General features: G+C 52.0%; 56 protein-coding genes and 1 pseudogene. 36 read left to right on the top strand and 21 right to left on the bottom strand.

What is annotated here, in order from left to right; genetic code table 11:
• Positions 1-528: 528 nt before the first annotated feature.
• The 14 genes from AC4LF3_RS23260 to AC4LF3_RS23195 all read left to right on the top strand — a co-directional run bounded on the left by AC4LF3_RS23260 (position 529) and on the right by AC4LF3_RS23195 (position 13254).
• Positions 529-708, top strand: coding sequence for a hypothetical protein (locus AC4LF3_RS23260; RefSeq protein WP_019364639.1), 180 nt, complete (start codon positions 529-531; stop codon positions 706-708).
• A gap of 487 nt (positions 709-1195) precedes the next feature.
• Entirely contained in the window at positions 1196-1561 is a 366-nt protein-coding gene (locus AC4LF3_RS23255) for a hypothetical protein (protein WP_125890210.1), read from the top strand.
• 302 nt (positions 1562-1863) lie between these two features.
• Complete coding sequence (locus tag AC4LF3_RS23250; protein WP_125913231.1) at positions 1864-2838, top strand: AAA family ATPase; 975 nt, start codon at positions 1864-1866, stop codon at positions 2836-2838.
• A gap of 13 nt (positions 2839-2851) precedes the next feature.
• On the top strand, positions 2852-3400 hold the full coding sequence (locus AC4LF3_RS23245; protein WP_125913230.1) for a hypothetical protein: 549 nt from the start codon (positions 2852-2854) through the stop codon (positions 3398-3400).
• Between the two features lie 84 nt (positions 3401-3484).
• Positions 3485-4030, top strand: coding sequence for a hypothetical protein (locus AC4LF3_RS23240; protein ID WP_125913229.1), 546 nt, complete (start codon positions 3485-3487; stop codon positions 4028-4030).
• Positions 4031-4253: 223 nt separating this feature from the next.
• On the top strand, positions 4254-5288 hold the full coding sequence (gene bet, locus AC4LF3_RS23235) for a phage recombination protein Bet (RefSeq protein ID WP_197873355.1): 1035 nt from the start codon (positions 4254-4256) through the stop codon (positions 5286-5288).
• 91 nt (positions 5289-5379) lie between these two features.
• A complete protein-coding gene (locus AC4LF3_RS23230) occupies positions 5380-6402 on the top strand; it encodes a YqaJ viral recombinase family nuclease (protein WP_125913217.1) in 1023 nt (340 codons plus the stop codon).
• A 226-nt stretch (positions 6403-6628) separates the two neighbouring features.
• Positions 6629-7903 (top strand): DUF3150 domain-containing protein, encoded by a 1275-nt coding sequence (locus AC4LF3_RS23225; protein WP_185755851.1) that lies wholly within the window; start codon positions 6629-6631, stop codon positions 7901-7903.
• An 83-nt stretch (positions 7904-7986) separates the two neighbouring features.
• The gene (locus tag AC4LF3_RS23220; protein ID WP_491836863.1) at positions 7987-9744 is read left to right on the top strand and encodes a VWA domain-containing protein; all 1758 of its coding nucleotides are present in this window, start codon (positions 7987-7989) and stop codon (positions 9742-9744) included.
• Positions 9745-9853: 109 nt separating this feature from the next.
• Complete coding sequence (locus tag AC4LF3_RS23215) at positions 9854-10174, top strand: hypothetical protein (RefSeq protein ID WP_197873353.1); 321 nt, start codon at positions 9854-9856, stop codon at positions 10172-10174.
• Between the two features lie 68 nt (positions 10175-10242).
• The gene (locus AC4LF3_RS23210; protein ID WP_197873352.1) at positions 10243-10728 is read left to right on the top strand and encodes a hypothetical protein; all 486 of its coding nucleotides are present in this window, start codon (positions 10243-10245) and stop codon (positions 10726-10728) included.
• A gap of 95 nt (positions 10729-10823) precedes the next feature.
• The gene (locus tag AC4LF3_RS23205; protein ID WP_197873351.1) at positions 10824-11324 is read left to right on the top strand and encodes a hypothetical protein; all 501 of its coding nucleotides are present in this window, start codon (positions 10824-10826) and stop codon (positions 11322-11324) included.
• Positions 11325-11421: 97 nt separating this feature from the next.
• Positions 11422-12957 carry a DUF7146 domain-containing protein gene (locus tag AC4LF3_RS23200; RefSeq protein ID WP_197873350.1) on the top strand — a complete coding sequence of 512 codons (1536 nt, stop codon included), beginning with the start codon at positions 11422-11424 and terminating at the stop codon, positions 12955-12957.
• Positions 12958-12960: 3 nt separating this feature from the next.
• Positions 12961-13254 carry a hypothetical protein gene (locus AC4LF3_RS23195; protein ID WP_197873349.1) on the top strand — a complete coding sequence of 98 codons (294 nt, stop codon included), beginning with the start codon at positions 12961-12963 and terminating at the stop codon, positions 13252-13254.
• 60 nt (positions 13255-13314) lie between these two features.
• On the opposite strand, the gene AC4LF3_RS23190 is transcribed toward AC4LF3_RS23195, so the two are convergent.
• Positions 13315-13692: a histone-like nucleoid-structuring protein, MvaT/MvaU family gene (locus AC4LF3_RS23190; RefSeq protein ID WP_197873348.1), complete on the bottom strand. Its 378-nt coding sequence runs from the start codon at positions 13690-13692 to the stop codon at positions 13315-13317.
• A gap of 157 nt (positions 13693-13849) precedes the next feature.
• Here AC4LF3_RS23190 and AC4LF3_RS23185 point away from each other — a divergent pair, with 157 nt between their 5' ends.
• From AC4LF3_RS23185 to AC4LF3_RS23160, 6 genes are all read left to right on the top strand, one after another.
• Positions 13850-14584 (top strand): hypothetical protein, encoded by a 735-nt coding sequence (locus AC4LF3_RS23185; protein ID WP_197873347.1) that lies wholly within the window; start codon positions 13850-13852, stop codon positions 14582-14584.
• The gene (locus AC4LF3_RS23180; protein ID WP_256205785.1) at positions 14574-14882 is read left to right on the top strand and encodes an HU family DNA-binding protein; all 309 of its coding nucleotides are present in this window, start codon (positions 14574-14576) and stop codon (positions 14880-14882) included. The genes AC4LF3_RS23185 and AC4LF3_RS23180 overlap by 11 nt, the downstream gene beginning before the upstream one ends.
• A 319-nt stretch (positions 14883-15201) precedes the next feature.
• Positions 15202-16197, top strand: coding sequence for a hypothetical protein (locus tag AC4LF3_RS23175; protein ID WP_491836862.1), 996 nt, complete (start codon positions 15202-15204; stop codon positions 16195-16197).
• A gap of 176 nt (positions 16198-16373) precedes the next feature.
• Positions 16374-16850: a hypothetical protein gene (locus AC4LF3_RS23170; protein WP_073450799.1), complete on the top strand. Its 477-nt coding sequence runs from the start codon at positions 16374-16376 to the stop codon at positions 16848-16850.
• Positions 16851-16928: 78 nt separating this feature from the next.
• Entirely contained in the window at positions 16929-17444 is a 516-nt protein-coding gene (locus tag AC4LF3_RS23165; RefSeq protein WP_073450800.1) for a hypothetical protein, read from the top strand.
• Positions 17441-18625: a tyrosine-type recombinase/integrase gene (locus AC4LF3_RS23160; protein ID WP_073450801.1), complete on the top strand. Its 1185-nt coding sequence runs from the start codon at positions 17441-17443 to the stop codon at positions 18623-18625. Before AC4LF3_RS23165 ends, AC4LF3_RS23160 begins: the two co-directional genes overlap by 4 nt.
• A 318-nt stretch (positions 18626-18943) precedes the next feature.
• Here the strand turns inward: AC4LF3_RS23160 and AC4LF3_RS23155 are convergent, their stop codons facing one another.
• Positions 18944-19261, bottom strand: coding sequence for a HigA family addiction module antitoxin (locus tag AC4LF3_RS23155; protein WP_073450803.1), 318 nt, complete (start codon positions 19259-19261; stop codon positions 18944-18946).
• A gap of 11 nt (positions 19262-19272) precedes the next feature.
• A complete protein-coding gene (locus AC4LF3_RS23150) occupies positions 19273-19554 on the bottom strand; it encodes a type II toxin-antitoxin system RelE/ParE family toxin (RefSeq protein WP_073450804.1) in 282 nt (93 codons plus the stop codon).
• A gap of 300 nt (positions 19555-19854) precedes the next feature.
• Between AC4LF3_RS23150 and AC4LF3_RS23145 the strand changes: the two genes are divergently transcribed.
• Together AC4LF3_RS23145 and AC4LF3_RS23140 are read left to right on the top strand one after the other, a co-directional pair.
• A complete protein-coding gene (locus AC4LF3_RS23145; RefSeq protein ID WP_197873344.1) occupies positions 19855-20355 on the top strand; it encodes a hypothetical protein in 501 nt (166 codons plus the stop codon).
• A 32-nt stretch (positions 20356-20387) separates the two neighbouring features.
• The gene (locus tag AC4LF3_RS23140; protein ID WP_197873343.1) at positions 20388-20852 is read left to right on the top strand and encodes a P63C domain-containing protein; all 465 of its coding nucleotides are present in this window, start codon (positions 20388-20390) and stop codon (positions 20850-20852) included.
• Positions 20853-21413: 561 nt separating this feature from the next.
• On the opposite strand, the gene AC4LF3_RS23135 is transcribed toward AC4LF3_RS23140, so the two are convergent.
• Together AC4LF3_RS23135 and AC4LF3_RS23130 are read right to left on the bottom strand one after the other, a co-directional pair.
• Positions 21414-22564, bottom strand: a protein-coding gene (locus tag AC4LF3_RS23135; protein ID WP_085985622.1) for an IS3 family transposase whose coding sequence is annotated in 2 segments (ribosomal slippage) — positions 21414-22321 and positions 22321-22564 — 1152 coding nt in all. Because the reading frame shifts where the segments join, the coding sequence is not laid out codon by codon here.
• A gap of 40 nt (positions 22565-22604) precedes the next feature.
• Positions 22605-23255, bottom strand: a complete 651-nt coding sequence (locus AC4LF3_RS23130) for a hypothetical protein (protein ID WP_139272282.1) — start codon at positions 23253-23255, stop codon at positions 22605-22607.
• A 583-nt stretch (positions 23256-23838) separates the two neighbouring features.
• On the opposite strand from AC4LF3_RS23130, the gene bcsR reads away from it, so the two are divergent.
• Positions 23839-24066, top strand: a complete 228-nt coding sequence (gene bcsR / locus AC4LF3_RS23125) for a BcsR/BcsP family cellulose biosynthesis protein (protein WP_073450574.1) — start codon at positions 23839-23841, stop codon at positions 24064-24066.
• A 76-nt stretch (positions 24067-24142) separates the two neighbouring features.
• On the opposite strand, the gene AC4LF3_RS23120 is transcribed toward bcsR, so the two are convergent.
• From AC4LF3_RS23120 to AC4LF3_RS23110, 3 genes are all read right to left on the bottom strand, one after another.
• On the bottom strand, positions 24143-24463 hold the full coding sequence (locus AC4LF3_RS23120) for a hypothetical protein (RefSeq protein ID WP_146766020.1): 321 nt from the start codon (positions 24461-24463) through the stop codon (positions 24143-24145).
• Between the two features lie 87 nt (positions 24464-24550).
• Positions 24551-25534 carry a tripartite tricarboxylate transporter substrate-binding protein gene (locus AC4LF3_RS23115; RefSeq protein ID WP_112297497.1) on the bottom strand — a complete coding sequence of 328 codons (984 nt, stop codon included), beginning with the start codon at positions 25532-25534 and terminating at the stop codon, positions 24551-24553.
• A gap of 448 nt (positions 25535-25982) precedes the next feature.
• Positions 25983-26525, bottom strand: coding sequence for a hypothetical protein (locus AC4LF3_RS23110; RefSeq protein ID WP_112297496.1), 543 nt, complete (start codon positions 26523-26525; stop codon positions 25983-25985).
• Positions 26526-27024: 499 nt separating this feature from the next.
• Here AC4LF3_RS23110 and AC4LF3_RS23105 point away from each other — a divergent pair.
• From AC4LF3_RS23105 to AC4LF3_RS23075, 7 genes and pseudogenes are all read left to right on the top strand, one after another.
• Positions 27025-27789 (top strand): annotated as a pseudogene (locus AC4LF3_RS23105) (PAS domain-containing protein); the annotation flags it as partial.
• Positions 27790-27807: 18 nt separating this feature from the next.
• Positions 27808-28338 (top strand): methyl-accepting chemotaxis protein, encoded by a 531-nt coding sequence (locus AC4LF3_RS23100; RefSeq protein WP_409440460.1) that lies wholly within the window; start codon positions 27808-27810, stop codon positions 28336-28338.
• A 45-nt stretch (positions 28339-28383) separates the two neighbouring features.
• Entirely contained in the window at positions 28384-29592 is a 1209-nt protein-coding gene (locus tag AC4LF3_RS23095) for a cyclic di-GMP phosphodiesterase (RefSeq protein WP_112297494.1), read from the top strand.
• Positions 29593-29979: 387 nt separating this feature from the next.
• Entirely contained in the window at positions 29980-31422 is a 1443-nt protein-coding gene (locus AC4LF3_RS23090) for an RAD55 family ATPase (protein WP_112297493.1), read from the top strand.
• Positions 31423-31448: 26 nt separating this feature from the next.
• Positions 31449-31823 carry a response regulator gene (locus AC4LF3_RS23085; RefSeq protein ID WP_073450579.1) on the top strand — a complete coding sequence of 125 codons (375 nt, stop codon included), beginning with the start codon at positions 31449-31451 and terminating at the stop codon, positions 31821-31823.
• 329 nt (positions 31824-32152) lie between these two features.
• Positions 32153-35806 carry a PAS domain S-box protein gene (locus AC4LF3_RS23080; protein WP_112297492.1) on the top strand — a complete coding sequence of 1218 codons (3654 nt, stop codon included), beginning with the start codon at positions 32153-32155 and terminating at the stop codon, positions 35804-35806.
• A 57-nt stretch (positions 35807-35863) separates the two neighbouring features.
• On the top strand, positions 35864-36088 hold the full coding sequence (locus AC4LF3_RS23075) for a DUF7740 domain-containing protein (RefSeq protein ID WP_073450580.1): 225 nt from the start codon (positions 35864-35866) through the stop codon (positions 36086-36088).
• 483 nt (positions 36089-36571) lie between these two features.
• On the opposite strand, the gene AC4LF3_RS23070 is transcribed toward AC4LF3_RS23075, so the two are convergent.
• A complete protein-coding gene (locus AC4LF3_RS23070) occupies positions 36572-36796 on the bottom strand; it encodes a hypothetical protein (protein ID WP_073450582.1) in 225 nt (74 codons plus the stop codon).
• A 408-nt stretch (positions 36797-37204) separates the two neighbouring features.
• Here AC4LF3_RS23070 and AC4LF3_RS23065 point away from each other — a divergent pair, with 408 nt between their 5' ends.
• Positions 37205-38173, top strand: coding sequence for a YsnF/AvaK domain-containing protein (locus tag AC4LF3_RS23065; RefSeq protein ID WP_112297491.1), 969 nt, complete (start codon positions 37205-37207; stop codon positions 38171-38173).
• Positions 38174-38452: 279 nt separating this feature from the next.
• On the opposite strand, the gene AC4LF3_RS23060 is transcribed toward AC4LF3_RS23065, so the two are convergent.
• From AC4LF3_RS23060 to AC4LF3_RS23050, 3 genes are all read right to left on the bottom strand, one after another.
• Positions 38453-38896: a globin domain-containing protein gene (locus tag AC4LF3_RS23060; protein WP_073450808.1), complete on the bottom strand. Its 444-nt coding sequence runs from the start codon at positions 38894-38896 to the stop codon at positions 38453-38455.
• 138 nt (positions 38897-39034) lie between these two features.
• Positions 39035-40933: a bifunctional diguanylate cyclase/phosphodiesterase gene (locus tag AC4LF3_RS23055; RefSeq protein WP_447110450.1), complete on the bottom strand. Its 1899-nt coding sequence runs from the start codon at positions 40931-40933 to the stop codon at positions 39035-39037.
• 538 nt (positions 40934-41471) lie between these two features.
• Positions 41472-42986 carry a sensor domain-containing diguanylate cyclase gene (locus AC4LF3_RS23050; RefSeq protein WP_073450810.1) on the bottom strand — a complete coding sequence of 505 codons (1515 nt, stop codon included), beginning with the start codon at positions 42984-42986 and terminating at the stop codon, positions 41472-41474.
• Positions 42987-43212: 226 nt separating this feature from the next.
• On the opposite strand from AC4LF3_RS23050, the gene AC4LF3_RS23045 reads away from it, so the two are divergent.
• Complete coding sequence (locus AC4LF3_RS23045; RefSeq protein ID WP_125913095.1) at positions 43213-44085, top strand: MHYT domain-containing protein; 873 nt, start codon at positions 43213-43215, stop codon at positions 44083-44085.
• 152 nt (positions 44086-44237) lie between these two features.
• Here AC4LF3_RS23045 and AC4LF3_RS23040 read toward each other — a convergent pair whose 3' ends face one another.
• Complete coding sequence (locus tag AC4LF3_RS23040) at positions 44238-44516, bottom strand: hypothetical protein (RefSeq protein WP_139272300.1); 279 nt, start codon at positions 44514-44516, stop codon at positions 44238-44240.
• A gap of 1387 nt (positions 44517-45903) precedes the next feature.
• Here AC4LF3_RS23040 and AC4LF3_RS23035 point away from each other — a divergent pair.
• A complete protein-coding gene (locus tag AC4LF3_RS23035) occupies positions 45904-46314 on the top strand; it encodes a response regulator (RefSeq protein ID WP_073450816.1) in 411 nt (136 codons plus the stop codon).
• A gap of 787 nt (positions 46315-47101) precedes the next feature.
• On the top strand, positions 47102-48091 hold the full coding sequence (locus AC4LF3_RS23030; RefSeq protein ID WP_491836861.1) for a chemotaxis protein CheB: 990 nt from the start codon (positions 47102-47104) through the stop codon (positions 48089-48091).
• A gap of 70 nt (positions 48092-48161) precedes the next feature.
• Here the strand turns inward: AC4LF3_RS23030 and AC4LF3_RS23025 are convergent, their stop codons facing one another.
• On the bottom strand, positions 48162-48536 hold the full coding sequence (locus AC4LF3_RS23025) for a nuclear transport factor 2 family protein (RefSeq protein WP_073450819.1): 375 nt from the start codon (positions 48534-48536) through the stop codon (positions 48162-48164).
• Positions 48537-48866: 330 nt separating this feature from the next.
• On the opposite strand from AC4LF3_RS23025, the gene AC4LF3_RS23020 reads away from it, so the two are divergent.
• Together AC4LF3_RS23020 and AC4LF3_RS23015 are read left to right on the top strand one after the other, a co-directional pair.
• Entirely contained in the window at positions 48867-49787 is a 921-nt protein-coding gene (locus tag AC4LF3_RS23020) for an Abi family protein (RefSeq protein WP_073450820.1), read from the top strand.
• Positions 49788-49982: 195 nt separating this feature from the next.
• Entirely contained in the window at positions 49983-50168 is a 186-nt protein-coding gene (locus tag AC4LF3_RS23015) for a hypothetical protein (RefSeq protein WP_073450821.1), read from the top strand.
• Positions 50169-50393: 225 nt separating this feature from the next.
• Here AC4LF3_RS23015 and AC4LF3_RS23010 read toward each other — a convergent pair whose 3' ends face one another.
• From AC4LF3_RS23010 to AC4LF3_RS22980, 7 genes are all read right to left on the bottom strand, one after another.
• Entirely contained in the window at positions 50394-50912 is a 519-nt protein-coding gene (locus AC4LF3_RS23010) for a hypothetical protein (protein WP_447110448.1), read from the bottom strand.
• An 82-nt stretch (positions 50913-50994) separates the two neighbouring features.
• Positions 50995-51243: a hypothetical protein gene (locus AC4LF3_RS23005; protein WP_447110447.1), complete on the bottom strand. Its 249-nt coding sequence runs from the start codon at positions 51241-51243 to the stop codon at positions 50995-50997.
• Positions 51244-51328: 85 nt separating this feature from the next.
• Positions 51329-52912: an exodeoxyribonuclease VII large subunit gene (xseA, locus tag AC4LF3_RS23000; protein WP_447110446.1), complete on the bottom strand. Its 1584-nt coding sequence runs from the start codon at positions 52910-52912 to the stop codon at positions 51329-51331.
• 1 nt (position 52913) lies between these two features.
• Positions 52914-53129 carry an exodeoxyribonuclease VII small subunit gene (locus tag AC4LF3_RS22995; RefSeq protein ID WP_019364817.1) on the bottom strand — a complete coding sequence of 72 codons (216 nt, stop codon included), beginning with the start codon at positions 53127-53129 and terminating at the stop codon, positions 52914-52916.
• Between the two features lie 179 nt (positions 53130-53308).
• On the bottom strand, positions 53309-54403 hold the full coding sequence (locus tag AC4LF3_RS22990) for a hypothetical protein (RefSeq protein WP_447110445.1): 1095 nt from the start codon (positions 54401-54403) through the stop codon (positions 53309-53311).
• A gap of 275 nt (positions 54404-54678) precedes the next feature.
• On the bottom strand, positions 54679-55776 hold the full coding sequence (locus tag AC4LF3_RS22985) for a ParB/RepB/Spo0J family partition protein (RefSeq protein WP_019364814.1): 1098 nt from the start codon (positions 55774-55776) through the stop codon (positions 54679-54681).
• On the bottom strand, positions 55776-56957 hold a 1182-nt coding region (locus tag AC4LF3_RS22980), incomplete at its 5' end, for an AAA family ATPase (RefSeq protein ID WP_019364813.1). The genes AC4LF3_RS22985 and AC4LF3_RS22980, both read right to left, overlap by 1 nt.

Raw genomic sequence — 56957 nt, 5'->3', positions numbered from 1 at the left:
TGCGAGAGAGCTTCTACATTAAGCTGGAAGGAAATTGCCGTAGTCATCGGGTCGCTTACCGGCACAGCCTTGCTGACACTCACTGTCCTGCACATCCTCGACTGTACTTGCTAGCGCTTTTTGATTTTGTTTGTTTTGGTGCCCGCGCGGGTATCAACCACTGCTGTTCAACGCTGAAAAATACGCTACTCTTGCCTTCACGTGGCAGCTACCACGTTAAGCCTCAGCATCCTTTAAGCAGTACCACGTGAGCCCTTGCGCTCAACGTTATCGCTTCACCAGCCTGCGCTTTTATCACGGTATGGGTTTGCCTTTCCCTCTTGAAACCGATCCGCCAAGTACCCTGGGTCCGAGTTGTCGCTCCGTGCCTTTGGTTGATCGGTTTCACTCCCCCGTGGAGCGAAAAGAGGCTGCATACCTCCTAACAATGCAAAATTAGCAACATCCTTTAGATGTTTTTTAATAACCCCTCGGGGCGTCACTGCCCTGTCCGGGGAAAAGTGCGCTCTGAGATTAAGGAGCGACACTATGATCACCACCGTTCGGTTTAAAGCTGTTGCCGAAGATCTGCGGAAAATCGGTACGACGGCTGTAGCAGCAGGCCTGATCAGCGTCTTTGTGAGTGCCTCGACTGTTCTATCCATCTGCGCTACATTGTTGGGTGCAGGCCTATGGGTTTTGGGCATTTACCTAACAAGGGAGGACTGAGAGATGAGCCAAACAGCAGCTGGTCTACTAGTCTTTGCGATTATCTTTTTTACCATGGGCGGAACCGGTTTATACGCACTATGGTGCCAGAAGCGTTCCGAGTCAGAAGCCCGCAAGGTGCTTCGCGAACGTCATTCCTGATGCTTCAGACAAAAAGCCCCTTCTAGGGGCTTTTTTTGCCTTATCCAAAAGCCGTCCGTTGGACGGTTTTTTTATGCCTGTTTATTACTGAAATAGCCTGACTGGCCGGATTGATTCGAGCTGCGCTGCTGAAAATTGCCTTCAACTTTCCCAACTTTCTTCAAGTTCGTGCCCGCGCGGGTATCAACCACCGCTTTTGCCTTTCAAAAAATACGCTACTGTAAATCTATCACTCGCTCTGCGAACTGATAGTGGCTGCTACCACTTTAAGCTTCAGCAATATTCCCAATCTGGGGGACCACTCCCAGACACTGGTGAGTACCCCCTTCACTGAAGGAAACTCACCATGTATTCAATACTTCATCTCGTATTGTTTGTAGGCGCTGTAGTGTTCATTCTGGGTATAGGTTTTGGTGTGGCTTACTTGCTCGTCAAGTACTGCGTATGGCTGACCCAGACACTTGAACAAGGCATCGTCCTCGGACTGCGACGGCTGGGTAAGCTCAGTCGTAAACTGGCATGTGTTATTGGTAAAAGAAGCTGGGCTTTGATCCAGCATCTGCTTACTCGTAAAGTAAAGGCTCCTGCGGCGCCAGCTCCGGCTGATGTTGTGGAAGCGGTCGCAACGCCCTGCTTCTCTGAAGAGAGCATGAATTGGGACCACTTAGAGAAGCCTACCTACTTGCGCCGGGGTCTCTTGATCTCTGTGTAATGTCTCCTCCGGTATCGCTCTGATCTGTTCATCCCCCTGGGGTGACGGATCAGACGATACCCCTCCAAGCCCCCAGCGGCTTTCCAGCATCGGCTAACCTGATCCCCCAAGCGTACTGGCCTCCAGTGCCTTTGCGTGATCCGGTTTTTTACTCCCCGTGAGTAAAGAAGAGGCTGCATACCTCCCAACGATGCAAGATTAGAAATCTCTTTTAGCACCACCCTTTAGCGTTTCCCTTCAACCCCTCGGGGCGTCACCTGACTCCCCAAGGAGCTGGTGTGCCCGTTTTCTGGAGTCTCACCATGCAAGCAACAAACAACGGTCTGGTTAAGTTTCCGCTGGCGTCCACGTTCAATATCGAAGTGCGTGATAATGCGTCGATCATGGGCTTTGCGGATACCACCAACCCTTTTATCCCCGAGATCAACTCGTCCTATGTGTTCCGCAAGGAATTTGTAATCGAGTTTCGGGCATTTCTGCACCAACCTGATGGCGATGCCTACTACGTCACCGGGCCTACGGGCTCCGGCAAGACCAGCGGTATCACCGAGGTACTCGGTCGGCTTAACTGGCCGGTTCAGCAGGTAACAGCTCACGGACGTATGGAGCTGTCTGATCTGATCGGGCATCACGCTCTTGTGAGCGCGACACCTGGCGCAGCACCCACCATGCAGTTCATGCACGGGCCTCTGGCTCTGGCCATGAAGCATGGGCATGTGCTCCTGATCAATGAAATCGACATGATGGACCCTTCGGAGCTCTCAGGTCTTAACGACATTCTGGAAGGTCGCCCTCTGGTGATCGCTCAGAACGCCGGCGAGATCATCAAACCCCATCCGATGTTCAGGGTGGTGGCGACGGGTAACTCTGTTGGGCAAGGTGACGCCTCGGGTCTGTATCAGGGCATCTCCATGCAAAACATCGCGTCAATGGACCGTTATCGTGTTGCTGTCGTGGATTATGACGAAGCCGTGGATGCCCTCATTCTTGAGTCAGCCTTTCCAAAGCTTCCGGCCATCCTGCGTAACGGCATGATCAAGGTAGCCCAGCATGTTCGCCAGTTGTTCAAGGGCGAAAGCGGTCAGGGCGGCAGTATCAGCGTCACGATGTCCACCCGGACATTGAAGCGCTGGGCCACGCTTACCTGCATGTTCAAGGGACATCCCACTGCTTTGAAGTACGGTCTTGAAATGGCGCTCCTGCGTCGTGCCAAGCCCGAGGAAGTAACGGCGATCATCCGATTAGCATCAGATGTCTTTGGCAGCGAATGGGCCTAAGGAGGATACCCCTGTGGTAAGTGCAACCTCCGAACGCTCATGCAACGTCAACTGGATGCTTTCCAATACGGCGTCTGGCAAGGAGCTGGCTGCGGTTGGCCAGGTGTTTGTCGACTCGTTTATGGATTCCCTGGAGTTACTGGGTATTGCAAGGCCCCATGAGTCTCATCTGCTGTACCGGGATGATCTGGAAAAGGCCTGCATTACACGGGCAATACTGGGTAGCCCTGGGGCTGGAGATAACAACTTCTGCCCTGAGAGCTTGAGTGGTTCAGGTGAAATCGATCTGGAGGATGGCGTCTATCGTCCGCTTCTACTCCTGCTCAAAGCAGTGCGGGATGTAAAGCAGGCAGGCTATCTGCTGGAGATTTTGCTTAGTGCTACCGCTGACTTTGAAGTGATCGAGGCAAGCTACATGGCCCTGACTCAGTTCATAGATCAGAACTGTCCTGATCCTGCTGTGCTGGGTGGATTCATTGCCGATGCCATGACCCTGGGTCTGGATAAGTCGGTATGGGCCGCTCAGCTTGAAAGTGTGGCTGGAGAAGACTTCTACCTTTAACCGTCGCTGGTAACAGCGATTCCCAACAGGGGTACTTACCCCTTTGGGTGGGTACCCCCTTCTTTTTGAGTGAGGAGGGTACTTATGAATCAGATTGCTGAAACCTCTTGTGTGGGTAACGAAGCGTCCCTGGTTAACGTTGATATCTGTTGGTGGTTCCGGCATGCGCAAGCGCCGGAAAGCTTTCCTCGGATGCGCGATGTACTGGTCGATTCGTTTCAGACCTCTCACAGACTGCTGGGTATTGCTCAATCCGATCTGCCGTACATGTTGTACGACGGTGAATGGTTTGAAGACAGCATCCTGCTGGCGCCGCGCGGTTATAACCATAACAGCGCAACAGGGACCTGGACCTGGAGTAACTGGAGCAGCATTCGTATCGAGACGCTGGCGGGCCACGGAGAAATAGGCGTTACCGTGGGTAGCTATCGTCCCCTGCTGATGTTGATCAGGGCTGCAAGGGATCTCGAGAAAGCAGGGCTTGAGGTTGAGCTCCTGCTTGAAGCGGACGATTCGGAGCAGCTTGAGACAGATGCAGGTTTTCTGGGTGAGCACTTCAATCAGAGATCTGATCGTGTATTGCATGCTGATTTTGTCAGAGATGCGATGAGACTGGGTCTTACAGCATGACGGTATTTCGATATCTGTTCTGGTTAGCGTTTGCTTGTTTGATGGCTTATTCCATTGCCAACACAGAGCCTCGCAAGAGTCCTGGGGTCATGGAGTTCGCACCCGGCAAGCCAATGTTTATCAAATAGCGTGACTTAACCATCGCCATTACTGGCGATTCCCGGCAGGGGTACTCCCTTGTCAGGGGCAGTGCCTCTGTCTTTTTTGTATGGAGAGCACTGAAATGGCAACACAAACAGTTCAAAACGTTGAAACCCTGTCCGAAGCCAAAGGCAAGCGATTGCTTACCCGAGTAGCTGAGCGATATGGCGTAGATGAAACGAAACTGATGACTACCTTGAAAGCCACAGCCTTCAAGCAGCGGAACGGTTCAGGTCCAACCAATGAGCAGATGATGGCGCTCATGATTGTGGCCGAGCAGTACCAGCTTAACCCCTTCACCAAGGAGATCTATGCCTTTCCGGACCGTAATAACGGGATTGTTCCGGTTGTGGGTGTAGATGGCTGGTCCCGGATCGTGAACTCACACCCTGAGTATCAGGGCATGACGTTCAACTACTCCGCGTCCATGGTGAGACCTGATGGTGCGAAAGTGGATGCCCATGAATGGATCGAGTGCGTGATGTATCGCCGGGACAAGGAACATCCCACGATTGTTCGTGAGTATCTGGATGAGGTCTATCGCAACATCGACGGGCCCTGGCGTACGCACCCCAAGCGGATGCATCGTCACAAGGCCATGATCCAGTGTGCACGGCTTGCGTTTGGGTTTGTCGGGATCTTTGATCAGGACGAGGCCGAACGTATCAGCGAAGTCGACATCAGCAACAAGGTCAGTCGAGTCGTTGATGGAGAAGCCAGGGCAACAGCCGAACCGGCTCTGTCTACTGGACAGTGCTTGAATATCGGGATTGTTGTTGATCGCCTAATTGAGCGCGCCAAGCCGGTAAATGCCTGGCAGAGCGCTTATGAGTGGCTAGGGAAGCGTTTCTCAGGGGCTGAGCGTGAATACGCCATCAACCGCCTGCGTGAGGCTGAACTATGCAGTGCAACCGAAGCCATACCCGAGGCCGACCCCGTGTCTGTTGAGGATGTGACCTCAGTTGTACAGACCACGGAGCCAGAGGAATACGTGGAGGGTGAATCCGACATGGATCAGACGGCTCATGAAACGTCAGAGCAGGACTCGGAATTTGCCGGGCTCTTCGCTGACATCAAGGACTCACTGGAAGACGCCGAAGGCGCCTATATCCCGTGAATCCTTGAGTAAGTAAACCCACCCATTGGGGGAGTATTCCCCTATGGGGTGCTCCCCCTTTTTTTCGCATCACTTAAAAGAGGTAGAGCACATGGGCTACAACATCATCAATCTGTCGCAAGGCTCTGATGAATGGCTTAACTGGCGTAAGAGCGGTATTACCGCAACCGACGCCTGCATTCTTCTGGGACGCAGCCCCTACAAGACCCGCTGGCGTTTGTGGGCCGAGAAGGTTGGGTACTGTGAAGAAGTGGACCTTTCCGGTAATCCTCTGGTGCGCTATGGCATCAAACACGAGGACGATGCCCGAAAGGCCTTTGAGGACCATACCGGGGACATGCTGTTGCCGGTATGTGTCGAGTCGGACAGGAACATGCTCCTACGAGCCTCCCTGGACGGTCTTAACAATGCTGGCGAGCCGGTCGAGCTCAAGTGTCCTTCCGACAAGACGTGGGAGGAGGTTTGCAGACTCGGTACCGAATCGGAGGCGTATCAGCTCTACTACTGCCAGGTGCAGCATCAGATGGTGTGTACAGGCTCCCGGCGCGGTTGGCTGGTCTTCTGGCACGGCAATGATCCGCTGCAGATCTTTGAGATCCCCCTTGACCGTGAACTGCTCGCGCAGCTCATGACCGAGGCTCAAGGCTTCTGGCAGGACGTAAGCCTGCGTAATGAACCGCCCAAGGACCCGGAAAGGGACTTCTATCTGCCGATAGGCGAGGAAGCCACCCGCTGGATCTACGAGTCGGAACATTATCGGTTGTATGAGGCGCGTATTGCTGGACTCAAGGCTCAGATAAAGGACCTTGAAGCCCGGCAGGACAAGCATCTTGAAACGATGACCAAGATGATGAGTGAGTTCATGAAGGCCGACTATGCCGGTGTTCAGATCACCCGCTTCAAGGTTCAGGGCCAGATCGACTACAAGAAGGCGATCGATGCCAATCCCGCTGTACAACAGATGGTGGATTTCGAGAAGTACCGGAAAAAGACCTCGGATCGCGTTCGAGTCACGGTTCGTGAGGAGCTGGCGCCCAAAAGTGTTGTGGAAGCGTCGGTATTGGCCCCTCTTGAACACGCCTCGGCTGAGCCGGAGTCCTTTTACCTGAACTAGTGCAGTAGGCGAGCTTTGCTCGCCTTTCCAGAGCGTCCTGACAAGGGCGCTGCGGAAAGAAGATTTCTCTCCCCTGTGGAGCGAAAAGAGGCTGCATACCTCCTAACGATGCAAGATTAGCGACACCCTTTAGCAAGACTTTTAGCGACACCTTCAACTCAACCCTACCGGGGCATATCTGTCCCGTATGGGCTGGATATGTCTGCGGCTTTCCGAGGATATATCCATGACAGTTGACAAGGCATTACTGCAAGAGCTGGTCGTTGTGAACGCTGACTACGATATCTGGAGCGGACAGGTTCGCCTGGAAGACAAGGATATCAAGTTGGGTGAAGGCGGCGAGCTACCCCCTGACCGTGTGGCTCAGCTGGGTAACAAGACGATCTGCGATCCGGCATCGCTCAAGGTGTTTCGCTCGCTTCGTGGTGCGACACGCCGGATGCTGGAGGGCTATGGACTTCCCTTCCTGACCGGATGGGCCGTTCCTCGCAGCAAACTTTCGGAAATACTGGGCAAGCTTGAAACGGCTCGACTCACGTTCGAGCAGGAAAAGCAGGCTTTTTTGGGCAACTACGACAGTTCTATCCAGAACTGGATTGCGAACAATGTCGGCTACGAAGAGGCTATTCGTAACGGCGTCCTGGACCGCAGTAGCGTAGAGAAACGTCTGAAGTTCGATTATCAGGTGTTTCATATCCAGCCGGTGTCCGGCGAGCCAAACGCTGAGAAGCGTCTGGCAGACCAGACCAAGGGCCTTGCAGGTCAACTGTTTCGGGAAATCGAAACGGAAGCGGACGAGTTTTATCAGAAGTACCTTCGTGGTAAGGCTGAGATCAGTGTCCGTACTCGCAAGCGTCTGGAATGCCTGGCTGACAAGGTGGATGGTTTGAGCTTTCTGAACCGGGCTTTCGAGCCTGTAGTAAAACTGCTCAGGGAAACCGTTGATGGCTACGATCAGCACGCTGATCAAGGCCCCATCGGTGCACCATTCTTCTTTCAGATCCATTCGGTCGTCACGATCCTGCGTGATCAGGCCCAGATGAAGGACTTTGCAGATGGCAATCCTGCTGCACAGCCCGACGACGATGCCTTTAACTTTGATGTTTCGTTACCCGTATCAACGGAGCACGCAGCATCACGTAAGGTTGATCCTGATGCAAAGCCAGCTCTACCGGCCCAGCAACCTCAGGCTCACTCTACAGCGCTACCAGCGGCTCAGGCTTCTGCTGCTCCGGTCAAGCCGGCGCGTCAGGTACCTCAAGCTGTTCAACAGAGCTTTGATCTGGACGAGCTTCTCCATGATATGGATTCGTTCTTTGACAGGGCTGTGAAGAAGCCTGCGGCACCTGCTCCGGCAGATTCCGCGATTGTTTCACCTACGGTTGCATCACCTCTTTCCGAGTCATCGGTCAAGGATGTGGCACAACCGGTAACACAGGCTCAGCCTTCGAATGCTCCGGCGTTCGAAATGCCCGAGCTTGAGGACAACTACTACCTCTAGTAGCTGTTTCTTTCCCCCCATGGCGGGCCATTCCCGCTACTGGGGATGGTCTGTCCTCCTTTTTTCAAAAAATGAGGTGTGACATGACTGCAAGTGCTTTCAGCAAGGCTTCCCAGAGCATTTTCGCGGCACTACCCATCGTGGCGGCTGCGTATGGCGAGAAGTTTGGTGTGAAGGTAATCGTGGGTGGCCAGCAGGCGATGACTGATGGCCAGACCATTGTGGTACCTAACGTACAAGGCGAAAGGTTCGGGGATGCTCTCTGGGGCTACCTTGCACATGAAGCCGCGCACGTCAGGATGACTGACTTTGAAGTCGGAAGGGATGAAATAGCGCGTTCGGATTTTCTGAGAACGATGCTCAACTCCTTTGAAGACTGCCGGATCGAGCGCGAGATGATCAAGCTCTATCCCGGTACAGCCAGAACGCTTAATGCTGTAGCGGCGTACATGGTTGATCAGGGTCATTACCAGATTCCGACAGGGGATACTCATCCTGCCGGGATACTTGAGGCGTACTGCCTGTACTTCCTGCAATGCAAGGTAGTAGGGCAGCACGCCATCGAGGACACGCTGGTTGCCACAACAGCCGTCTACGAACAGGTCATTCCGAAAGGTGTGCAGGTTCGTCTGGCGGTGTTGTTGGGGCGAGCAGGGCAGCTGAAAAGTACGGCCGATGCGCTGGTGCTCTCACGGGAAGTCCTCAGGATGGTTGAAGAGGAAGCCCAGAAGGAGCAGGACGCGCAACAGCCGGAGCCGTCACCGCAGGACTTGACTCAGCCACAGGCTGGATCAGGTCAGTCGGGTGGTCAGGGCTCTGCTGGCGGCGATGCTGGAAATGCTCAGGGCACTGGATCAGGTAGTTCCAGTGGTCAGAGTTCCGGCCAGAGCACTGCCTCGGCTAGTGCTTCGATTACAGGAGATGATGCAGGCGCCAGCAGTCCCGGTGTCATGCAGCAGATCCTTGATGCACGAGCAGACGATCATCTCAAGGACAAGACAGACGCCCTTCGGGCTGACCTCAACTCCGGTGCTGATCAAACTGCTCCTGTTGTCAACGTACCCACTGCGCTTGAGGTGATGAATGATCAGGCGTCCGGGCAGATGTTGATTGGACAGGTGGCGGCAGCATCCAGCCGGATTCAGTCGCAACTCATGGGCCTGGTTCAGGCCAGCCAGCGCAACGGGTATACCCCGGGGCGTCATGGCAGGCATCTGGACACGAACCGGCTCCATCGGCTCGTCAGTGGTGATACGCGCATCTTTCGGCGTAGCGCTGAACGAAAGCATCCTGATACGGCGGTTCATCTACTGGTAGACATGAGTTCGTCCATGGACAAGCTCATGCCTTCCGGTGAACACGTTTATGAGGTTGCTCGTGATGCCGCCATGGCACTGGCGCTGGGGTTGGGGTTGGAGAAGATCAACGGGGTAAACCCGGCGGTTACGTTCTTCTGCAAAAACAGCCGTCAGCCCGTCTGGAGTGTGGTGAAGCATGGACAAAAGGTCAGCCGTAATGCAGGCCGGTTCAGTTTCTCACCGGATGGCAGGACACCCATGACCGAAGCGATCTGGTACTCGGCTTTCGAGCTGAGCAAGACCCGGGAGCGACGGAAAATGGTGTTGGTGGTAACGGATGGCGAACCCAATAACGTCGGGTCCTGCCAGCACGTCGTGCAGCTCTGCCAGCGCAGCGGTATCGAGATGATCGGTATTGGTGTCGGCAAAGGTGCAAAGGTAGCGAGCCTGTTTGCGTCGTCGATTCAGATCGAAAGCGTAAATGACCTTAAACACACGCTATTTCAGTTGATGAGTGATGCATTGACGGGTGTTGCCGTGTGATCCGGTATCACAGGGGGCTGCGGTCTGGCCCTCCTGTGATGTTGTTAAACCCCTTGGGGCAGACATGCCCCTTTGGGGTCGTGCTGCCCTTCTTTTGGAGCAGCACGCCATGAGAAGAGCCCTTGCACGCTTCAATGAACTGCAGCTGTGCCTGGACCTCCTGTTTTTCGAAGAGCTACTCGACGCCTCCTCCGAGGAACAGAGTCGCATCCAGTGGACCGATGAAGAAATCAGCCTGCTCCGGCAGCGGATGCTTCAGTACGCCCTGCATGCACTGGCTTCGACGAAAACCTGTAATTCCACCCGAGACGAATGGATCGAGTGGGTTGAAGACGATCACCTGACACCCTTCAGTTTCACCGTCTGCGCGCAGGAAAGCGGATGTGATCCAGAGGCGTTAAAGGTTCGGGTTCAACGACTGGTGCGGTAGCGATACCGCTTATACCCCATGGGGCACAGCCCTCTGGGGTCGTGCCCCTCTCTATCTGGAGAGTAGGCATGAACGTTGGCGACCATCCGCACCTGGTGTGGCTTCGGCAGGCGATCACTGCTGATTCAGCGAGTAAAGCGCTGCTTCAGCAAATGATGCACCTTGCAGAGAAGTGGAATCGGCAATGGCATGGTGTTCTGAAAAGAACCCGTCACCAGCTGCTGGGAACACAACTCAAGCATCCGCGACGTCGGGACTGGTATGCCCTGATCGTCGCGGATGAGTTGATACCTGACATGTATCGGGCGCAGTACTTCGACCGTAGCGGCTTTGGTGCTCATGCCACATATGAGATGGCTGAGCAGGTCCTGGAGAACCTGATCGTGGAGGGCTACTGCCTGGTAGTAGAAGGCGTTTTTGAAACGCTCAGCTGTACCCGGGAGTGGGCCATAGGGCTTTACAAGAAGGATCTGATTCGCCGGATACATCAAGGTGAGCTGTCCATGACGGAAGCCGAGCTTTTATTGCGTGAGTACGCACGGCAGCAGAGTTAGCTGGCATGCGTTTAAAGAGGCGGTAGCAATACCGTTTACACCCCATGGGGCACAGCCCCCTGGGGGTTCGTGCCCCTTCTTTTTGGAGAAGAGCCATGAACCACGTAAGCGACCATCCGCACTTTGTACAGCTACAACAGGGCCTTGCAGAAGGCACTTCCAACGACTGGTTTATCCGGCATCTGATGCCCAAGGCCGTCGAGATGAACCGGCACTGGCGAGCAATCCTCATCGAAACCAACGGTGAGCTGCTTGGCCTTGAGCTGGAACATCCAAAGCTTCGCAGCTACGCCCTGATCATGCCTGACCCATCAACACCCGGCATGTATCGCGCGCAGTACTTCGACAGCAAGGGGATGAAGGCGCACATGACCTGGGCCACACCAGAGCAGGTGCTCGAATCCCTGATCATGGCCGGCTACGTCAGGATCTCTCGTGGTGCCCTCGAACGCCTCAGCGTGACAAGGGAATGGGCGATCGGCATGTACAAGGTCGACCTGATTCGCAGGCTTAACGCAGGCGAAATCTGCTTTGCCAGTGCTGAAAGGCTCCTCATGGAGTTTGAGGCGCAGGTGCAATCCGTGGCCGCTCGTTAGCCACGTCAATTACCCACCCATAAGGGGGCTTCTCCCTTATGGGGAAGGCTCCCTTTCGGGTTGGGGCCAACACAATCCAACGTTGAAAGGTGAGCGTATGAACGGTAATGCAGCAAGAGAGCCACGCAAGTTCTACGACAGCAGGAAGGTCAAGGATCAGGCGTCGGCGTATGGATGGGTAGGCATCATGCGGGCTCTGGCTCCGGATCTGGAACGCGCCATCTCCAGACTTGGTCGTCATGTGCCTTGCCCGGTCCATGGTGGAACGGACGGGTTTCGCCTGTTCAAGGACTTCAATGTCCGCGGCGGTGCGATCTGCAACAGCTGCGGTGCGTTTGGTGATGGTCTTTCCCTGCTCTGCTTTGTGAAGGGAATAGACTTTCCGGAAGCGCTTGTAGAGGTTGCCGAGTTCCTGAGGGTTGATCCTGAACCCCCACGATATCAACGTCGTGAGACGTCCGAGAGGCGTCCTCGTCCTGCCCAGTCCCGTCCGCGGGAAAAGGCAGCTGAGGACCACAGCGCTCCACGTGCCATGCAGGAAACTGCGGTGGTTCGTGAAGCGGCTGTAAAGGAGGCGAGCAATGATGAGTGGGCACGACTGGTTAAACCCGGTCGTCGTGGTCCCATTGATCTGAAGGCGCGCGCCGAAGCACTCAAGGCAAGACAGGCAGAGGAAGTCAGCTGCGAGGCTGATCTGGCTGAGCGCTTTGGGTACGAGGTGATTGAGCATGATCCTCAGCCTGAACCTCAGCCAGAACCTGAACCTGAACCTGTGAAAGCTCCACCGGTGACACCGGCCATCATTATCGAGCCGGAAAAACCCAGGCTTGCACTGGTCAAGAGTAAGCCCGTGTCCGCATCGACGTCAGACCGCAAGAGCCTGAACGTCGAGCGTCACTGGCGTGAGTCGCTGCCATTGAACGCATCACAGGCTGAACCTGCACGGTTGTATTTGCAGGGACGCAAGGTGTTGCCGCGAGGTGGCGCTGACTGGCTGGACAATGACTGCGTACGCTTTCATCCGGCGTTCCCGTACTGGGATACCGTGACGGAAGTGGATATGGAGACCGGGGAAGAACGGGAAACCATCGCTGAGATAGGTAAGTTTCCGGCCATTGTCTGCGCCATTGTAAACAACAAGGGTGAGATCCTGACCCTTCACCGAACCTACCTGAGCAGTACGGGTAGCAAGGCCGATGTGGAGAGTCCGCGCAAGATGATGCCGGTCCCCGAGGGGAAATCGATCAGAGGCGCGGCAATCCAGATGGGTACGCCAGTGGACGGTGTACTTGGAATCGCTGAAGGGCTGGAAACAGCGCTCTCGGCGTACCGCGCAACAGGTATTGCTACCTGGAGCACGGTCAATGCAACACTGCTTGAAGGCTTTACCCCGCCAGCAGGGGTTCACACGGTACTGGTCTGGGCTGACAAGGACAGATCCTGCACGGGTGAGTCGGCGGCCATGAGGCTCAAGCTGCGTCTGCAGCAGCAGGGTATTCGAGTGATCGTGATACTTCCTACCGCGCCAATCCCTTCCGGCAGTAAAGGAATCGATTGGAACGATGTGATCCTTCGTCAGGGCATTTCGGGATTCCCGAGCCTGGCGCATCTTCGCAGCGTAGTGGGAGGTTAAGCCATGCACTCTAATCCACACCTGCCTGCTGATCTGCTCGACACCACTCCGGGTTCGGCCACACGAGGCGTTTTTGCGCCTCCGGCCGGCTGGGAGGGGAGTGAGCAAGACTATGCTGCCCTGATCCGGGATCGTTTCGATGCTCGGGAAACACAGGCGCGCATTCTGTTCATCATAAAGTATGCGGCTCAGGGTCCTGTGACCTGTGCAGGGCCGTATGCCACGATGGCGGCTCGCATCATTCACCGTCTGGTGAAGAAGTGCGGGAAGGAATGCTACAACCTTGTTGTTAAGTGACAAAAAGAAACCAGCCCTCCGGGGCTGGTTTTCTTTTCTAACTGACCAGCAGAAGCAGACCTAGTCCTTGATCGACATCCAGCTCTCTACCGTGTCGGCGCCGTACTGGGCTTTCCATGCCTTGAGAACCTTGTGGTTGCCACCCTTGGTTTCGATGATCTCGTTGGTCTCCGGGTGCCGGTAGACCTTGATGTTACGGGCGCGGCGGGGATTGCTTTGCTCGGCTGGCGCAGCACTGGCCTTCTGTTGGAGGAGTTCTGGCGCTACCGCAGCCACTACGTCACGTGGGCGTTTGCCATACTTCTCAATCAGCTCATTAAGCTCGTCGAGAAATTGGAGATCCTTTTTAAGTTCTTCGCTTGAAGTCAGCTCTTCCAGACGCGCTTGCAAACGCTTTAGTTCTGCTTCCGTTTCTTTGAACTCATTCAATAATGTCATGTTGATTAATCCGGTTAGTTGTCAGGGACAGATTTAGCCTAGCGGCAAAGTGTCTCTTGGGCTAACAACTTTACAAAGAGGTACATTATGACTTGCATTCTGAAATTTGGTGGTAGGTTTATATCAAACATTCTTTCCGGTGACGGGGAACGCTATCATGATGTTATTAAGTACACGCACGGTATTGGCAGAAGATGGTAGTTACCTTGTCTACTGGTGGACAGGTCTTAAAAGGAAGGGTGTACTTTCTGTCCAGTTAAAGGAGTATATAAAGGATGTCAAACTGGCCGTTGAACTGGTAGCCATTCGACATCTTCTTTATTTCAGGCAGGTATTTAATCGTTATCCCATAACAGGGGCCGGTATTTATCTAAGTGTCACGGATGAAGCCATGGTTGAGATCCTGGGTAATGGCCTTCCACCCAAGCACCTGTATCCCTATGCGGCGTTACTGGGTCGACTCTATGGATCCAAGACACAGGTGCCCAATGAGCGGGATCTGCCGTTCAATCGTGACGACCCTGACTTTGGCGAAGTGGAGTATGTCTATCCCACGGAAGAATATCGCCAGTGCAAGGTCATGCTGGAAACGCCTGCCCTGGGCCGAATCAGTCTCACCCAGCACGCAGTAGATGCCTATTTTGAGCGTGTCAGCAGTGGCAAACCCCGCTGCCCATGGTCAAGCCTGGCACGCAGGCTTTCGCATCCTGAGCTTAGGCTGGTACCCATGCCAGAGCGGATCAGACGCCACAAGCTGTTCAAGTTTGGCAGCGTGGATGAAGTGGAGACCTGGGGACACGAGACCAGCAAATTCCTGTATCTCCTGATCCGGGACGGCGAGCAGAAAACTGTAGTCACCTGCTTTGAACGGCGTCCGCAAGATCGGGTATAACGTCTCAACCACAAGAGGAAACAGCATGAACAAATCTGAACTGGTAAAGGCTATTTCTGAGAAGGGGCAGCTGACGCTCAAGGAAGCCGAGGCTGCGCTTAACAGCGTGATCGAGTCGGTCACCGAGGCCATGAAAAGCGGTCAGGATGTCGCGCTGGTGGGCTTTGGCACCTTTACCGTTAGGGAGCGTGCGGCGCGTACCGGACGCAATCCGCAAACGGGTAAACCTATTGAAATTGCGGCCAGCAAGTCAGTGGCGTTCAAGCCGGGCAAGCAACTAAAGGAAAGTGTGGCGTAAAACAATGAGTGCATCTAAAGCCTGCCCGTGCAGGCTTTTTTATTACCAGCTTAGTTAACTTTTATCCCTTCAGAGTACTTGCATAACCGGATTTGCATGAGACAGTGGAAATAACTTCCAGTGTTCAGGCAGGTCAGCCATGTTTATCTCACTTGTTGATTCAATCAAGGAACCGGCACTTCTCACCAGTTGTATCAGCAATGTTCACTACCGCACCTACAAGACCAAACAAAAGGTCAGGGAGTCTGGTCAGGTAGTTGATGTAATGTTGGACATGGCCTCGCTAAAGGTTACAGAAATTGATTTTAAAAGAACGATCATGCGCTCTCAGACTATTACGTTTGAGATAACGTCCGAAGGGTTGTTAAAGAAGAACGGGCGTAATGAAGTCGTCTTTCAACAAGCACGCGAATTCAATCCCCATGCCGGTAAACTTGAAGGGGGCATCCATATATCCAAGCATTCGCTCAGCGAACGTGAAATTAAACGGTTCGTTGATCGCGTACTGGCCTTTGCCGAGCATGACTTGATCGAGCTGGGTGCCAAGGGTCGTCCCAACGTCACGAGTGAGCGTCTCTATGTGGCAGGCTGGTTTCAGGAATTCACCAGCCATGGGGTGGTACCCGAGCAGGCGAGACCTGCTCGTCTGCCGGTTCAGGATGAAAGTGAAGAGGCCATCCGGGAAGAGCCCACGCCTCTGGTTGATCCCGAGCAGACCTGTGTTCTCGCGCCGAGCCGAGTCATTGAAGCGCTGGCAGTTTCTCCCTTACGACTCAAACGCCTGTCGCTTGTAGATGGCAAGACGCGCCTTGCCGTGTGGTGTGATGGCAAGCCCTTCGTGATCTGCGGCCAGCCTGAAAGCCGCATGGCCTCTGGACTGGCGCACTCTCTAGCCAGTGCCCCGTGGTTTAAGTCCCTCGCTGGCTATCTGGGGGTTAGTGCTCAGGAAATCTCAGTGGGGACCATCAGCGAAGGCCAGTACAAGACAGATCACTACCATGCCTTGTGCCTGGATAGTCGCCCGCTGTGCCTGTTCGACCTGCCTGAAGAAACACATGCGAGGGCTGGCGTCCTGTGTCTGGATGATGATCTTGGCGGCCTGTTAATAAGGCAGTGGAGCGCTACCGGTATCCGGATAAAGGACATGGCTCGGATCGACGCCTTGTGCAGGGCTGCGCCTGCACTGGTTAATTCGCTTGACCGGCTGGAACGCGCCGTCTCGGCCATATCCCTTTCGCCACTCATCACCGAAATGGTGGATCGACCGGTTCAGGTAGCTCGACAGGCGCTTGCTCAGGCGCTGGGACATTGCTAGGCGCTGGGCCGGGAGCTGTGGGGAAAAGGTGTGGGATAGCTTTAGACACTCTTAGGTAATCGCAGTTTTCATGTGGCTTATAGGTATATATGTATGAGGATAGTGAGTCCTCATACATTGTTTTGAAATCAGAACGTTAATCAGGGAATATACCCTCAACTTTGGAGACCCTTCCGATGACCAGTCAATCCGAGATCCAGCTGACGCATCCAAGCGGTGCCCTTTACATGGCCGAACCCAAAGGACAGGAGGAATGGATCTTGTCCTGGCCGGAAGGGAGTCGCCGGTTCTTCGGAAACCGTAGAGAAGCCACCTCCGAACTTAAGCGGGAGGTATCTGCACGGCCTGCGGCCTGGGACAGCGAGTGCGCACACGACCTGACGACCTATCACGGGATGATAGGAGCCTACCGCCGCCTGCTACAGGCCAACCCGGGCAAGGCGCTGGTCATCGAGCATGAGAGCTTTGCCATTCTGCTGGGAGAAAACTACGTCGCCAACTGCGGCGCTTATCATGATGGTGCTCCCTATATTGATCATTCGTGTGATCTTCTTGAGTCGTGGTGGGAGAGTCGCGGTTGTTGGTGCTGGGACGAAACGCCAGAGCAGAGCGCCAGCAGGGTACTCAATCCTGTCTTTGTTGATATTGACTGATCGCACGGTCTGGCGCTGGTCCATCACGGCCTGATGCTAGACCCAGCGCCAGCAGACTACTTTTGCATGGAGAAAAAGATGGCTCTGGACAACGCAACAGCGCTACCGGGCGTACGTGTGGTAACTCGTTTTGGTAACGGTGTGATTGTCAGTACCAGTTCCGACCACCGTGCCGAGGTACGGCTTGATCAGCCGATACGAGAGAACGACCATCAATACTGGGCCGCCTTCAGAAACCTGCGCACCGAAGCCGAGGTTGAAGCCGAAGCACGCGAGACACTGCGCGCAGCTCCGGCCATGCTTGTGCTGACGCTGGTCATGTTGGGTCTTGTCTATTGGGCACTCGGCGCCCTTGATGAATACTTCAGCTATGGTGAGCAACCCGCCACAGCCGAGCAGATCGCTCAGTTTACGGCTGGCTCTACATGCCATCGTGAGCAAGTCCAGAGCGAGCTTAATCAGGGTCGGCTATTGATCAATGATGATCTGGACAGGCTCTCCAGACGCTGCGAACGTCTTGAGAACGAGGCGCAGGAGTTGAGTGTTGCCAGAAAGCAGATAGCTGCGCAGCGCAATGCAGTATCAGGTCTATGAGCAAACTAACCCCCAAACTTGTTAAAGCCCTTGCCGAACCTGGAAGCTATCAGGATGGCCGAGGCCTTCAGCTTCGCATTTCCGCCCAGCTGCGCAAGAGCTGGATATTTCGGTACATGATCAATGGCCGGCGGCATGATCTTTCGGTGGGCAGCTATCCAGCAGTCTCCCTGCGTGATGCGCGCCTGGCGGCAGACAAGTACCGTCTTGAAATCTCACGCGGGATCAATCCAGTCCTTGAGCGCCGGAAAAAACGTGAGGGTAAATCCTCTGAGAAGCTGGAAGCCAAGACCTTTCAGACCGAGGCTGCACGTTATATTCGAACGCACTCGCCCAGCTGGAGCACCAAGCACTCTCAGCAGTGGCAAAACTCCCTGGCTAAGCATGTATTTCCTGTGATTGGCTCAATGCCTCTTGCCGAAGTAGACACCGATGATGTGCTGGAAGTGCTTGAGCCCATCTGGAGCGTTATCCCGGTAACGGCCAGTCGCCTGCGCAACCGTATCGAGCTGGTCCTTGATGCGGCCAAGGCCAGAAAGCTAAGGGAAGGGGAGAACCCGGCACGCTGGCGCGGGCACCTGGACAAGCTCCTGCCCAAACAGGGCAGCAGGGTCAAGCCGTTTGGCTCGTTGTCTGCCGAGGATACCGCACGGCTCATGCATCGACTCGATAGCCTGGAGGGTGCTGCAGCACGCGCAACAGAACTCATGATCCTGACTGCAACTCGTAACAGCGAGACCTGCGGCGCACGCTGGTCCGAGCTGGATCTTGAGCAAAAGCTCTGGACTATTCCGGGCGAGCGTATGAAGACTGGCAAGACGCATCGCATCCCTCTGACCGAGGCCATGATCGAGGTGATCAGCCAGCAGAAGGGCCAGCACCCGGAATGGGTTTTCCCAAACAGTCGCCGCACAGGCTGTATTCCCGGCAATGCCATCGGCCGCGTACTGGATACCTTAAAGGTTCACATGGCAGTGCCGCATGGCTTTCGCGCAACATTCAGAACCTGGGCGGCAGAGACTACAAATTACCCCCGCGAGGTCTGCGAGATGGCGCTGGCGCATACGCTGGGCAGCAAGGTGGAAGCGGCCTATAACCGCGGGGATCTGCTGGAAAAGAGAAGGAAGCTGATGCAGGAGTGGAGTGATTTCCTTTATAGACACTGTGAGCGGGCTTCATAGGCAGAGATAGGCCTAGCGGCTGTTATAGCGTAAGGCTGTTCATATATTTAGAGGGTGTAGTCAAAATATATACGGAGTAAGCTGACCCTCTGGTTTCAAGCCTTTATGAGGTCTGTTTATGACTAAACATAACAGGAGTAAAGAAGCCTCAGCCGCGGCCAATCGAGGTAGTCAACTTTCAGCACTCAAGCCTACCCATATTCAAGTATTGCTCAAAATGAAGCTCTGTGACGCGAAGAATAAAAGGCATCCTGACGTCTTTTATGACGTCAGGATTATGGAAGCAGAGGAGCTAAAGGTTAAGGCTGAGTGTATAGATCAGGCCGCATGACCTGGGATGTCGTCATAATGCCCAGCCCGGTGAGCTTCTTCCAGATCGTAAGCATTCTGCAGCGCAAGCCAATAGCCTTCACTAGTGCCAAAAAAACGAGACAGCCGGATATCTGTATCAGCTGTAATTGATCGATCACCTTTGACGATCTCGCCGATACGAGTAGCCGGCACGCCAATGGATGTTGCCAGCTTGTTCTTAGTAATACCCATCGGCTCTAGGAAGTCTTCAAGCAGAATCTCGCCTGGATGAACATTAGGGAGGAGTTCGCCGGTTGTGATGTCATCAGTGTCAGTGTGAGTCATGGCTCACCTCCTTAGTGGTAATCAACAATTTCAACATCGTAGGCAGCACCATCAACCCAGCGGAAGCAGATGCGCCATTGATCGTTGATACGGATGCTGTGTTGACCTACGCGGTCATCCTTCAGCGCTTCAAGATGATTGCCCGGAGGAATACGCAGATCGTCCAGTTTCATCGAGGCTTGAAGTTGACGCAGCTTACGAAGAGCAACCTTCTGCATGTTTTGCGGCAGCTTGCGGGCAACCTTGCCGTCAGCTACTGCTTGTGTCTGCTTATCCTTGAAGGTCCTGATCACAAATGCGCTCCACTTGTATGGACGCAGTATAACGTGATGCGTTATATAACGCAATGCGTTATGTAATAAACTGGCAGTGCATTGTCCGATTGTGCGCCACTGAGAACTCACGTTGGTAAAGGTTTCAAGTTATTTTTGCGGATTAAAACCCTCTTTTTGCATCACCGGTTATACCGCACTTAGCGTAAAAGCTGTAATGTCAAGCAAAGTGCGAGATTGATCGGAATTTGCAAGCATGTGCTTGCAAAGGACGTCTTATGGGCTAAATTGCAAGCTCAAATAAAAATTTGAGGATGTAATATGGATGGCGCAGAACCAAAAGGTAAAGCAAAAGGCGCAGTTGCTAGAGCAAACTCGCTTACTCCAGAAAGAAGAACTGAGATAGCTAGACAAGCTGCTTTGGCAAAATCGGAAATAGCGAAGCTTCCCAAAGCCACTCACGGTTCTGCTGACCATCCCTTGCGCCTTGGTGGGATAGAGATTCCATGTTACGTCTTAGAAGACGGGACCCGCGTATTATCGCAGCGCGGAGTAATGTCAGGGGTAGGAATAACGAGAGGGGGACCCACTGCTGGCGTTGATAGATTCACCGCGTTCTTAGAAAGTGCAGCTATCAAGCCTTATCTCTCGCAAGAGGCAATTACTTCATTAGCTAATCCCATAAAATTTACTGCTGACACCTTCGGGCGTGTTGCTTATGGCTATCAAGCCACCCTCCTGGCTGAGATATGTGATGCAATCTTAGCCGCCAGACGTGATGGAGCGCTTCCGGCAAGGCAGAAGAAGCTTGCGGATCATTAGTTAGGGGATTTGCTCGTGTTGGCATCGTTGCATTGGTCGACGAGGCTACTGGATATCAGAAAGACCGTGCTAGAGATGCACTAGCCAAGATTCTCGAAGCTTTTGTAGCGAAAGAGCTTCAGCCTTGGGTAAGAACGTTCCCGCCTGAATACTATGAACATCTTTTTAGGCTTAGAGGGCTTCCCTATCCTCCAGAAAATGCCAAATATCGACCTCAATATTTCGGCGTACTTACTAATGATATCGTTTATAAGCGAATCGCACCTGGTCTTCTAGCAGAGTTAAAAAAAGAGAATTCCAAAGACACGAAGAAGGGCCATCTTCATAGGCGTCTTACAAGCGATAAAGGGCATCCAAAGTTAAGAGAGCATCTGGCGTCAACGGTTACGATAATGAAATTGAGCAAAGACTATTCGGATTTCATATCAAAAATGAACCAGATTCATCCGCGATATGGTGAAACTTTAACGCTTGATTTAGAGGAAAATGATTTCTAAGAAATCATTTTAGGCTTGGTATCCGCTCTCCTAGAGCCATTAACCCAGCTCAGACTGGGTTTTCTCGCTTCTTCAAGTGCCTAAAGCTTGATAACGTTAAGTCGATATCAATGAGGACTGATTTTAGTCGCTAGGAAAATGGAGGTCCGTATGAAGAAGATTGCATTGCTTAGCTTGATGATTGCTCTGGCCGCACCCATGGTAGCGAGCGCATGCCCCAAGGGTACTTCCCCAACAGGCGGAACGAACTCACACCATAAGGGCGGTCACTGCGTCCCTCGGTAAGAGTGTTCGAGGTAAAAAAGCCCGGCCAAGCGCTGGGCCTTCTTATGCCATTGCCTTCATCAGGCTGCGTTTAGGTCGGACCTACAGGTAAGTGATTATCGTCTGATCAATCTTATGACTCGACATTTCAGCCCAAGGTCCATAAGTATTGGAATGGTGTCTTTTTGATTGGGAGTAAGCCGATCACGGACTTTTACCTCAACGAAGTTGAATGATGTTCCATCACTCAACTCTAGATCTGGCCATCCCGACGCTAATTGAATCGCCCCGGCTTTCCTAGACACTCTCCAAGCTCTGGAAATAGCGCTTTTCAAATTCTACTGGCGATAGCTGCATAGCGCTGCTATGCCGGCGTTTGGGGTTATAAAACATCTCGATGTAATCGAACACATCACTGCGGGCTTCTTCCCGGGTACCGTAGATTTTTCGTCGGATGCGTTCCCGCTTCAGCAACTGGAAAAAGCTTTCCGCGACCGCGTTGTCGTGGCAGTTACCGCGTCGACTCATGCTGCTGATCAGGTTGTTGGCCTTGAGGAAGCTTTGCCAGTCCGAGCTGCTGAACTGGCTGCCCTGGTCGGAGTGGATCATCACTTCCTGCTTGGGCTTGCGCCGCCACACTGCCATCAGCAACGCATCGATGGCTAGGTCGCTGTACATCCGTGGCTTCATCGACCAGCCAATCACCTGGCGTGAAAACAGATCCAGGACCACCGCCAAGTACAACCAGCCCTCATAGGTGCGAATGTAGGTAATGTCGGTGACCCAGACCTTGTTCGGTTCACTAACGTTGAACTGCCGCTCCAGGCGGTTGGGCGAGACCACTGTCGGCTTGCCTCCATAATAGCTGAGGCGCCGACAATAGCCGGTCTGCGAGCGCAACCCCTCTCCCCGCATCAGGCGAGCCACGCGGTGCCGGCCACAGGACTCCCCCAGCTCGCGCAGGTCGTCATGGATCTTGCGGTAGCCGTAGACCCCACCGCTTTCCAGCCAGGCATGCTTGATCAATCCGAACAGGCGTTGATCTTCCTTGGCGCGTACGGATTTCGGCTCGGCCAGCCAGGCGTAGTAACCGCTGGGATGCACCTTGAGGGTCTGGCAAAGACGCCGCACCGGGTACTCCACCGACAGCTTGCTAATGAAGGCGTACTTCAGCCGGACTCCTTGGCAAAGTACGCGGCGGCCTTTTTTAGGATGTCTCGCTCTTCGGTCACTCGCTTGAGTTCCGCGCGCAGACGACGCAGTTCGGCCTGCTGCTCGTCTTCCTGCTGTCGCTGTTCCTGGGGCTTGCCGTAGCGCTTGATCCAGGCATATAGGCTATGCGCCGACATGCCCAACCGCGTCGCCACCTCGGCAACGGGGAGGCCGCGCTCGGTCACTTGCTTGACCGCTTCGATCTTGAATTCCTCGGGGTAACGCTGCTTGCTCATGGCACCTCCTAACGGGCCTCATTATGAGGCTTAGAGGTGTCTAGGAAACTAGGGGCGATTCAAATTTCCCATTCCCAATAGCATATATATCAAGTAAGTCATGCCAGAAGCCTTCATGAATAGCTGATATAAATCTATTTATCGGAACCCCTTCTTTAACAGGAGTTGAGGTAAGAAAGGAGCCACGGCTAACCACTGCATCGAAGTCTGCCTGAAGGCTCGATATAGGCTCTTTTAATCGTTTATGGATGGTGTTGTGCATTCGTTCGATGAATTGTTCTGGTGTTACATTATGTTCTGGACTGCCAACTGCACCGTGAGATGTCATTTTCACTAAGAAATGGATAGCATGGATGTAAGGAGTTGTATTGTTATCTATGCTTCTAAAGGGGTTGGCATAGATAAGATCAGGCAAGATTAAAGTGCGAAAAATGCTACGCACTAGATGTCCCTCTGAATGACATCCAAACCAGTTACCTCGACTGAGTAAGGTCATAACCACATGCTCGGGCTGACCCTCGATCGGCCCACAAACCCTCTCTTCTTTGATGGGCCAATCGCCTATTAAAGAGGGAGCCTGATACAAGTCATGCCGATTGAATCTCAAGGATTCATGATGGCTTTGAGAGTGATTTGGATCTGCTGATTGTTGAGGCTGAAGAAGCCGAATAAACCGATCAAAAAATGTCATCAAGACCCCTTGCCTAGGTTTTTCTAGCCTCCTGAAATATGGTTCTCATTTTCTCGGGTGGACGTATGAACGGAAAGGCATGTCTTTGGTGAGATCAACATCCCCTTTATGACTTGGGGATCTGTTTGAGAAGAGGAATAGGCTAGTGCAGGAGTGGATCGGATTTCTCCTTCAATCGATTGCTTCTAGAGACCTAGGGCTAAACGGTCACAGCCTTTCTTTATGATTGGTGCGACCTTTTGTATCTTCAAAACCTGCATTGACCTTGAATATCATTGGTGTCCATACAGGTATAGCGTTTTACTAGCCTATCGCGAGTTGATCTCAGAGTGCTCAGCTTGAGCGAAACAGGTCATTGATCCGCTACTTCGTTAGATAACACTCAAAAATTTCCAGATATTACTAATACAAATGATATGGACAGCTGGGATCCTTTAGACCTTGTGCTGATGTTTCTCTGCGGGTTATGTCTTTTCCTTGCGCTCCTTTTGATGATTTTTTGACTTTTGATATGGCATATCACTTGCTTATGACCAAGCAGCAATAACGTTCTTATTACTCTAGCTTGTCGGTTGGTATGTCTATGAATACTTCTAAAGCCCTCGACGTCATTACTCATCACCTGGATACCCGTGAGGACGTCAATAATTTGGCCAGGAGCTTTGACCTACAGGGCCTTCAATACCTTGACGTTCAGGCGGTACAACATTTTCATTCAGCTATGGTGCACTGGCCTCTGCTGATGGAAACCATTCAGTCATCCCTGGTGGACTACGAGCCGCTTATCAAGCCGTTGCCTGCCTTTCTTTAAAAGTGGCTAAGCCTGGTTAAAGCAGACAACTGGTCGTAGCGAGTGCCTGGAGTAGGTGCAACGAGTGCTCAAGGAACTATTCTGGAATCAGCTGCTTTCGGGTGTACAGTTTGGCTGCCTGATTAAACTCAGCAACACTCTGCTGACGCATACGTATCGTCAACTCCTGCATCGCTATATAGATCCGTGACGATTCTGGAGTCTGCAGCGCTTGCAAGGCATTCATGAAGCCTTCGATCTGCCATCTTATCTGGTCGCGCCTTTGAAAGGCTCTTGGCTGTCCATCATTCAAGACGTTGAGTAGCTGATCAGCCAGTAACCAGGCTTCAACCTCCAGCCGCTCGGCATCTGTTCTTGGAGCAATGACATAGTGAAAAGGGTTGGGAGTATCGTCCACGTTGATTGCATCCTTAAAGAGGAATGTTCTGTCAGCGGATAACATCATAATGCTATAGCGCAGCTACTCCAATTAGGCAATCAGACATCAGCCTACCTTGGGTTCAAGGTGGTACCGCTCAACCAGTGTTTTGTAAAAAGCCTTCTCTTTTGCTATTCGATCCCTTATCTGAGCTGGCGTAAGCGATACCTGAGTCAGCAGCAAGCGCCTCTGCATTTCTGCATATTCACGTGAAGCCTGAACCTGATTAATCCTGGTAATGAGTCCATCAACAATAATGGAAGGAGTACCTGACGGGACAAACCAGCCGATCCAGCTGTTGATATTTGCATCAATACCCAACTCCTTAAATGATGGAACGGTTGGCCATTGCATCGCTCTACTATCGCCGGTTACGACTATGGGTCGAATCTTTCCCTCAGCATTTCTTGAAGCCGCGACGCCTATTGCAAGGATGGCGGCTGCCAACGACTGGTCTTTCAGATCCTCAACGATGGCTGCCGATCGACTGTAGGTTCGAACGCGAAAAGCGATTTCCTTTTCATAGGCCAGTGTCAGGGCTGCCAGATGTCCATGCGAGCCATACAGCGAAACACCTAGGTCTCGTAGATCAGGATTGTCAGCGGTCCAGTCCACAAACTGATCAAGAGTGCGCACCGATGCCGGTACGGCTGGTCCCAAGGCCAGCACGTAAGAGTAATCTCCCAGTAGTGCCAACGGGGTAAAGTCTTTTATAGGATCAAAAGGCAGACTCTGGTAGATATTGGGTAACAGAGTCATTGAACTGGCAATCGCCTGCAAAATCAGACTTCCATCCGGCCTTGCTGCTTTTACAATTTGCAGGGACTGCCGGGTTTCGCCTTGTGTGATGTATTGAATCTGGTAGGCAAGACTCGCTTTTTCAGACATAACGGGCAGTAGTCTTTCAGCAACCGTACTGCCAAGAGAGCCTTCAGGCTGACCCAGCACCAGTCGACCAGCACCTGAGAATTGCTGAGCATGTAATGAGAGCGCTGAGGCTCCAAACAAGGTGGCGCCTGTGGCATAAATAAAGGATCTACGGCTAAGCATGACGTGGCTCCTCTCTCAGGGCAGGCCGCCCTCTCGATAGAGTTCAACTAGGCGGCTCTTTCAAGAATAGCCAGAATCTTATCGAAGAGAGACGCACCTTCGCCCCGTTATGCTTAAGAATTCATAACAGACGCCGAACAAACAGCTGAATTGGACGTTTTGTTGGTTGTTTCAGGTTTTTAGAGAAATGCTCTGCTCAAGGCTGAATTAGCGGCTTGCCAGCGTGTAGGCGAATCAATCGGAGCAGAAATGCTGACCCTACGTGTCGATGGCCAGAGCGTCATCAATGACATCATGCTTTCGGCATTAGGCTATAGCTAACATGAGCTGGTAGGCCAATTTCGTTATCAACATGCTTTTCGGTATCGAGTCAGCAAAGACGAAAAAATATTAAACATCGGTTCTGCCTTCGACCCTTTTTCAAGCTCAATCAGGGTCGACTTATTACCTAAACACTATGGGATAATTGCAGCCAGATAGAAAAAACTCCCAACACTGTCCAGAATGCTGCAAACAAGATAGGCGAACGTACATTAAACATTAATGACTTTCGGAAATGACTGGGATCTGACTCCTTGTCACTAAATAGCGGAACATTATCATAAGAGTTTCCGGTAAAAGGGTCGCTATTCAATAATTGCGCCTGCTTGAAATGCCAGTGTTGAATAATCAGATATGCGGCACGTATACCGGGCCAGGCATTTAAAGAGCTTAGGATACCTAGCAGGGCAAGCGCTGCAGGAACAACAAGTGTGAAAAGGTGCCCCCACTCTGGACTACGGTTGGCCATGGCAGATGCATAGGCAATGACAAGAAATGATTGAGCGCCCAGGTATGCGTTGGTCCTGTCGGACAGGATTCCTGTTTCGAACTGAATTTCCTTGCGATAGAAATCAAGTCGCTCCTTCGGTGTTCCAAAGAGCTGTTTATTATATGAATCTACTGCTTGCTGATCTGGTATGTTTTGAGGTGAAGTTATTACGCGGGGCATGAAAGGGCTCGTCAAACACGTTACACGAGAATCTTGGGGCTGCGCCGTTATTAATCAAGCCTGATAGATCAAGCCGCTCACTTGCTGAGATATAGATCAAGTTATTAGCAGCATGCCTCATGGAGCTGTATTCAACACCTTCTCGGCGTAGCTCCACAATACTATTCAATTTTTTATCAGTGTCATCTAGCGGATCAGACGCTGCCCTAATAAGTGATTTATAGGTACGGTAAAAGCTCTCCCATTCGAACAAAGAGGGCAGACCCCCTAGAGGGTTTTATAAGACAGAAAGTGGTGTAATGGCCTTATTTGGAAGTATCTTTCTTATAGGTGGGAGTCTTTAACCTGACAATGGGCGGTCTCCATAGCAAATCAGTGGTTTACAACAGCAAACGCTAGACCCACCTGAGTAAAGGCGTACCTTCCGTCGCCGGTACGCTCAAGAAGCCATGACTTGCGCCGAACCAGATAACAAATAGGACTTTTTATTGGACTCATCATGTTTGGTTCGGGTTTAAAGCAGGAAAATGCTCGGCTCAAGGCTGAGTTAGCGGCTCGCCAGCGTGTAAGCGAGTCAGTAGAGGCAGAAATGCTGACCCTGCGTGTTGATGGTCATGGCATCATTACTGTCATCAATGACAACATGCTTTCGGCCTTGGGCTACAGCCAACATGAGCTGGTAGGTCAGTCCAAGGATTTGCTTTTTTCTTCCACACATTCTGACGAGTTTCAACGCTTGTCCTCAGCACTGTCAAACCATCAGCATAATAGTGGTGCTTACAGCTTCAGGCGCAAGGACGGCACTGAGATCTGGCTGCGTACGGTGTGGAGTCCGATCCGAAACGCGGAGGGTAGAGTTGATACCTACCTGTGTCTTGCCAGCGATGTCACTGCAGCAATGGAGAGAGCCAAGGAGCAGGAGGGTGTTATCAATGCGCTGCTTCGATCCTCGGCAGTCATCGAATTCAACCTTGACGGTACGGTGCTAGCCGCCAACGACAAGTTCCTGAGCCGTATGGGATACACGCTTGCCGATATTCAGGGAAAGCACCACCGGCTTTTTTGTCTGCCAGAAGAAGCGCACTCCCAGGAATATGCAGCTTTCTGGAGGCGGCTTAATGAAGGTCAGTTTGTGGCAGGCCGCTTCAAGCGTGTCGACCGCTACGGTCATACCGTCTGGCTGGAAGCCTCATACAATCCTGTACTGGATACCCGTAATCGACTGTACAAAGTTATCAAGTTCGCCACTGACGTCACCGAGCAGGTTAACCAGGAACTGGCTGTGGCTGAGGCAGCCGAGATTGCCTACAACACCTCCCAGCAGACAGATCATAGCGCCAAGGAAGGTACTCGAGTTGTCCAGCAGACACTGGACGTCATGCATCATGTCGTCTCTAACCTTACCGAGGCCTCCAAGGGTATTCAGGGTTTAAATGAGCAGTCGCAGCTGATCAGCACCATTATTCAAACGATTCGTGGAATTGCTGATCAAACCAACTTGCTTGCCTTGAACGCAGCGATTGAAGCTGCACGGGCAGGGGAGCAGGGGCGGGGGTTTGCGGTTGTTGCGGATGAGGTGCGTCAGTTGGCAGGTCGCGCAAGCAAGGCAACCGAGGAAATCGTTAATGTTGTTCAACGCAACAATCAGTTGGCCAGCGAGGCAGTAAACGTGATGGCGGTTAGCAAGGAGCAAGCGGAAACAGGGCTTGAACTTGCAAGCCAAGCAGGCGCGGTTATCGTAGAGATTCAGGACGGCGCACGGTTAGTCGTAGACTCGGTAGGCCGGTTTGCCCACCAGTTAAAGGAACGGTAAAGCAGACCTATAAATCAAGATAGCATCTGATGTCTGGAGGCACCTATGCTTAAGCGCATCCCGATAGATCAGGCTCGTCTGGGGATGTATGTGAAGGAATTCTGCACGCCACGGGCTGATCATCCCTTCTGGCAGGGTGGGTTTGTTATTCGTACACCCAATGAGCTCAAGCGTATTATTGAAAGCAATGTCGAGAGCCTGTGGATCGACCTGGCGCAAGGTCGTGATGTCGATCCACAATTTCAGACAAGGCCTGAAATCACGCCGTTACCGATTCAGGTCGAGATGGTTGAAGAGATAGAACGAGCCAGGCAGCTGTGTGACAGTGCCAAAACGGCAGTCAAATGCATGCTGGAAGATGCACGGATGGGGCGCGTTGTTGAAATGGGCGATGCCATGGATCTGGTGGAGGACATTTCACTTTCCGTGGTGCGCCACCCTAACGCACTCATCAGTCTGGCAAGACTGAAAACCTCTGATGAATATACCTATCTGCATTCAGTTGCCGTTTCTGCACTCATGATTGCCACAGCAAAAGTGCTGGGGCTGGATGAATCCAAAACAAGGCAGGCCGGTCTTGCTGGACTTCTTCACGATGTTGGCAAAATGGCGATGCCTCTTCATGTACTAAACAAGCCCGGCAAGCTCACAGACGAAGAATTCACAGTCATGCGTGGCCATCCCGACGCGGGCAGGCGCATCCTCACGGCCTGGCAGGCCGACGAGACTACGATCGATGTATGTCTTCATCATCATGAGAAATACGACGGCAGCGGCTACCCTCATGGACTTGCTGGGGAAGAGATAAGCCTGATGTCGCGCATTGCTACGGTGTGTGATGTCTACGATGCCATTACCTCCAATCGCCCCTACAAGACAGGCTGGAATCCAGCTGATGCGATCAAGCGTATGGCCGAGTGGAAAGGGCATTTCGACCCTCACGTTTTTCAGGCCTTTGTAAAAGCTGTTGGCATTTATCCGGTTGGATCACTGGTACGCCTGGAAAGTAACCGCCTGGCAGTAGTTCTTGAGCAGCGCGAGCAGCTGCTGATGCCTCGAATAAAAGTGTTTTACTCAGTTACACGCAATGCCTATATTCCTGTAGAAATCGTAGACCTGCAGGCTCAGAAAGGCTATGACCGCATCATGAGCCGTGAATCACCCGAAGTGTGGGGCTTCGCATCACTGGATTATCTTTGGGAGCATCAACCTGGTAATGGAGATGGGTTCCCACCTAAATTGCACAGGTCTTGAGGTTTTCGTATGATGCCTGCTCTCGATTCTACTCTCAGGCTGTCGCGGCCCTTGGGTCGAGAGAGCGGCTAAGGCTCCCTCCGCCAGTAGCCGCTCGGGCATAAAAGGGTCTTTCTCGTAAGGATCCTTTTATGCCTCCCTTTCTCAAACTATTCCGGCCTATTCGCTTAGCTACCGTATTATTTGCGAAGTCCAGTTTTGCTCAGAGCTGACCGATTTCTCATCAATGACAGTGGTGCAGTTCTACGACGCGACACCTAATCAATGGCACAATAATGATCAAATCAACGTCGCTAAAGCAAACGCTGGTTATGTTGATCAGGGCAAGCAGTTAGCCGGTAAGGTATTGCAGTCTGTGTAGGGTCCTCAAAAAGGACATCAAAGGTGATGAGATTGAATCAATTAGCGCGCTTTAAAACCGGTATCGAAGGACTGGACTCGTTATTTGGTGGAGGACTCTTTACGGGCGCGTCTTATTTGATACAGGGGCGACCTGGCTCTGGCAAAACCATCCTAACCAATCAAATTGCCTTCCATCATGCCAGGCAGGGTGGTCATGTCATCTACGCAACGCTGTTGTCCGAATCGCATGATCGGATGTTTGGCTTCCTGTCTACGATGGATTTCTTTGATGGCAACCTGATAGGCTCAGACATCGAGTATCTAAGCGCCTTTGATACGTTGTCCAGCGAAGGGCTTGATGCCGTTATTAAGCTACTACGCCGCGAAATCATTCGAAGCAAGACATCACTGCTTATCGTAGACGGTCTGCTTAATGCCCGCAGCAGGGCTGAAACACCGTTGGACACCAAGAAATTCATTGCTGAGCTGCAAGCCCATGCAGGATTTGTCGGCTGCACATTGTTATTTTTAACAGGTGCCACTCTGGACGAAGGTAGTCCTGAGCTAACCATGGTTGATGGTATGATTCTGATGGAGGAGCAGCATCTAGGGGTGCGTTCCATACGCCGGATCAGTGTGCGAAAGTCCCGGGGATCAGCTGCCATACCGGGTGAACACGAATATCAGATCAATCATCAGGGCGTTACGGTTTATCCTCGGCTTGAAGCGTACCTGAACACTCCACCGCTTTTAGCAAAGCCTAAGGCAGAGAAGATTTGTTCAGGCGTTTATGCGCTGGACGAGGCCCTGTCAGGCGGGCTTCATCGATCATCGGTGTCCTTGATTCTTGGGCCATCAGGTAGTGGCAAAACCACGCTAGGCCTGAACTTTATTCTGCAAAGCACAGCTGACGAGCCCGGACTTTTCTTTGGCTTTTATGAAACGCCAGATCAGCTTACCCAAAAGGCTCAGGCACTTGATCTGGATCTTCAGGCCGCGGTAGATGCCGGCATCGTCAGGATCTGCTGGCAATCCACTACAGAGCTTCAGCTAGATAGTGTGGGCTATAAGTTGCTCAAGGCCGTTCGAGACTCTAATACCAAACGTGTGTTTATAGACAGCCTGGGCGCCATGGCACGTTCGGCCATTGAACAGGCTCGGCTGATCGAGTTTTTTGGTGCCTTGTTTAACGAGCTGCGGCGCATGAATGTGACCGTATATGGTACCTGGGAGATTCGCGGCTTCTTAAGCAGTGATATCAGTACTTCATCCCCGGAACTTTGTAGCCTGGCCGACAATCTTTTCACGATACACTTTGATGAAAGGGACGATGAGTTTGAAGGGGTTTTCTCAATTCTCAAGCTCAGAAACAGCGCTTTTGATCGGTCCAAAAAGCTGATCAATATAGGTGCCGGCGGTGTAACCCTGGTTGCCAGACACAAAAACAACGAGAAGGATAAGCAGTCCTCTTCTGTTCCTAATACCTGACTTCGTCAGTGGAGGATCGTTAACCCATGACGATGGTTCTGGTAGTAGATGACGAGTTCCTGATTACGGAAGTACTCGCTCTAGCTCTTGAAGAGGAAGGTTATGAGGTGCGTCAGGCCGGCAATGGTCGAATGGCCCTGGAAATCATGGCGGAGCAGGTGCCTGCACTGGTCATCACCGACTTTATGATGCCTGTCATGAATGGGCGTGACCTTGCAAAGGCTATAAGGGGGCAGGCCAGTGCTGCTCATATACCTATCATGCTCATGACAGGCGCTCATGCCCATATGGCCAGAGAGCACGGGGATCTCTTTGATCATGTACTGAGTAAACCCTTTGATATGACCGAGCTCACCGCTGTTGTGAAAGGGCTTATCGACACGTCGAGGCACAGCGCGTAGACACAAACAAGGGCTCAAGGGCCGGGTCACTATCATAGTGTTAGATGCAGGTGCCCCCGCCTGGCTGGTCCGGCTTACCTTGGGTACTGCTTGAGCGCTGATGTGCTTAACTAAATCTATTCGTGAGAATAAACCGGCCGACCACTTCCCTGTACATTCTGTATTTTTTAAGCATTGTGAAAAAATCCGACGTTCAGGCGGTTGCTCAACTGGAAAGCCTAACGTCGCCCAAATATCATATGCCACCCTCAATGTTGCTGGCAGGATCAGGCATCCCGCCTGCCTTGAGCCCATCTTTTTCATGTGATAAACCGCTCAAGGAAACTGACGTGGACGCCAGAACGCTAACTACTGCCCCTGAGATGCAGGCCGTAACCCAGGGCGGTGGTGAGCTTGGCCGGTTAATCCGCGCTTATGACTGGGCAGCAACACCCTTAGGGCCTATAGAGTTGTGGCCCCAATGCCTGAAGACAACTGTTAATACCCTTCTCCTTTCACCCGTACCCATCGTGCTTCTCTGGGGGGACGACGGCATCATGCTGTATAACGATGCCTATTCTGGGTTTGCAGGCGGTAATCACCCTAGACTGCTTGGCTCAAAGGTCAGAGAGGGATGGGCTGAAGTAGCCGACTTTAATGATCATGTCATGCGTGTGGGATTAGCTGGCGGTACCCTGTCCTACAAGAGCCAGGAACTTACGCTGCATAGGCATGGTAAGCCTGAGCAGGTATGGATGAACCTTGATTACTCACCCATTCTGGATGAAAGCGGAACGCCTGTAGGCGTAATTGCTTTCGTTATCGAAACGACCGAGCAGATACTGGCAGCACGTCAGCGCGATGCGGCTGAACGTGCACTGCGTGTTGAGCGCGACCGGTCTCAGGGCGTTCTCAACAACATGGGTGAAGCGTTTCTCCTGCTTGATCAGGATTTGCGTATCCTGGATCTCAACACAGAAGCACTCAAGATGGAGAGCCGGTCCCTGGAGCAGCTGGTAGGCATGAAACATGGGGAAGCCTATCCTGCTGCCTCCCCCCGGATAGAGGTGTTATACAGACAGGCTCTTACCGAGCGGCGGCCTGTTGCTCATGAGCATCAATATACCTGGCCTGATGGCAGAGTCAGCTGGATTGACATGCGAGCCTATCCTGTCTCGGATGGGTTGGCTGTTTTCTACCGGGACGTAACCCACCGTCATGATAACCAGGAGCGCTTGAGGCGCAGTGAGGCCTTTCTGGGCGCAACGCTTGATGCCTTGCCCATAGGGGTCATCATTGCCGATGCCAAGGGACACATCCTGCGTACCAACGCGGCAAACAAAAAACTGTGGGGTATTGCGCCTAAAGCCCTTGATTGGACCCAATACGATCAGTGGGTGGGTTACAGGCCTGAAAGTGGCGAGCGTATCCGTGCCGAGGAATGGGCAATGGCACGCGCCCTGCTATGCGGCGAGACCGTACAGGATGAGCTGGTCGAATGTGAGCGCTTTGATGGAACCGGGCGGCGTCAGTTTCTTAATAACGCAGCTCCAATTTATGACAGCGACGGAACACTTTTGGGTGGGGTCGCAGCTGAAGTCGATATTACCGAACGCGCCGAAATCTCTCGCCGGTTACGTGAAAGCGAAGCACTGGCACGTGATAACATCGAGCGTGTGCAGTTGGCCCTGTCCGCAGGCGCCATTATCGGGACCTGGGTTTGGGATCTGACCTGCGATCGATTCACCGTGGATGAGGCCTTTGCTCACAGCTTTGGAATCGATCCAGCTCTGGGACGCAAGGGATTGAGCCTGGAGCAGGTTATCGCGACGGTTCATCCTGAGGACAAGCCTGGTTTAATCGAGGCCGTCAACACGAGTATTGCCCGTGGAGGCAATTACGCTCATCAGTACCGCGTTAGACGCCGTGACGGTCAGTACTACTGGATTGAAGCCAATGGGCGTGTCGACTATGCATCAGACGGTACCCCTCATCGCTTTCCTGGCGTGCTTATCGATGTTGAGAGCCAGCGCGCACTGGAGAAGGAGCGTGATCAGGCCAGCGCCCTACTGCATGAAAAGGCCCTTGAGTTTGAAACACTGGCCAATAATATTCCTACGCTTTGCTGGATGGCCCACCCTGATGGGGAAATCTACTGGTTCAACCAGCGATGGTATGAGTACACCGGAACAAGTTTTGCCTCCATGCAGGGATGGGGGTGGAAAACAGTCCATGATCCCAGTGTACTTCCTCTAGTGGTTGAGGGCTGGACCCACTCGCTCAAGACGGGTCAGCCCTTTGACATGACGTTTCCCCTTAGAGGGCATGATGGGATATTTCGTCCGTTTTTGACCCGTGTGGTGCCTATTTATAACGCTTTAGGCCAAATAGAGCGCTGGTTTGGAACCAATACGGATATCACCAGCCAGCAGAAAGCTGAGGAGGCGTTACGTGAATTAAACGCAACGCTTGCCCTACGCATTGAGCAACGTACGCAAGAGCGTGATCGCATGTGGCGTCTGTCCACAGACGTTATGCTGGTCGCACGCTTTGACGCCACCATCGTTGCAGTCAACCCAGCCTGGACCGCGATATTAGGCTGGTCCGAGCAGGAGCTGCTGGGTGGTTCGCTGACAGACTATGTTCATCCGGATGATATCGAATCGACTGCGGCTGCCATGGCGGAGCTGGCTATGGGAATGCCTGTCCACCGTTTTCAAAATCGCTATCGGCACAGGGACGGCAGCTATCGATGGCTGTCCTGGACGGCAGTGCCCGATGAGCAGTTTCTTCATGCGGTGGGTCGGGATATCCAATCAGAACGAGAGAGTCAGGAAGCGCTGCAGCGTACGGAAGAGCAGCTGCGCCAATCGCAAAAGATGGAGGCGGTGGGACAGCTTACCGGTGGGCTGGCTCATGACTTCAACAACCTCCTGACCGGTATCGCGGGTTCACTGGAGTTACTCAATGCACGAGTGCAGCAAGGGCGCCTGACGGAGCTTGATCGCTATATTCACATCGCTCAGAGTGCCACCAAGCGAGCAGCGGCTCTTACCCATCGACTGCTGGCCTTTTCGCGTCGCCAGACGCTTGACCCCAAGCCAACCGACCTTAATCGACTCGTCGCTGGTATGGATGAACTGATCCGGCGTACCACTGGCCCTCATATCAGCCTTGAGACAGTAGCGGCGGGCGGACTATGGCCAACCCTGGTCGATGCCAGTCAGCTTGAGAGTGCATTACTCAACCTTTGCATCAACGCCCGCGATGCGATGCCTGAGGGCGGCCGCATTACGATCGAAACCGCTAACAAATGGATCGATGAATATACGTCAATTCACTATGACATGACTGCAGGACAGTATGTTGCCCTGTCTATAACCGACACCGGTACGGGAATGTCACCCGAAGTGATAGCCAAGGCGTTCGACCCCTTTTTTACGACCAAGCCCTCAGGCGAGGGCACGGGCCTGGGTCTGTCGATGGTATATGGTTTTGTCAGGCAGTCCGGAGGGCAGGTGCGTATCTATTCGGAACCGGGTATGGGCACCACGATGTGTCTTTACCTTCCACGTTACTATGGTCATGCGCAAGAAACCGATCCCACCTTTGAGCCTGTGGAAGCGCTGCAGGCTCATACAGGGGAGACAATTCTTGTTGTAGACGACGAGCCAGCCATTCGGATGTTGATCATCGAGGTGCTCAATGACCATGGTTATCTAGCCTTGGAAGCAGCTGATGGTGAGGCGGCGCTCCAGGTCTTGCAGTCATCCAGGCGAATTGATCTGCTGGTCACCGACGTAGGGTTGCCTGAGGGAATGAATGGGCGGCAGCTGGCTGATGCTGCGCGAGCCATTAGGCCCGACCTTAAGGTGCTGTTTATTACTGGCTACGCCGAGAATGCAGTGATAGGAAATGGTCATGTGGAGGCCGGTATGGAAATCATGACCAAACCCTTTGCCATTGAAAAACTGGTCAGCCGTATCAAGAAACTGATCAGCTAAAATCCCGCATCGCAGATCAAAGATGTTGAGAGGAGAAAGCTGCTATGAGGAGCAATATTGAAGTTCATTGATGCCATCCTGGCGCTTGGCCTTGCCGCTGAAATTCATCAGACAGACAAGGCGGTAGCCGTAACGGCTAAACATCTACTAAAGCGCTTGTCTAGAAGCGAACGCTATCATGTCTTCGCTGTTCTCAACAGCGTATCTCCCCTTGAACACGTCCGGCTCTATATCAGGTCATTGCCTGATGAGCTACTCACATTCCGGATAGAGGAGGGGTGACTCTATCGAGCGCTAACCTCTGGTTTTATCCTGCCAGGAACCTATTTCAGCCAGCCTTGGGGCTTTGAGGATTATGGGCTTGACGGCTTCTGGTAATTCTATATTCGGTTTTATAGCGGGCCTTAACTGTAAGGACATCTGGTCCAGCTCTAGGACCAAAGCGTCGCCCTCAGCCAGTTCAAGCTGTTTTGCAAAGGCTACTGGCAAATCCACAACCAAACGACCTTCCCACTTTTTGAGCGTCGTTACACTTCTGGTTTTCTTCATCTCTGATATCTACAGGTCAAAATACACAAACCCAACACTAAGCCTAGGCACCACAGAGTTGGTCAATGTGAGCTATCTGAAGGAGCCGGGGCCATGGGGCTTGAGGATTTTAAGATAACTCTTCTTATGCTGATGTGATGCGCATGGCGATATCATCAGCTTACAAAGGCATGGAGTGTGTTAGACGGGAAGGACACGGTGATCAAAAGCTATATTTCAATATACCGTAAGCTCAATCATCGTCACTCCAAGCGACCGAAGCTGAGCATCCAGTATCACTTCTTGGTTAGCATCATTTAAATCCTCAGCGCCTGTTTCTCGGTTGGGTCCAGCCAGGCGTGCAGCCAGTATCTCCTTGGCTTCTCGAGAGGTTAAACCGCCAATATTGAGCTCAAGGCAGAATTCATACTCATTCAGGCTATATTTGATGGTTTGCGGCATATCCAGCGTTGGGGCTCAAAGGCCCGTAGTATTTTCAGCTCTAGACGTATCAACCATTAGGCTGATGGTAACTCTGCATCGCATTGGTATGCACTGTTCAAGAAGTGGAGTATTGGTATCTAGACAAGTTTCTCTGAGTGCCACCTTTCATATAGCACTTTGAACCAGGACAAGGTCTGCTTGGGAAATCCCCTGCCATTTGTAGGTTTCTCTGAACTAAAGCGGCAAAACCTGACTCCAGACCTACAGAGGCAATGATGCCAGCTAGCGCATCTGGACAGTCTGATGACATCAGATCAGTTGCGCTAAAGACTTGCTAGCTTGGATGCCAGATACCAGGCGTGGTGCAAAGCACACCACTTAAACCCATCACAGCCAAGGCTGTTGAAGAGCACACAGAGGTGACCTATGCAACATACTCTAGTAGCCGCGTTTGATCGCTATAACGAAGCTGAACTGGTTAAACGCGAACTCCTGGCCAAGGGCGTTTCCCAGACCAATATCCAGATTGCAGCTGCCAACGAAACTGGCGTGATTGATGGCACAACCGATACGTCCATGCGTACAGACGCTTCCCACACCGATACCCATGATGGCTCGGTCTCTGAAAAAGTAGGCCATTTTTTCCGCTCACTCTTTAGTGATGATGACACCGAGCACAAAGGCTATCGGGATACCTACACCGAAGCGGTTCGTCGAGGCTCTACCGTAGTAACGGTGACCGTTAATGATGACGCTCAGGTCCCGGTAGTTGAAGACATCCTCGAGCGTAACGGCGCAATTGATATCGATGAGCGCAGCGCTACCTGGACCAGCCAGGGCGCAACGGCTTATACCAATACCATGGGCGATAGCGCAGTCACCAGCGATGCCACCATGGCACCAGCAGCCACCTCAACCACTGCAGCTACGATGGGCGTAAACGCTACCCCACTGGCTGATCAGATGCCGGCTGAAACAACCGCTATTCCAGTGATGGAAGAAGACCTGAAAGTAGGTAAGCGAGAGAATCACCTGGGACGAGTGCGTGTGGTATCTCGTATGACCGAACGTCCCATTGAGGAAACCGTAAACCTGCGTGAGGAGCATGCAGTAATCGAGCGTCGTCCGGTAGATCGTCCGGTCTCAACCGATGACGTGTCTGCATTCCGTGAGGGTACGGTTGAGATTCAGGAAACCGCTGAAGAGGCTGTTGTGGCCAAGACTGCCCGAGTCGTTGAAGAAGTGGTAGTGGGTAAGGAAACCACACAGCACACCGAAACGGTACGCGATACCGTACGCCGTACTGATGTGGATATCGAGAAGGATGGCACTCGCTCGCACCTGAGCGGTACTCATGACTCAGACACCGACCTTACCGATCGCACCAAGCGCTAGTGGTGTTGCGAGCTGTTATTACTAGAGGAGGCTGCTATAGGTAGCCTCCTTATAATCGTCTTTTAACAAAACACATCAGGTGGAGGTCTTTGTGTCTGTCTTGCCCGATGAAGAGGATACTCTTGTTCGTCGTGTCGAATGTGAAGAATGCGGCGAGATGAGGCCATGTCATTACACGCTTCATCCTGAAAGTGACTCGCTTGTCTGGCTCTGTCCTTTTTGCAAAACAGAGCTCCAACCTTCATAGGCACACAGAGGATAGGCTTCGGACCACACCGATCAATGCGCTTCGCCATACAAGGTTTTTTCACGATTGATCATGATATCCGCCAGATACCAGTAGGCCTTACCCCAGGCGTCCAGGATCTCATCAGTTGCCGCATCGCCCAGTACATCCCTGATGGCGGGTAACAGCGCATTAGCCACGGCGGGATAGTGTTCGGGCTTGATATGGGTTGCAACATGGCGAGCGCAGATCTTGTCTACAGCGCCCTGAATGGCTTCTACCCGATCTGCATTTTTAGCAAACGCCAAGATAGCGCCAGCCAGTCGCTTGGGCTGCTCGCCGGATCTGAAAGCTGCCTCATCGAAAAGCGCCTTGATCTCAGGATCAACAAAGAGACGCTCGTACATTCGAGTGGTAATTGCCACGCCATGCTCCTGCAGGACAGGAGCAGTAGATTTAACGATGGCAATGGTTTCAGGAGAAAGAGGCTCGCTCATCACAGGTTCCTTAAAGACTTCAGGCTAATAGGTTTCTTATCAGCTAAACAATGCTGTTATCTCGTGCTTAAGCACTTTCAGAGTATAGACCGCTGCTGAGGCTTCGCTGGTACTATGGCCAAGGCTCTGCAAAGTGGCCTAGTCTTCCTGCTTACGCAGATTGATTGGCCGTACGTTATGAGGCAGCTCCGCCGAACCTGAGGCGAATTGATAGTTGTTTCTGCCCTTGCGTTTAGCGGTATACATGGCCGCATCAGCCCGAGCCATGATGTTTTCCGCTGAGAGATTTTCAATCATCGAGCTCAGCGCGATGCCAATGCTGGTACCAATTTTGGCTGGTCCATCAGAAAGAGAAAAAGGAACGCTGATCGCATCGCATACACTTTTGGCGATACGGCTACAGATAGCTTCTGACGCAACGCCACTGGCAATAATGACAAACTCATCACCAGCCAGTCGGCTGATGAAGTCATCCTTTCTTATCGCTTGACCGAGCCTGCGCGCTACCTGCTTCAGGATCTCATCACCCCCCTCATGGCCATGGGTATCATTGGCCAGCTTGAACCCATCAAGATCAAGGAAAAACAGGGAGAATGGAACGCCATCATGCCGGGCGGCAGCTATCACCTGTTCGAGCCTGTCATGCAAGGCGCGGCGATTGGGTAGGCCAGTCAGTGGATCAAGCATGGCCTTGTCGACCAGAGCCTTTTCTGCCCGCTTACGCTCTGTGACATCCTGGGACATAACGTAAAAGCCGACCACCTCACCATGACGCACGTCAGGAATATAGGTAGCGCTCCAGATACGCTCCTGCTCAAGGCTGTACTGGATATTGTCATGGCTGACCCGCTCCCCTGCCAATGCCCGCTGGAAACACGGAAGCAGTTCCCTATAGAGCTCAGGGCGCAACATCGCCGTCAGGGGTTTACCCAGTAGGGTTTTCGGATCGATATTAAAGATCTGACGGTACACATCGTTATTGAAGCGATAGCACAGGTTACGGTCTACCTGTGCAATGAGAATGGGCAGGTTGTCCGTGATGGTTTGCAGGGTTTCCCGACTACTTTGCAGCTCAAGCGTACGCTCCTGGACACTCCTTTCCAGTTCAGCCTGATAGTTCAGCCGCAGGGCTTCGTGCTCCTTACGCTGGCGGATATCATGCACCGCGGCGATAAAGTGTAACGGGTTGCCTGCGCCATCTCTTACCAGCGTAACGTCAATTGCTACCCAGACCAGATGTCCAGCCTTGTGAATGTAGCGCTTCTCAAGCGAGTAGGTCTGGCGTCGATTAAACATGAGATCAGCAACCAGATTCAGATCCGTTGCTAGATCCTCTGAATAGGTTATGTCAGAAAATGTCTTCTGCCTGAGCTCCTCGGCCGTATAGCCCAGGATCTCGCACAGTTTTGGATTAACCTCGGCAAACCGTCCCTGAAGGTCAACCAGCGTTTTTCCAATAGGTGACTGCTGGAACATGGCCGTAAAGCGCGCCTCACGATAACGCAGCGCCTGAGCATCCTGTTCCTGGATCAGTCGGGTTTCCCTGGCCGCCTCTCGTTGTATGAGTTCACGCTCAACCACACGGGCCAGATCCTTGAGACTAGCTTTGGCTCGCTCAGTTAGAGTTCGGGGCTGGGTATCGATTGCACACAGGGTACCGAGCACCAGACCCTGACTGCTGCGCAGCGGCACACCAGCATAGAACCGTACATAGGGCTCGCCGGTAACCAGCGGGTTGTCTGCAAAGCGTGGATCTTGCCAGGCGTCTTCAATCAGCAGCATGTCCTCGACATGAAGCGCATGGGCGCAGAAGGCCAGATCTCGTGGCGTCTCACAGACCTCAAGGCCCACCACCGATTTGAACCATTGCCGATGCTCATCCACCAGTGACACCAGGGCGATAGGGACCTGAAGAAGCTCGGAGACCACCCGCGTGATACGGTCAAAGGTCTCTTCCGCTGGGGTATCAAGCAGGTCGAGACTACGAAGCAGGCGAAGCCGCGCCTCTTCATTGGCGGGCAGAGGTGCGATTAGCATGATAGGGACCCATATCTGCGTCTAAACAACTAATCCTCTTATGCCAGCCGAGAGGTCTGGAATCAAATGAAATGGTATGAGTTAAGCCATGCTACTGCTTACCGGTAGAGGCGGGGTAGCTGGCAATATTCAGCTGATGGCTATATGTTGGCTGATATTCAAAACGTGAACACATATCTGATAACAACAGTGCTAAACAGCAGTGATACATCCTGGCATAGGCGGCCTCCGTCAGCTTTAATTGGCTAGCTGACTAACGATTGCGGCAGGGCGATATGCAGAGATTAAAAAAGCACAATCCGGCCAGGCACGCCATCAGGCTTGGCTGCATAGCACTGGGAACCGCGTCACTTCCCGTCTGGTTTCTAGCTGGAGCGCAGGGCAGTGATTATGAGCATAAAGAGGTTATTGCCATTTGCTCACTGGTGCCCTTTTTTATCTTGTCGATCCTAGGCATTGGTAAGGACAAGTCCTCACCCTGCATAGATTAAGAAGTCTGACTAGAGACCTAAGCTTCAGCATCTGGCATACAATAAGTTTATAAATGGCACATGGCAGGATGCACTCTGTTCCGGCCCAGTCCCTTCGCCTCGTACAGGTTTTGATCTGCCAGCTCAAGCGCTTCCGTCGGGCTATGAGCAAAGCCATCGCAGCCGGCCACATGGTAGCCGATACTGGCCGTCACACGTCCTAATGGAGAGTCCAGATGCTCGATGTTGAGCGCCCTGATACCTTCCACTATAGACACAGCGATCTGATGGGTACCCGGTTCATCCGTATTAGGTAGGAGAATGACTATTTCTTCTCCTCCATAACGTGCAACCAGATCGCCTGCACGCCGTACGCTGTTCTGGACGACCTGCGCTACCGCTTGCAGGCACAGATCTCCCATCTGATGCCCGTAGCGGTCGTTGAATTTCTTGAAGAAATCAACATCAAGCATAATCAGCCCTACAGGGTATCCCTGTCGCTTTGCTCGATTAAGCTCAACCGGCAGCATGACATCAAAGTGACGTCGGTTGGAAAGACCGGTAAGACCATCCTCCATTGCCAGCTTTTCAACTGTCTCATAGGCGGCCGCAAGCTCGAGCTGATGCTCCCGGTCCAGTCGCATATAACGTAAGACCAGCAGTCCCATCGCAAATAAAACAGCCAGCATGACAAGCAGGCCGCCTGTATAGATAATGACCTCGGTTATCCAGGGCGCCAGTACATCCTGCCGGGAGAATCCGACCTGAACGACCAAAGGGTAGCGCTCAAGAGCCTGATAGCCCTGGATACGGTCTACACCATCAACAACGGATCGAATGCGCGCTACCCCTGATGGGCCTTGTAGCAGGTACTTGCTATAGATCTCGCCCTTGGAGAGGTTGTAGTTGATGTTCTTTTCCGAATAAGGAAGCCGTGAGATCACCTCACCGCTGCGTAAGGCCTGAACAATGATATCTCCTGGACCCAGGCGAAAGTCGGCATAGTACTGGTTGAAGTACTCGATGTTGACCGTGATAAGAAAAACACCCGCGAAGCTGTTGTCCGGGTTGTTGATCCGGCGCGAGACCGGCACGACGAGGTCACCTGTGGAGCGGCTACGCAGAGGGGTACCAATACGTATCGCTCGATCCATAAAGGTCTTGTGATAAATGAAATAGTCACGATCACTATTGTTAATGCTGGCGGGATAGTCATCCTTGTCCGTTACGATCCAGTTGCCGTCCTTGTCATATACAAAGAAGCCATGCACCTGATTCATCTGCGCAACCTGGCGTTTGAACAGTCGTTTCAACCGCGCTACATCCTCACCCGATAACCCAGCGCCAAAGTTATCCCACTCAAGACGTTCGACGATCCCATAGCTGGCCAGGTCCAGATCTTCATAAGTGTCATAGGCATGCTGCGCCATGGATTTCACAAGGTTAGCAGCATTGGTTTCAGCCGCGCGCAGGGTCGCCTCATAGCTCCTGAACAGCTGCAGCGAGACGACACTAACAAGGCCCAGCGTAAAGCACACAGAAAAGGCAATAAACACACGCCGAAGACGATTGGTTTGTTTCATGGAAGCCTTTTCTTATCAATCCGGGCAATGACAGTTTCAGCGGGGCGTCTTTCAAGAAAGACCGTTTGTTCAACTATCGGCTAAATAGCTTATTAATTAACTCGAATTCCTAAATAGTTATTTCAACAGATGTGCGTACAAGTCTTTGCGATGAAAATCGTAGCTAAGATTTCAGTATGGCGTACGGCAGCCGTTAAGCTTTAGGTCTAAAACTCTGGTGGTTCGTATGCTTGCTGGTAGTTATGACCCACTTCTCGTGCTGGTCTCTGTAATCGTGGCGGTGCTGACCTCTTACACTGCGCTGCAACTGGCGTCTGCCGTATTTGGAACGTCCGGTACGGCTGCCCGGGTGTGGCTGAGCTGTGGCGCCCTGGCCATGGGGAGCGGCATTTGGGCAATGCATTTTATTGGGATGCTTGCCTTTAGCTTGCCAATTGAGCTTGGCTACCAGATCTCAACTACCGTGCTGTCATTGGGACTCGCCGTGCTAGCTTCAGCCCTGGCGCTCAGAATCGTCTGCCGTACGGATCTTAAGACCAGGCATTTCGCAGTGGGCGGTCTGGTGATGGGATGTGGTATTGCTGGTATGCATTATACGGGCATGGCGGCGCTCAACATGCATCCGGCAATTAGCTATGATCCGGCCTGGTTTTGCGTATCCATTGTGATTGCCATACTCGCATCAACCTCAGCACTGTGTGTGGCTTTTCATCTCAAACGTCCCTTGCCTCATGTCTGGATGCTGCGCTTTGCCGCCTCCATTTTTCTGGGCTTTGGCATCGTTGCGATGCATTACACGGGAATGGCTGGCGCGCACTTCCATAAAGCAAGCGTGAGCGGGGGTATGCAGGAAGGCATTCATGCCTACTGGCTTGGAACACTGGTTTCACTTGCCACCGTCTCGCTATTGACTATGACGCTGACTGCCATAGTCTTTGAACAGCACGCGCACCGGAAAAAACTCGCACGCAGGCTGGCTGATATCCAGTATCGCCTTGCATCACGGCAGAAGAAAGAGGACCCGCTTGAGCGCCTTCCTCGTTATATCGAGCAAGATGATCACCCGTCTCAAAATGTGTCAATGGCTGAACGTGAGTAGTTTACTTGGGCCTGTAGAGAAGCTTGATGGTACCTTGCACGACTTTAGAATGCCGATCCGGCGGTGCGTAACCCCTCGCACAATGGCATCTTTTTCGTGAGCATGGCGGACAGAGAGCAGAAGGACCACTTGCTACCGAATGGATAGTACCACTAGATAAGCCAACCCTCTGCCTGACCGGCAAGGATAATCCCTGCCAGATGTTCAAACTGATCCTCTTTAAGACCTCCCGCCTCGTGGATACCGTGAAGAACAAGCTGGAACCTTGCCAGAGCAGTCGCTTCTGCATCCATGATCGATGCCCGATGGCTGTTTAGCAGTTGTGCAAGATAAGGCTGATTGCTCAGGTAACTAGCTGCCTGCTCAAATAGCCGCTCCATCTGATATTTTCGATAATCATTACTGTGGTTTGGGTTAAGCGCTCTGGTCATCTCTTCGCATAGGCTGAAAATAGGGTTTACCGTTGGATGGCTAAAAAAGAGCCGCTGCAGGACTGGGGGTGTACTCTACCTGCAGCGGCTAACAGAGGATCAGGCAAGATCCTTATTGCTCCCAATAAAAAGACCAGCACTTATTCGTCTGGGTTTCCAACCGCTTGTCTATCGATCGTTTCAATGATAAGCACATCTCAATATGTCGACTTACCAGTCATCTTTTCGTGTACGGAAAGGGTATCGGAAATGATAAATTTCTATGTTTTCGACCTCTCGGTACGAAGCTAGATCTAGCGATGTTTAGGCCTTTTGGAATTGACACTTTGAGTGACCCTTTACGTGTCGTGATGCAACGTGTTGCTCGCGAGCTGTACCCGCTGCGCTGTAGGTACGAGGCTTTAGCCGAAAGTCATATGCTTCTTTCGGTCTATCATGCAGTAGAAAGCACCGTGATCTGTTCCTGCTATCTTTCGGTAGAAGAGCTGAATAAACCAGGTGTTGTTGATGGCTTCATTCAAAAAGCTCTTGCCCAGACTGACCAGCGGGGCACAGTTGATCAGAGCTAGACAGGCATCAGGCAGATCTTTGGTCTAAGCTATCTGGCAAACAGCCAGATGATTGATAATTCGAAAGATTATGCCCTTGCGACGTCATATAGAGCGCCTGGTTCAGGTGTTCGATCATACCTATGAAATCAAGGCTCAGCCTGTAAGCGCCGATGAAACATTGCTTTGTGTAAGGACACAGTCAGGTGAAACGCTGCTGAAACGAAGCCTTAAGCCCAGCCACATTGCAAACAGTGCTCTTCTGAATATGATTATTACCGATTGCGAAAGGGCGATCAGGCAGCACGAGACGGCTCAGGATGCGGCAGCTGTAAAGGCTGAGATCCGGAACCTTTTGAAAGAATCCAATAACTAGGGATAAGGTCAGGATCAGGGAAGAGGGACCAGCTCAAAAACAACATTGTCATTTACACGAGTAATGGTAAGGCCTGACACGACACCTACAGGTGTTCCGTTGATAAAGAGCTTGCTCTCTCGTATCTCGCCTGTAGGGAGGTCTCGACTTTTACCTTCAAAAAAACGGCTCTGATGAATCTCAGCAAACCTGACTCCATCACATCGGACCTCATAAGAAGCGTTTGGGTTGAAACCGCTAACATCTGCCATGGTTTTCCTGTGCAGTTTGGAGATGGCTGGCTTTTTGTCATTTCTAAAATAACTTTAGAACATGTATCCAAATAGCTATACATATTAGCCATTTTGTACAAGATTCAAGACAATTATTATACAAAACAGGTGTCTGGTCAGATATTTGGAACAGGCTGGCTAAACTCAAGTCCTTGAATCCATTGCCGAAGCTGATTTGATGACCCTTATTTATGCCTACCTTGGAATCCGCCAGCGCAACGCCTCCTACCGCGGTTCTTTGCGAAGACGAAGAGCTGGTGCGTGAATTGGTGAGAGACGTCTTGGAGATGGAGGGATTCTCTGTTGCTTCATTTTCGACAGCGGATGCTGGGTGGGATTACCTGCAAAACCATCTCAACGAGGTTGTACTGCTGGTTTCTGATATCTGCATGCCGGGGCGTCTAAATGGCATAGACCTGGCGCGTCTTGCAGCAAGTGCCTGTCCGGAGCTCCATGTTGTCCTGTCCTCTGCCTATTGTGCAGGCGCTGACCTGCCACGAAGGGATCATTCGTTTTTCTTGTCCAAGCCCTGGAAATTAGAACACCTGATACAGGTATGTCATAAGACAATGAAAGAGCTCAAAAGCAAAGGCGGTAGTTGAGCAAACGCCTCTGTTTCTGCTTACAACAAGACCATGCAGCTTGCGAAAATGCTGAGCACTAGGATCGTACCGATCAACAAATAAAGATGATAGTTTCTCTTTAAAGTTACATTTGATAGGGGAGGGTGATCAGGTGAACTCGTATGCAAAGCCTTCAAACTGTCCATACGATAGCGTAGGTACAAGGCTTTAGCGTAAGCTTTATCACCTTTCGCTTCTGAAATAACCTTAGCCCATAGGCTAGGTAATGGCCTTCCCAGGGTAAGCTCCATCACTATCTGCCTGTGGAAATCTTCTTCCTGCATTTTTCACCTCAGTAAACAAGCTAAAGCTAGCAAAGCTATCGGCTATGGCAAGACAAGCTTGAAGGAGGGGTGCCATTAATGTGGCACATTTCTAGCTTTCTTCGCCGCCATCTATATCAATGGCTTTCAAAGATTGACGCTTAAGGAATGCTGCGATGATTAGCCTAGGCGCTTTTATGGTTCTGATTGGCGTGATATGCCTGTTCCTAGGATATGCAGACCCTGTCTTCTTATTAAGTGGATTGGGCTTGCTGTCTAGCGCGGCCCCTATTTTGTACGGGGCAATGTTGAATGGTAGAGCCGACAAACCCAAGTAGGAGAATCAGAGGGATCGTTTAAGACTGGCAAAGAGCGTTGAGCCGGCACGATGAAACGGTGCGGCCTCAACTTGAGATGCTCCTCTGCTGAAAATAGAGATCCGTGGATGATGATTATCGAGGGTCTATACTGGTTCATAATAAGACCCAATAAGCGGTGACGGTATGGAATCGGTAGATCGGCTGATTGTTATCGGCACCTCGGCAGGAGGATTCAACGCCCTGCACTGGCTGCTGGCCAAGCTACCGGCAGATATCAAGGCTGGCGTACTTGTTGTGGTGCACATGAGCCCCAACGAGCAGGCGCTACTTGATATTCTCTCCCAACACACACAACTACCTATCCGCTATGCAAAAGAACTGGACCCAATTGTTCAAGGTGAAATCCTGATTGCTCCGCCTGACAGGCATATGCTTGTTGAGAACAGAAAGATCCGGATCGTGTATGGGCCTAAGGAAAACTTTGAGCGGCCTTCCATAGACCCGTTGTTTCGTTCTGCTGCCATTGAGTTTCGGGAGAATGTCATAGGCGTAACCTTGCCCGGTGACATGGAAGATGGCGTGCTGGGCATGGAGGCCGTCAAGTGCCATGGCGGGATTACCCTGGCTCAGGACCCGCTTGAAGCAGTCAGTCCCTTTATGGTTAATAACAGACTTGACCATACCTATGTCGATCACTGGCTTCCCGTTAACCAGTTAGCGGCAAAGCTGGTAAGCCTAACCAACGAAGCGGTCGAACCGTCGCAACAGGACGTAGACTGGTTAGCGACAGAAGATCAGGTATCCAAGCAGCGATCCTCAGGTATTCCCGGGTTGGAAGCGATTGGTGCTCCCTCCCCGTTTGGTTGCCCGGAATGTCGCGGCGTACTCTATGAGATCAAGCAGAACGGGCAGTTTCACTATCGCTGCCACACCGGTCACTCCTATTCCGCCGAGATGCTTTCCAAAAGTCAGGAGCGGCTGGCTGAAGAGGCCATGTGGACGGCAACACGTGTATACGATGAGAAGGAAGCCCTGCACCTTCGGCTTGCCGAGCAGGCCAAAAAGAGTGACCAGCCGCAGAACTATGAACGGCATCGACAAGAGGCAGTCAAGGCACGACAATGTTCGTGCTCGGCTGCGCGAGATGATTCGCCTTCACATGGCTTGAGCTAGCCCTTTATTCTTACGACGTTGATGGAATAATTCTAGCCTAGCCGCAGCGGTGAGTTAGCTTCTGAGTCTGTTAGACAATGATGCCCGCATGGGCTACCGCAACCTGCCACTGTTTGTTTGAAACTCGTTTCCAGATACGCGTGAAGCGAAAGTCTCCATTAGCAGGTTGATTGGCGTATCTACCAGTAATCTGGACCCGTACAGAAACAGCAACCGTGTCGATTCCGATCACTCGGACTTCTTGCTCTGAAGAGTCCAGTCTTGAAATACTAAGAGCACCTGATCCATGTGCTGATAGATCTGCTTCTTTGCCTAGGCATTGCCCCAGATGATTGGTAAAGATGAGGCTTGGAGACAGGAGTCTATCTAGCGCCTCGACATCGGAGGCCAGCATAGCTTGACGCAACTGCTCTTCCATATCCTGTATCTCACGCTCGATTTCCATGTCGGATTCTCATAATGTGCCTAACGACTAGTATCGCCCTAGACTATACGTACGGTATAGCTTTGAGGTTGTCGTTCTGCCCTTAATGTGTGCTACGGATACTGGCTTTTGATTTCATCGCTCAGGTCGTCTTTGCCAGCTTCTAGTTGCCGTAACCGAAAACGGGACGGGTTAACCAAGTTTGATCAATTTATCAACTTGTGTTAGAGTCATTATAAGAATAGCCCCCACGCCTCGGGCAGGTCCTAGGACCCGCACTGCGCACCAGGGGGTTAGTTATTTCTAGCTTCGCAAATTCCTTCCCAAAAACGTCCTGCAGGATGCCATGGCATGCCGCATGCGCATATCAATTTTCACAAGCCTGCCAAGTCGCCTAATGCCCTGCTGCGGCACCTGCAACTTAAAGGCTTAGACACTCGAAAACAGAAAGCAAAAGCCCTGCAAGCCCTTGAATTCATTGGCTATCATAGGCTGCTCATCTATATGCGACCGCTGCAAGATGCGCAGAAACGTTTCTTTGCTACCGTCCAATTCGACGACATTCTCCAACTGTATGACTTTGACCGACGTCTACGATTGGTTTTTCTAGACGCGATTGATCGTATTGAGGTCGCGTTTCGTTCGGTCATCATCAATACCTTAGCCCTAGACAAGGCTTGTGGCCCGCACTTCTATCAAGATGCTATTCACTTCACGGATGGCCAAGCACACCGGGATCTCTTGAAACAGGTATTGGGTCTTCGTGAAAAAGGTAATGCGGCACTCAAGCACTACTATGAGACGTACAATACGCCAGCCCTGCCGCCAGTCTGGACCGTACTCGAAGCAATGACCATTGGCCAGCTGTCCTGTCTGTTCAGTGATCTACACCTAGACCACCGTAAGACGGTTGCAGCCAAATTTCGCTACGATGAATCGGTGTTGTCAACTTGGCTACAAAGCTTGACCCTGCTGCGCAATGTCTGTGCCCATCATGGCCGACTCTGGAACGCTTCGATTACTGCAGGTGCGCCAAAGTATGCTAAGGCCATTACTGCTGAGTTTCCCTCTCATAACGACCGCGGTCGGGTGTTTGCTCGAGCGGTGGTAGTCCAGGCTCTGCTCGCTGAGATCGATCCGACTTCCGATTGGAAGTATCGATTCAAACACCTAATGGCGACTCTACCTATGACTGTACTGGCTAAAGCTGGCCGGACAACGGCTGATCTTGGACTTGTGGATGGTTGGGAAAGCCGTCAATTCTGGTCCTGAACCAGCTGGCAAATTTCTTCAATATCGAGCTCACTCTATATTGATCAGAGCACCTTTAGAGTCAACTTTGATCATGCCCTCGGGTTACATTGGAGTGGACTATAACTGTCCGAAAGTGAGTAACCGTATTTGCAGTGGGTGCAGCAGCTTCCTTTGCTGGAATGACTGCGCTGAACAAGGTACAAGAGGTTAAACATGATCAACAAGCAGCAACAGCCGCTGAAAAGCCCGTATCGGAACGAACAGGAATTTCAAACGTTCCTGGCCAAGATCGATCATCAGCAGTCCAAAAGTAGCCTGGCTCTGATTGCTAAAGCAGGCGCTGCCGGTGTAGCAATGGTGGTAGCTGGCGCTTATATGCTTCACTGGATTTCATCTTAACGATCCGCGAAAGGTAGCATATGGATGATATGGTTCTGTTTGTATTTCTAGGCGTCTTCAGCGTCGTTTGGCTTGTTACTGCGATATATGAAGCTTCTAAAGCTTAACGTAGTAGCATTCTCAAATACCCAAGATAGCTTCGCATAAGAAAGCTTATGTTAAATTGATATCGCTTCTGCCTGCCCTTCAGCTCTTTGTTTTATAGCTAAAACATTGCCACCTTCCCTAATGCACTGTCTTCAACCCTGACCGCTGGCTGTATAGCCGTGCCTCAGCCTGGCCCATGCTTTCGCCTGTCCTTTGCATGTGCTCGGACAGTTCCTCAGCATCAAATCCAACCTGATCACGCATGGCATTGTTGACGTCAGCCATGACCCGTTCTGCATTGCGCGACCACTCGCTGACAAGATTCTGCGTATGCTTCATGTCGTCTTTAACCCATGCTCGGGGATCAACACTGTCTGTGGTCAAGAGTCCCAGCGTGCGGCCTACCGCTGGCAATAGGGTCATATAAAGCGTCACCCAGCAGATGGGCTCCATCGGTTGGGTCGGATCAATCAGGGCATTGTGGAGATAAGGCGCCGGGCTTATCTCATCCAGCTCGTTGGCTATCTCGACGATCAGGTCAACGATTTCCTCTTCCTGTATTTCCAAACCATCCAGCTTGATAGCCATCTGGAGCAGATGGATCAGCTCAAATAGTGTGTTTACCTTGGAATGGTCTTGGCTTGATATCGATGTCATGACATACCTTTTTAGTTGACCCAACCGCATAAAAAACCGCCCGAAGGCGGCTTTGTGTGTACGCATCGTCCATAAGGCCAGTTTAAGCCTCTTCTTGGAGACGGAACTCAATATACATACGTCCAAATTCAGCAAACGCAGCTATACCGCCAAAAATGACGATTGCTTTTGCTAGCGGTTCAATCATGTCCGCTGTGGTTGGTACGCCATCCAACTGGTTCATAAACTGGAGGAATACGCCTAGCAGGACAAAAAGAAAGGTTATGAATTTACTTTTTCGAGCAGCTTTTACAAAACACTCACGGCGTTCCTGCAATGTAAGTCTCTGCATTTATTGTTCCTGTGCTTGGTAAATCCTATTTCAGACTAGTCGGAAAGCACGTATCCGCAAAAGTAACCGCTGCACATTATCCTTATCATTGTTGAATGATGGCCGCTTTATTCCCATCGAAGAAACTGATCTCTATCCGATCTCCTGAAGTTACCTCAATGGCTGATCTCACGAATTGCCCATCCTGCCGCTTCACCAGCGCAAACCCCTTGGCCATGATCGCTCGTGGGTCCAGCACTGCATAAAGATCCTTATAGCGCTGCAGCGAGGCTTCCTCCTGCTGAAGGCTTCCCTGCGCTGCCAACTGGTACTGCCCAGCCAGCGAATCAACACATCGTTGTTGCTCAGCCAGTCGGGCGTCCAGCTGCAAGGACAAGGCTTGCCTGGCCTGCATGAGTTCCTGCGCCGCATCAGCAGCCTTGCGCTCTGCCAGATAGGTATACTGCGTCAGGAAATTACCTAGACATTGCTCTTCCTCTGCTACGAGAGACGGAAGCTCTGCTAGATACCGCTCCTGATAGTTGTGCAGACGATCGCTGGCGCTTTGCAGTGACTCACGCACCATTGACTGCGCCTGGGCCTGCCAGAGGGTCACTTGTCTCTCGTGCCGGTTCAGGCAGTCATCCACGCCTCGGCGATAGCAGTGGCTTAGCTCAGCCAGTGTGAGGGTCTCGTTGCTTAGCTTTTGCTGGGAGAGGTTCTGATACTGCCCGTGCAGGCTCACGAGACAGGTCTCTTCCCGGCTTAGGGTCTGGTCGATCAGCTGCCTGGCCAGCTCAATGCTTCTACCAAGCTCCTCGGACTCCAGCTGGAGATGGCGCAGGATCGATCCAATGACCTTGGACGGCGTATCGAAACGGGTATGCGCTACCAGATCAAGTACCGTCTCGTCGCGCTCATGGCCGATGCCGGTAAAGACCGGGATAGGCAAGCGGCAGATCAGCTTGGCCAGCCCATAGTGGTTGAGCCATGCCATATCGGCCTTGGCCCCTCCTCCCCGGATCAGACACACCACGTCATAGGGTGCCTTGCCATGTGCTTCGTAGAGCTGGAGAAAGGCCTGCTTGATCGACTCAGGAGCCTTCTCGCCCTGGAATGTGGCGGTGTAGTAGTGAAAGCTTACGAGGCCATGGCGCTCGAGCAGATCCGCTTCGCGCCGGAAGTCACCAAGCCCTGCGGCTTGATCAGGCGAGACAACCGCTATACGCCAGAAGCCTGCTGGCGCTGCGAGCGCCTTTTGCCGATCATGGATGCCCTCTTCCTTTAACCGCGCCAGTATCTGCTCGACCTTGGCGTGCATTTCACCCAGTGTGTAGTTCGGGTCAATGCCATAGACCTGGAGCTGGAAGCCATACTGGGGATGCAGGGTCGCGCAGACCTTGAGCATCACTTTCATGCCGGGCTGCGGTTTTGATCCCGTAACCTGTTCAAAGGCTCTTAGCTGCACATTCGAGACACTGCCAAACATCACAGCCGAACACTTGGCGATTTCCTTGCCATCAGCGCTCTCGATCAGAGTAAACCAGCACGTACCACCATTGCGGACATTGAATTCGCTCAGCTCAGCCACAACCCAGATATGCTCGGCAAAGGAGCGTTTGATCACCCCTTCGATCTGCTTGAGATAGCTGTGTAGCGAGATATGCACCGCTGGTGCTGGCGCGTTCATGTCAGCACTCGGCGGCAGGCGCAGACTGCTTCATCGTCTCGGCTACAGCAAGCCGTGTCCTGGTCAGTCGATCTTCGCAGAACTTGAAGGCCTGGTTCATCTGGGCGGTCAGGGTTTCCAACTCGTCGATGGAGACCTCACCGCGCTGCAGGCGCTCTACATTGGCTTTGATGAAGGACAGATTCTGCTCGTAGGTTGAACGCTGATCGTCAGACATGCGCCATCTCCCCTATTTCCTTGGCTTTGATATTCCGAGCATAGTGCCAGACGATTCTGAAGTGGCAATCCATACCCGATGTCTCACCAATGGCTAGTAGACCAGAGGTTTTGAAAACGTTGCCGTTTATGAGGGTCATAGAGTTTGATCTTCGCTTCAAAATCAATGATATAGCTTCATCAAACAACAAAACGGGGCGCTGTCCAGCGTCCCTCGCGTATGAGCTTCAAGGCGATGTTCATGGCTTTGGCCAAATTGAATTTGGCAAGACTCCCTTTCTCTATCGCTACGGCAATTTCATCTACATATCGCCAAGGATCTGAGTTGAATGCCTTTCGCTGCTTGATTTGCCGATAGATCCAGAACCGAAGCCCCCCGGGCTCGCTTGTTGTTTTGTTATTGTCTTCCTTCGGAATACTTTCTTGGCTCGCAAATCTGCTATCCCCATCAAGTGCAGGCTTGCCACCCTCTTCCGCTTTACTGCTGTGCGCGCAGACTTCGCTATCCGGTGGTGTAACGACTCGGTTTTGCACCTCAGGTTTATACCCATTGACTTCAGACTTACTCACTGCCTGTTTTTGGGCGATATGAGGGTGTCTGGCTCGCGATCGAATAGCATTGAGCCGCTGGGCTAGTTTGCAATCGCGGGCAGATAAATCCCCCTTTTCTTCAACTGTAGTCGACGCAACGTCGACGCATGGTCGTATTACTGTTGATCCTGAAATCTTAACGTCGTCGCCATGTAATTGATCTACTTGTTCGCAGTCATTATTTTTACCAACGTCTACGGCATTAACCTGAATAGGGTTTTCTATAATACTGCTGTCTACGTACCCATCACCTATAGCCACGTCACTTGATTTAGATTCACTTGTTTGATCACGACGTATACCTTTTCGATCGGGTATCTCTTTTGTAATAAGCGCGACGACCTGTGCTGGAGCAGTAGCTCTATAGATGGAAGGTAGCTGTCTTTGGTTTACGTCATATTGCTCATCAATTACTAGATAGCCATTTCTTTGAAGCTGGTTGACGTAACGTCTTACAGAGTCAACTGACTTACCAAGCCTTTTAGCCAAAAAACCTAACGTCAGTTTACGTTTACGCTCGGTCTCTAAAGCGCACAGCTCCCAGAGCGAAAACCATAAAACCTTTGCTCCATCACTTAACGTAGACGTACTGATTACATGGCGCATAAGAGGAGCACTTAATAGCCTAAATTCCTTGTCTTTTAACAAAGCGTCTATAGCTGTAGACGTAGCAGCGAGGGTCATGGACTTTTCTCCGGGCATAAAAAAACCCGCCTGTTGGCGGGTTCTGGGGGAGGACTTTTCTAGCCCCGGACCAGGTGGTATTGGTTTACCTGGCGGGGCGCTGGACGGTCGTTTGGGTGAGCCTGCTATTCGATGTTCATCAAAGGTTGTAGGCCTACAACCTGAATCAGTAGCTGTGGTTGTAGGCCTACAACCCTGATCCGTAATTAAAGAAAAAGGCCTACTACTCTTCGCAAACAAAGAGGTTGTAGGCCTACAACTTATATTGTTGATAATCATTCGCATTTAAAGGCAGCCTTCAGTCGGGCCTCAACTTCTTCTTCTGAAAGGTCTCGGGTAAGGTCTTTCGCTAACGTGACACTCCAGACGCCGCGTTCTGTTCGGCGCATGGAAAATAGTTTATTGCCGGAGGCATCAAGAACAGATTTGGTACCGCTAGGGCAGGGACTTGAGGTGCGTGCAGCCTCAACAGTTCGTGTCAAAGCCTTGTCTGCCATTTTGCCGCTTTGAATCAGTGCGGCGTTGGCAACAATGTGTTCGATATTGGCCTTGTCTTCTGCAAGGCTAAGAATCGCCTTGACCGTTCCTATCCCTACTTTTGCAAATGAGCCTACTGCCGAGGCGATCTCATCTGGGATACGGTTGTAGATCATGATGTTTGAAAGAGTGGCCTTGTTAAGCCCTAGATGAGCGGCGAGGGCTGCTTGGCTAGGGTAAACACCCATATCCAGAGCTTTCTTGTAGCTCAATGCACGCGCCCAGCTGGATATATCTTCACGTCCGGCATTTTCATTGACCATGGCCTGATAGGCACCTTGATCAGTGAGCTTGCGAACGAATGCTTTAACTTTTAGCCCTAACTCCTTACAGGCTGTCCACCGCCGCCGTCCATAGATAAGCTCGTATCGGCCACCTTTTTTAGGCCGTACAAGAATGGGGACGATTTGACCATGCTGGTTGATGCGCAAGGTCAGGTCACTTATGTCACCAAACTCATCTACAGGCCGGTCGTTCAGTTCCCACTCGTCAATAAGCCCAGTGTCGAGCTCAACGATAGTGTCTTCGTTGGCAGCCTGTCTGGATGATTTGTCTTTGGTGGGTTCAGCCGAAACTTGCACTGAAGGGGAGGGCGCTGCCTTCCTTACCTCTTCCTCGAAAAACTCTGCAGCAGTTGGCGCAGAAGTGTACGGGGCAGGTTCTTCCTTGGCTGATACTGGTTCTACCGGAATCTGCTCCGCCGACGTGTCAGCAGGTTGGGTGTCTACGTAGGGTTTCTTTATACGGCCTTGCGCAGCAGCACGCTTTTCCTCACGTTTGCGGTTCAGGTCATTGATAAAATATCCCGCAATTCCAGGTATTGGGTGATCAGTCATCACTCAACTCCCTTGGCCGCTTCGGCCTGTCTATTCCAGAGAAGTTTGAGATCATCGATAATTTCGTTGTTTACGGCGTCTATGATGTCGATGGCTCTCTGATACTGGCGACGGTTGTTCTTGCCTTTTACCTGGTCGTAAACAGAGGACATTTCTGCACTCGCCTTCTCAATTTCAGCCGTCATGCTCACGACATTATTCAGTACGTACTCGCCGTAGAGCTTACGAATGCGATTCTCAACAAGCGCGGAGCCTTTGTTACCGGGATGCTTGGTAATAACGATGCGAAGATAATCAAGACTCTTTTCTAGTGAGGCGAATAGAGACGTCAATGTGGTTGATAGCATTACGAAGGAGGCGTGGTCGTAAGTACTGGGCGGTATCGGAATAAGTACGGCATTGCATGCAGCCATCGCGTTTAAGGAAGCTGCGCCCATATTCGGGCCGCAATCAAGCAGGATGATGTCGTAATCCTCCCGTACCACTTCAAGCGCTCTTGAGAGTCGCTCAGCTGGGACACCAAGCCTGTCTTCATTTTCACGGTCCGTGTAGAGAAACTCTAACGATTGGAGATGAAGATTGGACGGGACGAGGCGGATGCCAGGGAAGTAAGAATCACAAATCACAGACTTGATAAGCTGCGGATCCTTGGTCATCGCATTATTAATGATGTCGTCAGGACCCAGCTCCATATCCGGGATCAACGGGCCAAGATTAAACGTCGTGGAGGCCTGCGGATCGAGGTCTACTACCAGAACGCGTAAGCCATCAATTGCGGCTTTCTGTGCCAAATGCACCGTTGTGGTCGTTTTAGCAACTCCGCCTTTGAAATTGCTGACCGCGAGGATGGCCGCTTGAGATCCAGCGGGCCGCTTGTAGCGAGTGCCATATTTTTCGCGAAAGTAGTTGATGTCATCCAGCGAGTAAACCCATGCCCCCCGGGCATCTTTCTGACGCACGTCCTGATTTAATCGCAGGCTGTTAGGATGACGACCAATCAGTTTGGCGGCTTCGGTAATAGACCAGATACGAGCCTGTTTTTGCTCATCGGGACTAATGATTGAGGTACGAAGAGACTCCAGTTCCTCATTGCCTTCAGCAGAAAACTTGGCAAATAACTGAGCTGCGTTCTCTACACCTAGGACTATCGAGGAAAGAGGCTCTTTTGTGACATCTCTCAT

This window comes from Pseudomonas sp. C2.3V (assembly GCF_058536325.1).
This window is presented reverse-complemented; position numbering and strand designations above follow the sequence as displayed.

Coding starts and splice junctions, on each gene's coding strand:
- AC4LF3_RS23045 (WP_125913095.1), top strand. CDS start 43,213: ATGCTTGCTGGTAGTTATGACCCACTTCTCGTGCTGGTCTCTGTAATC.
- AC4LF3_RS23095 (WP_112297494.1), top strand. CDS start 28,384: ATGCTTAAGCGCATCCCGATAGATCAGGCTCGTCTGGGGATGTATGTG.
- AC4LF3_RS23005 (WP_447110447.1), bottom strand. CDS start 51,243: ATGCAGAGACTTACATTGCAGGAACGCCGTGAGTGTTTTGTAAAAGCT.
- AC4LF3_RS23085 (WP_073450579.1), top strand. CDS start 31,449: ATGACGATGGTTCTGGTAGTAGATGACGAGTTCCTGATTACGGAAGTA.
- AC4LF3_RS23090 (WP_112297493.1), top strand. CDS start 29,980: ATGAGATTGAATCAATTAGCGCGCTTTAAAACCGGTATCGAAGGACTG.
- AC4LF3_RS22990 (WP_447110445.1), bottom strand. CDS start 54,403: ATGACCCTCGCTGCTACGTCTACAGCTATAGACGCTTTGTTAAAAGAC.
- AC4LF3_RS23255 (WP_125890210.1), top strand. CDS start 1,196: ATGTATTCAATACTTCATCTCGTATTGTTTGTAGGCGCTGTAGTGTTC.
- AC4LF3_RS23115 (WP_112297497.1), bottom strand. CDS start 25,534: ATGCTTAGCCGTAGATCCTTTATTTATGCCACAGGCGCCACCTTGTTT.
- AC4LF3_RS23050 (WP_073450810.1), bottom strand. CDS start 42,986: ATGAAACAAACCAATCGTCTTCGGCGTGTGTTTATTGCCTTTTCTGTG.
- AC4LF3_RS23185 (WP_197873347.1), top strand. CDS start 13,850: ATGATGTTATTAAGTACACGCACGGTATTGGCAGAAGATGGTAGTTAC.
- AC4LF3_RS23065 (WP_112297491.1), top strand. CDS start 37,205: ATGCAACATACTCTAGTAGCCGCGTTTGATCGCTATAACGAAGCTGAA.
- AC4LF3_RS23205 (WP_197873351.1), top strand. CDS start 10,824: ATGAACCACGTAAGCGACCATCCGCACTTTGTACAGCTACAACAGGGC.
- AC4LF3_RS23210 (WP_197873352.1), top strand. CDS start 10,243: ATGAACGTTGGCGACCATCCGCACCTGGTGTGGCTTCGGCAGGCGATC.
- AC4LF3_RS23145 (WP_197873344.1), top strand. CDS start 19,855: ATGGATGGCGCAGAACCAAAAGGTAAAGCAAAAGGCGCAGTTGCTAGA.
- AC4LF3_RS23015 (WP_073450821.1), top strand. CDS start 49,983: ATGATCAACAAGCAGCAACAGCCGCTGAAAAGCCCGTATCGGAACGAA.
- AC4LF3_RS23190 (WP_197873348.1), bottom strand. CDS start 13,692: ATGACATTATTGAATGAGTTCAAAGAAACGGAAGCAGAACTAAAGCGT.
- AC4LF3_RS23040 (WP_139272300.1), bottom strand. CDS start 44,516: ATGACCAGAGCGCTTAACCCAAACCACAGTAATGATTATCGAAAATAT.
- AC4LF3_RS23020 (WP_073450820.1), top strand. CDS start 48,867: ATGCCGCATGCGCATATCAATTTTCACAAGCCTGCCAAGTCGCCTAAT.
- AC4LF3_RS23240 (WP_125913229.1), top strand. CDS start 3,485: ATGAATCAGATTGCTGAAACCTCTTGTGTGGGTAACGAAGCGTCCCTG.
- AC4LF3_RS23230 (WP_125913217.1), top strand. CDS start 5,380: ATGGGCTACAACATCATCAATCTGTCGCAAGGCTCTGATGAATGGCTT.
- AC4LF3_RS23250 (WP_125913231.1), top strand. CDS start 1,864: ATGCAAGCAACAAACAACGGTCTGGTTAAGTTTCCGCTGGCGTCCACG.
- xseA (WP_447110446.1), bottom strand. CDS start 52,912: ATGAACGCGCCAGCACCAGCGGTGCATATCTCGCTACACAGCTATCTC.
- AC4LF3_RS23165 (WP_073450800.1), top strand. CDS start 16,929: ATGGCTCTGGACAACGCAACAGCGCTACCGGGCGTACGTGTGGTAACT.
- AC4LF3_RS23110 (WP_112297496.1), bottom strand. CDS start 26,525: ATGCCCCGCGTAATAACTTCACCTCAAAACATACCAGATCAGCAAGCA.
- AC4LF3_RS23025 (WP_073450819.1), bottom strand. CDS start 48,536: ATGGAAATCGAGCGTGAGATACAGGATATGGAAGAGCAGTTGCGTCAA.
- AC4LF3_RS23030 (WP_491836861.1), top strand. CDS start 47,102: ATGGAATCGGTAGATCGGCTGATTGTTATCGGCACCTCGGCAGGAGGA.
- AC4LF3_RS22985 (WP_019364814.1), bottom strand. CDS start 55,776: ATGACTGATCACCCAATACCTGGAATTGCGGGATATTTTATCAATGAC.
- AC4LF3_RS23010 (WP_447110448.1), bottom strand. CDS start 50,912: ATGACATCGATATCAAGCCAAGACCATTCCAAGGTAAACACACTATTT.
- AC4LF3_RS23195 (WP_197873349.1), top strand. CDS start 12,961: ATGCACTCTAATCCACACCTGCCTGCTGATCTGCTCGACACCACTCCG.
- AC4LF3_RS23035 (WP_073450816.1), top strand. CDS start 45,904: ATGCCTACCTTGGAATCCGCCAGCGCAACGCCTCCTACCGCGGTTCTT.
- AC4LF3_RS23055 (WP_447110450.1), bottom strand. CDS start 40,933: ATGCTAATCGCACCTCTGCCCGCCAATGAAGAGGCGCGGCTTCGCCTG.
- bcsR (WP_073450574.1), top strand. CDS start 23,839: ATGAATACTTCTAAAGCCCTCGACGTCATTACTCATCACCTGGATACC.
- AC4LF3_RS23200 (WP_197873350.1), top strand. CDS start 11,422: ATGAACGGTAATGCAGCAAGAGAGCCACGCAAGTTCTACGACAGCAGG.
- AC4LF3_RS23070 (WP_073450582.1), bottom strand. CDS start 36,796: ATGCCGCAAACCATCAAATATAGCCTGAATGAGTATGAATTCTGCCTT.
- AC4LF3_RS23130 (WP_139272282.1), bottom strand. CDS start 23,255: ATGACATTTTTTGATCGGTTTATTCGGCTTCTTCAGCCTCAACAATCA.
- AC4LF3_RS23175 (WP_491836862.1), top strand. CDS start 15,202: ATGCGCTCTCAGACTATTACGTTTGAGATAACGTCCGAAGGGTTGTTA.
- AC4LF3_RS23260 (WP_019364639.1), top strand. CDS start 529: ATGATCACCACCGTTCGGTTTAAAGCTGTTGCCGAAGATCTGCGGAAA.
- AC4LF3_RS23215 (WP_197873353.1), top strand. CDS start 9,854: ATGAGAAGAGCCCTTGCACGCTTCAATGAACTGCAGCTGTGCCTGGAC.
- AC4LF3_RS23220 (WP_491836863.1), top strand. CDS start 7,987: ATGACTGCAAGTGCTTTCAGCAAGGCTTCCCAGAGCATTTTCGCGGCA.
- AC4LF3_RS22995 (WP_019364817.1), bottom strand. CDS start 53,129: ATGTCTGACGATCAGCGTTCAACCTACGAGCAGAATCTGTCCTTCATC.
- AC4LF3_RS23225 (WP_185755851.1), top strand. CDS start 6,629: ATGACAGTTGACAAGGCATTACTGCAAGAGCTGGTCGTTGTGAACGCT.
- AC4LF3_RS23170 (WP_073450799.1), top strand. CDS start 16,374: ATGACCAGTCAATCCGAGATCCAGCTGACGCATCCAAGCGGTGCCCTT.
- AC4LF3_RS23060 (WP_073450808.1), bottom strand. CDS start 38,896: ATGAGCGAGCCTCTTTCTCCTGAAACCATTGCCATCGTTAAATCTACT.
- AC4LF3_RS23160 (WP_073450801.1), top strand. CDS start 17,441: ATGAGCAAACTAACCCCCAAACTTGTTAAAGCCCTTGCCGAACCTGGA.
- bet (WP_197873355.1), top strand. CDS start 4,254: ATGGCAACACAAACAGTTCAAAACGTTGAAACCCTGTCCGAAGCCAAA.
- AC4LF3_RS23155 (WP_073450803.1), bottom strand. CDS start 19,261: ATGACTCACACTGACACTGATGACATCACAACCGGCGAACTCCTCCCT.